Genomic DNA, 57,034 nt, shown 5'->3' with positions numbered 1-57,034 from the left:
ACTTCGTCGATATCGTCGGCCGTGCCGTGCAGAACGGGCTGGATGTGATCTGCATCCCGACCTCTGAAGTCACTGCGGCTCAGGCAAAGGGCCTCGGCATCCCGCTCACCGACCTCGAAAAGACGCCCGAACTCGATCTCACGGTCGATGGTGCCGATGAACTCGGCCCCGGCTTGGCGCTGATCAAGGGGGGCGGCGGCGCCCTGCTGCGCGAAAAGATCGTCGCTGCGGCCTCCAAGCGGATGATCGTCATTGCCGACCAGAGTAAGCGGGTCGACATGCTCGGCCGATACCCCTTGCCGATCGAGGTCAATCACTTTGGTCTCGGCGCCACCGCGGCCGCCCTTGGCGCCGTGATGGCCGATTTCAATGCCGAGGGTGACCTGCGTCGCCGCCTGAAGCCCGATGGAACGCCCTTCGTCACCGACGGCGGACACGCCATCCTCGACGCTTTTTTTGGCCGTATTCCTCAGCCAGAAGCACTGGCGAAAGCCTTGGCCGACATTCCGGGCGTGGTCGAGCATGGCCTGTTCATCGGGCTCTGCAAGCGGGCCTACGTGGCTGGTTCCGCGGGTGTCGACGTTCTGGACGGCTGATTGCCGCTCGGATAGAGGCTAAGAGAGCTTCCGGGAAAAGTGCAGACTTTTCCGGTTCGGAAGCGCGACAAACAACGACTTGGGGATGTCGGCGTTTCACGGAAACGGCGATCAGCTCCAGCAGGGGAAACAAGAACCAGATGGGCACCAAGCTGATGACGTCCACCTTCAAACGCGCGCCGATGCTTGTCGCCGCATTGCTGTCTCTGATCCTGTCGAGCTTCGCGGCGCTGCCCGCCCTGGGGCAGGGAGCCTCGGAAATCTCGCCCGAGCACCTCGCCCTGGCGCGCAAGTACGTCGATCTGACCGACACCGGCGGCCTCTACGAAGCCACCATCGTGCAGGCAGGCATCAACACCTATAAGCAGCTGCTGCCGCAGAACCCGGAGATCGCCGAGCCGCTGAACTCGGCGATCGAAAAGGTGATCGCGACCTACAAGGGCCGCAAGGGCGAGCTGTTCGACCAGTTCGCGCGGGTCTATGCGCTCTCCTTCACCCAGGAAGAGCTGCAGCAGATCGTCGATTTCTATTCGACTCCGACCGGCATCAAGCTGGCCAAGTCGAACTCGGCGATGAGCGGCACCATCAACCGGATCATGGACGTCTACTCGGGCAACCTGAACACCGAATTCTTCACGGCCGTTCGCGCCGAACTGAAGGCCAAGGGTATCGACAGCTGAGCTTAGGCACCCTATCTGATTGAAGGCCCCGCCATCGCGCGGGGCTTTTTTACGTCCGGGGTAGGCCCCTAAGGCCCTGCCACCGCGCGAGGTTTTTTGGGTTCGGGGTAGGCAATGAGCGACAGTTACGATCTCGTGGTGATCGGCGCCGGTTCGGGCGGCGTGCGGGCGGCGCGGATCGCCGCGACCTATGGCGCAAAGGTCGCCATCATCGAGGAGTACCGGGTCGGCGGCACCTGCGTGATCCGCGGCTGCGTGCCTAAGAAGCTCTTCGTCTACGCCTCGCGCTACAAGGACCTGTTCGAGATCGCGCCCAGCTTCGGCTGGGATGTCGGCACGCCAAGCTTCGACTGGGCAACCCTCGTTGCCAACAAGGACAAGGAGATCGCCCGGCTTGAGGCGGCCTATGTGGCGGGGCTCGAAAAGCCTGGCGCCGAGATCATCCGCGACCGCGCGACGGTGACCGGGCCGAACAGCGTGAAGCTGAGGTCGGGCCGGGAGCTCACCGCCAAGACCATCCTGATTGCCACGGGCGCGCATCCCTTCATCCCGGATATCCCGGGCAAGGAACTGGGCATCACCTCCAACGAGGCGTTCCATCTCGAAAAGCTCCCGCACTCCATCCTCATCGAGGGCGGTGGCTTCATTTCGGTGGAGTTCGCGACCATTTTCTCCGGTCTGGGGGTGCACACCACCATCGTCTATCGCGGCGACCGGCTGCTGCGCGGCTTCGATGAGGACCTGCGGGTCGGGCTCGAGGCCGGGCTCGCAGCGCGCGGCGTCAAGATCATCCACCAGACCAACGTGCTCGGTCTGCGCCAGACCGGCAAGGACATTACCGTCAGCTTCTCCGATGGCGTCGATGCCCCATTCGGCGCGGTGATGTTCGCCACCGGCCGTTCGCCCAACACCGCCGGGCTCGGGCTCGAGGCTGCCGGGGTCGAGCTGGCCTGGGACGGCGCGGTGGTGGTCGATGCCTATTCGCGCTCCAGCGTGCCCTCTATCTATGCCGTCGGCGACGTCACCAACCGCGCCCAGCTGACCCCGGTCGCCATCCGTGAAGGGCACGCCTTCGCCGACACGGTATTCGGCGATAAGCCAACTGCCGTCGATCACTCGCTCATCGGCGAGGCGGTGTTCGCTGAACCCGAGGTCGGCACTGTCGGGCTCCCCGAGCATGACGCCGCCACGCATGGCGATATCGACGTTTATGTCACCCGCTTCCGCCCGATGATCAACACGCTGTCGCTGAAGTCCGACCGCATGATGATCAAGCTCATCACCAGGCCTGATGGCGGTGAGGTGCTGGGTGTCCACATCCTTGGCCCGGGCGCTGCCGAGATTATCCAGATGGCTGCGATCCCACTGGGCATGAAGGCGACGAAGGCCGATTTCGACCGCGCCATGGCCATGCACCCGACCGCCGCCGAGGAGCTCGTGACCTTCAAGAAGCCGAGCTACGTCTATCGCGGCGGCCAAAAGCAGTAGTGGGCGACGGCTTCACACCGCCGCAATCCCCTGCTATTCCGCCCGCCGACTGGGAGATACGCGTGATGCCGACGACTTGGACGCCGCAAAGCTGGAGACAGAAACCGATTTCGCAGGTGCCGGCCTATCCGGATCCGGCGAAGCTGGAAGCGGCCGAAGCGCAGCTGCGCAAGTTCCCTCCGCTGGTTTTCGCTGGCGAGGCGCGCGAGCTGAAGCATCAGCTGGCTGAGGTTGCCGAGGGCAGGGCTTTCCTGCTGCAGGGCGGCGATTGCGCCGAGAGCTTTGCCGAGCATGGCGCCGACCACATCCGCGATTTCTTCCGCGTCTTCCTGCAGATGGCAGTGGTGCTGACTCACGGTGCTTCGAAGCCCGTGGTGAAGGTTGGCCGCATCGCCGGCCAGTTCGCCAAGCCCCGCTCGTCCGACACCGAGACCATTGATGGCCTGACGCTGCCGAGCTATCGCGGCGACATCATCAACGACATCGGCTTCACCGAAGCCGCTCGGGTTCCCGATCCTGAACGCCTGCTGCTCGCCTACCGCCAGTCGGCTGCGACGCTCAACCTGCTGCGCGCCTTCGCCTCGGGCGGCTATGCCGACCTGACCCGCGTCCATGAGTGGACCATGGGCTTCATGAAGGACTCGAACGCCTATCCGCGCTTCGAGGAACTGGCCCAGAAGATCGACGATGCCATCGATTTCATGCGCGCCCTCGGCCTCACCCCCGACAATACCCCGTCGCTGCGCGAGACCAAGTTCTACACCTCGCATGAAGCGCTGCTGCTCGGCTTCGAGGAAGCGCTGACCCGCCGGGACTCGATCACCGGCGACTATTACGCCACCTCCGGTCACATGTTGTGGATCGGCGACCGCACACGCCAGGTCGACGCGGCACATGTCGAATACTTCTCGGGTATCCGCAATCCGGTTGGCGTAAAGTGTGGCCCGAGCCTCGTGGCCGACGACCTGCTGCGCATCATCGACAAGCTGAACCCCAGCAACGAGGCCGGTCGCATCACGCTGATCGGCCGCTTCGGCTCCGACAAGATCGCCGATCACCTGCCGCGCCTCATCGAAGCGGTGAAGGCCGAGGGTAAGGTGGTGGTCTGGTGCTCCGATCCGATGCACGGCAACACCGTCAAGGCGTCCAATGGCTACAAGACCCGGCCGTTCGAGCGCGTGCTCAGCGAAGTGAAGAGCTTTTTCGAGATCCACCGCACCATGGGCACCTATGCCGGCGGCATCCATATCGAGATGACCGGTGACGACGTCACCGAGTGCACCGGCGGTGGCGTAGCGGCGATCACTGAAGCGGGCCTGCAGGATCGCTACCACACCTATTGCGACCCGCGGCTCAATGCCAGCCAGGCGCTCGAGCTCGCCTTCCTCGTCGCCGAGGAACTGCGCCTGCAGCGCCCGGCCCGCGAAAGAATTGTGGCGGCCGAGTGAACTAAACGGCAGCTGGCGGCGTTCCTGGGTTTCACGGATCCGCGCCCGCGGCCGGTGATTTCTCGCGCCTCACGCGCCAGTCTCGGTGATCGATGCCACGTTCTTTCTTCCCGCGGGCCGATGCCGCGACCAAAGCCCGGCTGGACCGTGATCCAGTCATGCTTCTCGCCAACAACTTCGACTGGTCCGCCACCGATCTTGGACCGATCGCCGCGTGGCCGGTCGCCGTGCGCTCCGCCGCCCGCCTGATCATGACCTCTGCCGCACCGATGGCCCTGCTGATCGGACCGCGCGGCATCATGCTCTACAACGCCGCCTACGCGCCGATTGCCGGTGCCAGACACCCCAGCGCCTTTGGCAGTTCCGTGTTTGACAGCTGGCCCGAGGTTGCCGATTTTAATCGCGACGTAATACAGCGCGTGCTGAACGGCGAGTCTCTGGTGTTCACCAGCCAGCCCTTTGTCTTCAACCGCAATGGCGAGCCTGAGGACGTCTGGCTCAACCTCGACTACTCCCCGGTGCTTGATGATGACGGCAGTGGCCTGGCCGCGCTGGCCATCGTGCAGGAAACCACCATGGGTGTGGTGGCCGAGCAGGCCCTCGAGGAAAGTCGCGAAAAGCTCGATCTGGCCCTCAGCGCCTCGGGCCTGGTCGGTACCTGGGACTGGAATATTGCCGACAACGTCGTCACCGCGGATGAGCGTTTCGCCGCGCTCTATTCGGTCAGTCCGGGCGCCGCCGCCGTGGGCCTGCCGATTGAAAAGTTTCTCGCCGGGATTCACCAGGACGATCGCCAACGGGTCATCTCCGAGATCGGCGATGCACTGAAGCATGCCGGGCCGGTACGCTTCGAGTACCGGCTGGCGGGCACTGGCGCGGCCCCCGAGCGCTGGGTCGTTGCCTCCGGACGCGTCATCACCGATGCGCATGGCAGGGCCGTTCGACTGCCGGGCATTGTGGTCGATGTCACCGATGAGCGCCGCATCGCGGAGCAGCTGGCGGAAAGCGAGATGCGGTTTCGCACCCTCGCCGACACCATGCCGCAGATGGTCTGGTCCACCCTGCCGGACGGCTACCACGACTACTATAACGCGCGCTGGTACGAGTTCACCGGCGTGCCGGCCGGAACCACCGACGGCGAGGGCTGGAACGGCATGTTTCATCCTGACGACCAGGAGCGCGCCTGGACCGTCTGGCGCCATTCACTCGAAACCGGCGATCCTTACCGCATCGAGTACCGCCTGAAGCACCACACCGGCGCCTATCGCTGGGTGTTGGGGCAGGCGCTGCCGATGCGCGACGGGTCCGGCCGCCTTACCCGCTGGTTCGGCACCTGCACCGACATTCACGAAGAGCGCCTGGCCCAGGAGGAGCGCGAGGTCATCGCGCAGGAACTCAGCCACCGCATCAAGAACATTTTCGCGGTCATCAGCAGCATTGTCAGCCTTGCGTCGCGATCGCATCCCGAGGCCAAGGACTTTGCCGACCGCCTGCGCGGGCGCATTCTGGCTCTCGGTCGCGCGCACGATTTCGTCCGCCCGCATTCGCGTGAGTCGGCGCCGAGGTCCAACCCATCCTCGCTTCAGGCGCTGGTCCGCGATCTGCTGCAGCCGTACCGTGACGGCGATCTTGAACGGGTGAGCTTCACCGGGGTCGACGCCTCTATCGATGACGGTACGGCGACGCCGCTGGCATTGCTCTTCCACGAACTGGCGACCAACGCCGCCAAGTATGGCGCCCTGTCGCGGGATGATGGTCGTGTCGAGATCCGCGGCGAGCTGATCGGCGACAACTATCGGCTGCACTGGCGCGAGATCGGCGGCCCGCCGCCGCAGCCCGGCAGTGCCGGCTTCGGCTCGAGGCTGATATCGCTGAGTGTGGAAGGGCAGCTGCGCGGCACGCTTGAGCGTCGCTATGGGGAAGGAGGTCTCGAGGTCGACCTCAGTATTCCCCTGGCATCACTAAGTCAGCGAGCTGAACTCAAGCCAGCGCCGGGCTCGCATCGAGCGAGCCAAACAGCCTGAGGCGCCGCGGCGGGTTGGGCTTGGGCTGAGACTTGCGTCGCACCGAAACGGCGAAGTCCACCGCCTGGCGCAGCTCGTTGTTGTCGACCGGCTTGGGGATGACACCAACCGTTCCCGGCACGCCGTCACCCAGTTGGGCCGGATTTGCGGTCATGTAGACCACCGTTACGCCGCGTTCCGCGAGCGAGCGGCCCACTTCGATCCCCGTGGGACCATCGATGAGATTGAGGTCGACAAAGGCCAGCTCGGCCTCGTCGGCGAGCGCCATTGCCTGTCGGCTGTCCGAAGCAATGCCTACCGGCTCGTGGCCGAGATCGTAGAGAAGGCTTTCAAACTCGATGGCCACGAAGATCTCGTCTTCCACCACCAGAACCTTGCAACTCATAATCATATCCAAAGTCAGATTACGTCTCGCCAGCCAAACTCACGGCTACGGTGAAGGTTGCAGCCTAAATACGCATGCCTCACCTGTGGCGGTGGAAAACCTGTTGATGCTTATCAACTCGTGGACGGTAGCGGCCTTGTCGCCCAAACCGTTGCATTCTGCCAGTTCATTTAGCGGAACATTAACCCTAACCGGTCATGAATAGCTCACGTACGCGTTTGTTGCGGAGCATCCGATGTCCATCCGTCTGGCAACCAGTCTCGCCGTTCTCGCTGCCGCTATCGGCAGTCCGGCCTTGGCCGCCGACTGGGGCGAGGACTGGTCGCCCGAAGAAGTCTATCGCGGCGCCTACTCGACCGAGCCCAAGGACTGGAGCGAGATGGGCGACGAGAGTGACGGCATCCACATCGAGACTGGCCTGCGCTACTGGTATTCGTGGGGCAGCCAGAACTATGAAGTGGACGGCCAGAGCTTCGAGAGCACCGACAACGCTCACACGGTCGAGGCGCACATCCGCGTAGAGGAGGATGCGACCCGCACCTACGCCAAGGGGTGGGCCGGATACTCGGCGGCCATTACGGGGGGATACTCCGACCCGTCGGGTAGCGGCGATGTCACCGACGGCGTCCTCGGCTACGCAGGTGCCGATTTCGGCTGGAACGCGCTGGGCGATGGCAAGGGTACCGGCGTCGGTGGCTTTGTTGGCTACAACTACTGGAACAATTCGCCCCGGACCTCTCGCTACAATTTCACCACGGCAACCAGCGCAGCCGACGTCACCTACAGCAATGCCAGCGGCAACTGGTCGGTCCCAGGCGACAGCGTTGACGACAAAATCGAGTTGCACATGCTCCGATTGGGGCTGAGCGGCAAGGCGGAATTCAACGAGTTTCTGGACATCAGCGCCGAGGTTGCAGCTGTCCCGTTCAGTACAATCTCGGGCGTTCTCGGCGGTCATGCCGCTGGTGGCGGCGCCTTTGGCGGGCCGGGCTGCAATGTCCTCCCACCCGATAGCTGCGCACCCGAGATCCTCAAGGGATCGGCGACGGAGATCAACGGCTGGGGCTACGGCGCCATGGGCGAGATCATGGCGGGCATCAAGCCGATGGAGAACCTGACGCTGCGTGTCGGCGGGCGGGCCTGGTATGTCAACGGCACCTACGACGCCACCTGGACCCAGGTCAGTGTGACGGCGCCGCAGATCCGGCCGCCCGTACCCAATCCCGATACGCCGGATCCGAACGACACGATGCCGCCGGATCCGCTTTACAGCGCGCCGACCGTGTCGACCCAGCAGGTCATCTCCACCGAGAATCCCTTCTCGCTGTTCCGCTATGGCCTGCTGGCCGAGCTGACCTACTCGTTCTGATCTCCCGATCAGACTGCTCTGATCTCCTGATCAGACTGCTCTGATCAGTTCCTGCATGACCGGCTGTCCGCTTGCCCCGACCGGGGTGAGCGGATAAGTCTTGCCGCGTTTTTCAAACGGCTCGGATTTCTCACGTGACCGATCGTCTCCGCATCGCCCTCGCGCAGCTCAATCCGACGGTCGGCGCCATCGCGCAGAACCTGGCGCTGGCCAAAGAGGCGCTGGCCGATGCAGCCGGGCAGGGTGCCGACATCCTGCTGTTCTCCGAGCTGTTCCTTACCGGCTACTTCCCCGACGACCTGCTGTTCAAGCCGCGGTTCATTGCCGACGCAATGGCGGCCGCCGAGGATTTCGCCCGCGCCACCGCCGGCACCTCGGTCACCGCCATCATGCCGACCATCTGGCGCGAAGGCGGCAAGCTGTTCAACGCCGTGGTCGTCTGCGAAGCGGGTGCCATCACCGCCAGGCGCTACAAGCGTGAGCTGCCCAACGACGACATCTTCTACGAGAAGCGCTATTTCGAGCGCGCCGACCTGCAGGAACCGGTGACCATCAAGGGCGTCTCCATCGGTATCCCGATCTGCGAGGACATCTGGCACCCGGAAGTCTGCGCTCATCTCGTCGATCACGGCGCCCGCATTCTGCTCTGCCCCAACGGTTCGCCCTATTGGCGCAACAAGCAGGCCACTCGCTACAAGCTGGTCACCGATCGCGTCGCCGAAGACAATGTGCCGCTGCTCTATCTCAACCAGGTCGGTGGCCAGGATGAGCTGGTCTATGACGGCGCCAGCTTTGCCATCGAGCCCGGCGGCCGCCTGGTCGTGCAGGCCAAGAGCTTCGAGCCCGAAATCCTGATGTCGAACTGGGCCCGCACCGAGGATGGCTGGCGCTGCACTGACCCGCACGTCACCCCGCTCTCGAGCGTCGACGAAGCGCCGTGGCGCGCCTGCGTGCTCGGCCTGCGCGACTACGTCAAAAAGAACGGCTTCAAGTCCGTGCTGCTCGGTCTTTCGGGCGGCATCGACAGCGCCATAGTCGCCGCCATGGCGGTCGATGCCATCGGCGCCGAGAACGTCCACTGCCTGATGCTGCCCTATCGCTACACCTCGGAGGAGAGCCTCGCCGACGCACGCGACTGCGCCCAGCGCCTGGGCGTCCGCTACGATGTCGTGTCGATCGGCGATCCGGTCGAAGCCGCGCTCAACGAGCTGCAGCCGGTGTTCGGCAACCGCCCGCAGGACCTCACCGAGGAAAATATCCAGTCGCGCATGCGCGGCGTCTACCTGATGGCGGTCTCCAACAAGCTCGGCTCGCTCCTGCTCACCACTGGCAACAAGTCCGAGATGGCGGTCGGCTACGCCACCATCTATGGCGACATGAACGGTGGCTTCAATCCGATCAAGGACATGCTCAAGATGCGTGTCTACGAGCTGGCCGACTGGCGCAACAAGCATCGCCCGGCCGATTGCCTTGGCCCGGATGGGCTGGTGATCACCCAGAACATCATCGACAAGGCGCCCTCGGCGGAACTTCGTCCCAACCAGACCGACCAGGACTCGCTGCCGCCCTATCCGATCCTCGATGAGATCCTCGTCGGGCTGGTCGAGCTCGAGCTCAGCGTCGCCGAGGTCGTGCAGCGCGGCGAAGGCCGCTTCGACCGTGCGTTGGTCAAACGGATCGAAAAGCTGCTGAACATCGCCGAATACAAGCGCCGCCAGTCCGCTCCCGGCGTGAAGATCTCCCGCAAGGCCTTCGGGCTGGGGCGCCGCTACCCGATCACCAACGGCTACCGCGACGAGAACCTGATCGCCGAGCCGATCGGCCGGCTGGATAGCAAGGGGCTGGAATGAGGGACGACTGTTTGCCGGGCGGCCCCTTCCCATCCTCCCCCTTGAAGGGGGAGGTGCCGCATCCAGTGTTTGGCGCGATCGAGCCCCAAACTCGACTCTTCACCTCCCCCCTTGTGGGGGAGGCCGGGAGGAGGCCGTCTGCCTCAGTCAGTACCCCATGACCACCGTCCGCTACGCCCCATCCCCCACCGGTCGGCTGCATCTCGGCAATGCCCGTCCGGCGCTGATGAACTGGCTGTTCGCCAAATCGACCGGCGGCCGCTACATCCTGCGTCTCGACGATACCGACGCCGCCCGCTCCACCGAGGCCTTCGCCGAGGGCATCCACACTGACCTGAGCTGGCTGGGTATCGCCCCTGACCTGAAGGTCCGCCAGTCCGATCGCACCGCGCTCTATGACGCGGCACGCGACAAGCTGATCGCCGCCGGCCGCCTTTACCCGGCCTACGAGACTGAGGAAGAGCTCGAAAGCAAGCGCGCCCGGGCCCGTCTGCTCGGCCGTCCGCCGATCTATGATCGCGCTGCGCTGCAGCTTACGCCGGAGCAGAAGGCGAAGTACGAGGCCGAGGGCAGAAAGCCCCACTGGCGCTTCAAACTCGATGGCCGTCCGGTCGCGTTCAATGACCTGATCAAGGGCCCGCAGACCGTCAATACGGCCTCGATGTCCGATCCGGTGCTGCTGCGCGCCGACGGTTCCTACCTCTACACGCTGCCCTCGGTGGTCGACGATATCGAGCTGGGCATCACCCATGTGATCCGCGGTGAGGACCATGTCAGCAATACCGGCACGCAGATCGAGATTTTCGAGGCCTTGGGCGGCAAGGTCCCGGCCTTCGCCCACCACAACCTCCTGACCGGCGCCGATGGTGAAGGCCTGTCCAAGCGCCTGGGATCCCTGTCGCTGGCGGAGCTGCGCGAGGTCGGTTACGAACCGATGGCCGTCGCCATGGCCGCAGTGCTCACCGGCACCAGCCTGCCGCTCGAGCCCTATCCGGATTTGTCGGCGCTCGGCCGGATCTTTACGCTCGAAGCCGTGTCGCACGGCTCCGCCCGCTTCGATCCGGCAGAACTCTCGAGCCTCAACGCCCGCATCCTGCACCAGATGCCCTATGAGACCGCCAAAGCGCGCCTCGAGCCGCTCGGCCTCGCGTCCGAGCCGCTTTGGCTGGCACTCCGCGGTAACCTCGCGGTGTTCGCCGATATCGCCGACCTCGCGACGCTCGTCTCCGGTCCGGTTACCCCGGTGGTGGCCGACGAGGATCGCGAGTTTCTGCGCGCGGCGCGTGAACTGCTGCCCGTCGAGCCTTGGGACGAAACCACCTGGTCGAAATGGACCGAGGCCCTGAAAGCCGCCACCGGCCGCAAAGGCAGGGGGCTGTTCCACCCGCTGCGCCTGGCCGTCACCGGCCGGGAGCAGGGGCCTGAACTCAAGTCCCTGCTGCCACTTGTGGGGCGTACGGCGTGTCTGGCCCGACTACTCTGACCCGCTTGTCGCCGAACTGAACGATCCGTCCGGGCTGGTTGGCCGCCGCCGGTGCGACCACGGTGACCACTGGCTTCGGCGTCTCGCCGGGCGCCGCCGGACGCGGGCGCGGCAGCGGCACGTCGACGAACTGGGTCAACTCGGCAACCTGCGTCACGGTCGTCGCGACCGTCGGAGAGATCCGCCGCCCGTCCCGCAGCGGCAGCGGGAACGTCGCGCCGCGGAATGTCACCATGGCTCGCGTGCCGCCGGTCGATAGCTCGGCGAGGGTGATGGCGCCCTGGTCCTGCGTCGAGGTGCACTTGTTGGTGGTGTCGAACTCGGTGCGGAACTTGAAGGCGTTAGGGAGCGAGGAATAGGGCTCGCCCCACTCGTTGATCATCTGTTCCGGTTCCTGCCCCGGGTTGTCGTAGTAGTAGAGATCGACATCCAGCCCCGGGCACATCGCCCGGCATTGCTGTGCATCGTTGGCGACGTAGTCGACCAGCGTCGAATAGCTGATCGGCCACCAGAAGCCGTCGGTCTTGCGCACGCACAGCGTCCGCACCGTGTGGTAATCGCCATACGGGTTGAACTCTTCGCCGCGGATGCCACCGGCGCCGTCATCGCCGTCGGTGAACACGCCGAACAGCCGCTCGAACAGGTTGTCGCGATTGCCGCGTTCCAGGTTCACCCGCGAACGGCCGTCGCAATCGAAGCGCGCCATTTCCTGCAGGATCGCCTCGCGCTGCTGCGCCACCGCTTCACCGGTGCTGACGCTCTGTGACAGCTGCTGCACTTCTTCCCGCCCGCGCAGCACCTCGCGCGCCAGCGCCCGGCATTCGGGGGTGAGCCGCCGGCCGGCCTTGGCGTCGTCGTTGCAGCCCTGGCGCACATAGGCGCTTTCAGAGCGCTGCACTTCGCGCTGCAGCCGCTTCAGCGCGCCGCCCTGCGAATTCTGGAAGTCGGAGTTCCGGTCGAGCGAGCGCAGCGTCGCCTGCAGGCGGGCGCAGCTGTCGGCCTGCGCATAGGCAGTCGACACATCGATCAACAGCCCAACCCACGCCACCAGGAAAAGCAGGGCGAAGCGCAGGAGGAGGCCGGAAGCGCGTAGGTGGGCGCGGGTCATCAGTTCGAACCGGATCGTGTGGCCCTCCGCCAGAGCGCTTTCAGGAAGAGTTGCAGACTTTCCCCCCCTCGAAAGCGCGAAAACCTAAAAAACCTGGAGCATTTCGGCGCTTCGTGGAAGCGATGAAATGCCTAGTCGGCCAATACGCCCAAAGCGAGACAGCGCCGTGAGATTCGTTTGAAGCAATAACACAGCATCGGCGCCGGTTAACGCCTCGTGATGGCCCACGCAACGTCGCACGGAGGTCGTCACGCAGCCGTGACCGCAGCCCCCGGGGTTTGTGAGGATCGGCCGGCTGCCAAACCGCGAAATTCACGGCTACGCTCCCTCGCAGATTCTGCCAAGCAGCCGTGCCTGCTTCAGAATTCAGCGTCACCAGGCCCGTTCCCAGGACCTCCAGGAGTTGCCGATATGCCGTCGAATAGGTTCACAGCGTTCGCGCTGACGATTGTCGTGGCTGCCGTCGCCACCCTCTCATTCGCCCAGGACATCACCATCACCGCTGATCCGGCGCTCGCCGCGCTCAGCGCCGAGGAAATGGTGGCCAAGCGCCAGGCGATCATGAAGGAGGACGGCGGGATCCTGAAGGGCGCCGATGCCCTGAGCGGAGCCGATGCCGTTTCCGCCGCCGGTCACCTGATCACCAACCTCTCCAATCTCACCGTGCTGTTTCCCGAGGGTTCGGCGGTTGGCGATACCGAAGCGCTGCCGGTCATCTGGGAGAAGAACGCCGAGTTCCAGGCGCTTCTCGTTGCCGCCGTCACGGCCGCCACCGCCATGAAGACGGCGGCCGAAGCGGGCGATGCCACCGCCTACGCCGCTGCGATCAAGGCAGTTGGGGCGACTTGCGGCCAGTGTCACGAGACCTTCCGGCTCAAGAGCTGAGACTCGGCGAATAGGGCGACAGAAGGGCGGTAAGCCGCCCTTCCGTTGCATTTCTATCGGTGGTCGGGACGGTCGTTCTGTGCTTAGGTATTTTCCAATCGTGCCTTGAGCCGTTGGAGTATCACCCTTGCAAGTTCGTATCGTCATCGCCGCCATCGCCGGCCTGCTTAGCTTTTCCGCCGGCCCTGCCGCGCTGGCTCAGACCCCGGCAGATTTCACCAAGTTCAACGAGACCTGCCTCGCCGCAGAGGCCTTCCTGCTCGGAGAGGTGCCCGCCGGTGTCGATTCATCGCTGATCCTCACGCCGCTGTGCGGCTGCCTGACCGGCGCCTTCAAGGACATGCCGCAAAAGGACGTCGACATCCTTGCTGCCGATCTGCGCGGCGAAGGTACCGACGAGGCGCATACCGCGCACGGCAGCTACGAACAGGTCACCAACCTCGCCCGCGAGGGCCTGACCACCTGCTTTGCCAGCCCCGAGGTCACCGCCGCCATGCAGGCCGTTACCCCGCCTGCCGCCGATCCGGCAGCGCCGGCGCCGGCCGATCCCGCGGCTCCGGCAACGCCGCAATAACCTATCGATGAGGGGGGCGCTTCGGCGCCCCTTGCTTTTTGCCGGCGCTGCAGTCAGATTGCGCGCCATGAAAACCGGCACCGCGACCTGCATTACCGGCTGCATTATTATCCGCTAAGCATTGCTGGCGGCGCGGTTTTCTTCATCCTCTGATCTCTAGTCCGAAGAACCCGTCCGCGAGCGTCTTATCGTGCGCGAGGAACTGTGACTTGGGCCAAACCACACTGAAGCTCCACAACACGCTGACCCGGGCGAAGGAGGACTTTGTCCCCATCGATCCCAACAACGTCCGCATGTATGTGTGCGGGCCGACGGTCTACGACTATGCCCATATCGGCAATGCCCGCCCGGTGATCGTCTTCGATCTGCTCTACCGGCTGCTGCGCCACGTCTATGGCGCCGCTCACGTCACCTATGTCCGGAACATCACCGACGTCGATGACAAGATCAACGCGCGCGCCGTGCGCGACTACCCGGGCCTGCCGCTCAACGAGGCGATCCGCAAGGTCACCGAGAAGACCGCCAACCAGTACTTCAAGGATGTCGCCGCCCTCGGCACGCTCGAGCCCGACCACCAGCCGCGCGCTACCGACCACATCCCCGGCATGCAGTCGCTGATCACCTCGCTGATCGGCAGCCGACACGCCTACGAGGCGGCCGGTGAGGTGCTGTTCGACGTCGGCTCCATGCCCGATTACGGCAGGCTCAGCGGCCGCAACCTCGACGACAATCTCGCCGGCGCCCGTATCGCCGTCGAAGCGCACAAGAAGAACCCGGCCGACTTCGTCCTCTGGAAGCAGTCGAGCCCCGAGGAGCCCGGCTGGGAGAGCCCGTGGGGCCGGGGGCGTCCGGGTTGGCACATCGAGTGCTCGGCGATGAGCGAGCGCTACCTCGGCCAGCTCTTCGATATCCACGCCGGCGGCCTCGACCTGATCTTCCCGCACCACGAGAACGAGATCGCCCAGTCGCGCTGCGCCCATGGCACGCCTGCCATGGCCAACTACTGGTTGCACAACGGCTTCCTGCAGGTCGAAGGCCAGAAGATGTCGAAGAGCCTCGGCAACTTCATCACCATCTCCGAGCTGCTGGAGACCGAGAAGTTCGGCGGCCGCAAATGGCCGGGCGAAGTGCTGCGCCTCGCCATGCTGATGACGCACTACCGCGAGCCGATCGACTTCTCGGTGAAGCGGCTGGAGGAGGCCGAGCAGAAGCTCCGCGACTGGCAGCGCGCCGCGAAAGCCAGGCCCGGCACTCCGCCGGAGCCGTCAGTCATCGCCGAGCTCACCGACGACCTCAACTTCCACCGCGCTTCGGTGGCGCTGGATGCCATCGCCCGCAAGGCCAACCGCGGTACCGAAACCGCCGCCAACTGCCTCGCCGCCACGCTCGAGTTCCTTGGCTTCACCACCGACGGCCTGCTGACCGCCGCTGCCGCCGACGCGCCGGAAGGCGTCGCCGAAGCCGTCGCCGCTCGCCTTGCCGCCCTCAATGCCAAGGATTTCGCAAAGGCTGACACCATCCGTGCGCAATTGCTGACACAGGGTGTCCAACTGATGGACTACAAAGACGAAGCCGGCCAACGCCAGACCAAGTGGGAAGTGGTGAGGTGAGTGCAGATCGCGACACACGCCCCAGCCTTCCCTCTCCCCTTGAGGGAGAGGGTGCCTCGCGCAGCGAGGCGGGTGAGGGGCAGTACCACCGCCGTCACGACGAGTGGCGTACCAGCCTGACGCCAACGTTACGCCTGCGTGCAAAATCGATGCGAGCCAACGCCACTGAGGCCGAAGCGCTAATGTGGAAGTTGCTTCGCGATCGGCGCTTTGTTGGCTTCAAGTTTCGCAGGCAGTTGCCGATCGGACGTTTCATCGTGGATTTCGTCTGCCCGTCGGCCATGCTCATCGTCGAGCTCGACGGTAGCCAGCACGCCGAGGACAAACGTGATCTGATACGCGACGCCTGGCTGACGTCACGCGGATATCGCGTGCTCCGCGTGTGGAACAACGAGCTCGTCACCGATCGTACTAGCGTGCTTGACGCGATCTGGCATGCCTTGCATCCGGCCCCTCACCCGCCCTTCGGGCACCCTCTCCCTCAAGGGGAGAGGGGCGATGTGGCACGATCTCGCCCCAGCCCACCCTCTCCCCTTGAGGGAGAGGGTGCCTCGCGTAGCGAGGCGGGTGAGGGGCAGTTTAGCCGGGACGAACACCCATGACCGTCATCATCGACCACGTCGGCCTCAAGGTTACCGACTTCGTCCTGTCGCGGGACTTTTACACTGCCGCGCTCGGCGCCCTCGGCATCAAGCTGCTCGCCGAGTTCGAGTATGAAGGCGTGAAGTCGGCCGGTTACGGCGTCGATCGTCCGACCTTCTGGCTCGGCACCGGCAAGACGCTGCGCGGGGGCGATACGCATGTCGCCTTCGTCGCCTCGAGCCGCCCTGCGGTCGAGGCTTTCTACACCGTGGCGCTTGCCGCGGGCGGCCGCGACAACGGTCCGCCCGGCCTTCGCCAGCATTACTCGCCTGACTACTACGCCGCCTTCGTATTCGACCCGGATGGAAACAACATCGAGGCCGTTTATGTCGGCCCGGAGGGAGGACGCCTATGAGCGCTTTGGATCACGTAGCCATTTCGACCGCCGATTATCCCACCTCGCTCGCCTTCTACGAGAAGGCGCTGGCCCCGCTCGGCATCAAGACGCACATGAAGTTCGAGGGCGAGGAAGGGAACGTCGCCGGTCTCGGCTCCGAGCAGCCGTTCCTGTGGATCGGCGACGGCGGCAGGCTCACCGGTGGCCGGGTGCATCTGGCGTTCAGCGCCCCCAATCGGGCTGCGGTCGATGCCTTTTACGCCGCCGCGATCGCCGCCGGCGGCAAGGACAATGGGCCGCCGGGTCTGCGCCCGCACTATCACGCCACCTACTACGCCGCCTTCGTCTACGATCCGGACGGGCACAATATCGAAGCTGTGTGTCATGCCCCGGAGTGAGGCGACCGGCGGTCCGCCGTTCACCGGCGGCTGCCAGTGCGGCGCGGTGCGCTTCGCCGTCGGCCGGCTCGGCCGCGGCTCGATCTGTCACTGCCGCATGTGCCAGAAGGCCTTCGGCGCCTTTTTCGGTCCGCTGGTCACCTCGTTCGAGGTGAGCTGGACCCGCGGCGCGCCGAAATATTTCGAGAGCTCGGACAAGATCAAGCGCGGCTTCTGTGCCGACTGCGGCACGCCGCTGACCTATGAGGAGATTGGCCGTCCAGCCGATCAGCAGGTCGAGATCGCCATCGGCGCCTTCGATGATCCGACGGTCGCCGCGCCGGCGATCCAGGTCAATCTGGCCGACAAGCTGCCGTTCTTCGATGGCCTCGCCGCCCTGCCGGTGCGCACCGAATACGCGGCCGGGTGGCACGAATTCATGGCGAGCCTCGTCAGCCACCAGCACCCCGACCACGACACGGCCGAATGGCCACCGAAACAAGGTTTCCCGGCGTGACTCTGCGCAGCTATTACCCCGAGATCGAGCCCTACGCCTCCGGCCATCTCGACGTCGGCAACGGCCACCAGGTGTACTGGGAGCGTGTCGGCACGTCAGGCGCCAAGCCGGCGGTGTTTCTGCATGGCGGCCCCGGTGGCGGGTTGAGCGCTAACCAGCGCCGCGTCTTCGATCCGGCGCGCTACGATGTGCTGCTGTTCGATCAGCGCGGCTGCGGCAAATCGCGTCCCTTCGCCGAGCTCGAGCACAACACGACCTGGGATCTGGTCGCCGATATCGAGCGGCTAAGGCAGATGGTCGGCGTCGAGCAGTGGCTGGTGTTCGGCGGCTCCTGGGGCTCCTCACTGGCGCTGGCCTATGCGCAGAAGCATCCCGAGCGCGTCACCGAACTGGTGCTGCGCGGCATCTTCACGCTGCGTCGCTGGGAGCTGCTCTGGTACTACCAGCACGGCGCTTCGCTGCTCTTCCCCGACAAGTGGGAGCGCTTCATCGCCCCGATCCCGCCAGCCGAACGGGGCGATATGATCGCCGCCTACCGGCAGCGGCTGACCAGCCCGGATCGCGATGTCCGGCTTGGCGCCGCCCGGGAATGGGCGCGCTGGGAAGGCGAAACCATCACGCTGCTGCCCGACCGTGAGGTCAGCGACGCGTTCTACGGCGAGGAATATGCGCTGGCCTTCGCCCGCATCGAGAACCACTATTTCGTCCATGCCGGCTGGATGGACGAGGGCCAGCTGATCCGCGATGCCGAAAAGCTTCGCGACATCCCCGGGGTCATCGTCCAGGGCCGCTACGATATCGCCTGTCCACCGCAGACCGCGTGGGACCTGCATCAGGCCTGGCCGGAAGCCGAGTTCATCATGGTCGAGGGGCAGGGGCATGCGCTGAGCCAGCCCGGCATTCTGCACCATCTGATCGAAACCACGGATCGCTTTGCGGGAGGCGGAATGTGACTGACGACAGCTATCGTTTTCGCGAGTATTCGGGCGGCTGCCAGTGCGGCGCGGTGCGCTGGCATGCCACCGAGCTCCGGGACAATCCCCATTTCTGCCACTGCCGCATGTGCCAGAAAGCCGCCGGCAACGTGTTCATCGATCTCGTCGGCATCCGCCACGAGCACCTGACCTGGACGCGCGGCAAGCCCAGCGAGTTCAATAGCTCTGATGTGGCGGCGCGTGGCTTCTGCAGCAATTGCGGCACGCCGCTCTACTATCGCTCTCTCGGCGGACCGCATGTCTCGATGACCATCGGCTCGTTCGACACCCCGCACCTGGTGCCCATCCTCTACGAGATGGGCCTCGAGGGCCGCCACCCGAACCTCCGACCCGTCCCCGGCGCCGAGCAGATCGGCACCACCGAGGAGGGGGACGGCGTCGAAGCCGTGGCCCGCGTCCGCGCCTCCAACCATCAGCACCCCGACCACGACACCGACAAGTGGGTCATGGGAGGTGCCGATGGCTGAAGCACTCGCTACCGGCGGCTGCCAGTGCGGCGCCATCCGCTATCGGTTCACTGCGCCGTTCGACGACGTGAGCCTTTGTCATTGCCGCATGTGCCAGAAGGCGACGGGCGGGCTGTTCGGCGCTTTCGCCGGCGCGCCGGCTGAAAGCTTCGAACTCACTCGGGGCAGCCTTGGGATGTTCCGCTCGTCCGATACGGTCGAACGCGGCTTTTGCCCTGCCTGTGGTACGCCGCTGACGTTCCGCCGTCCCGGCGGCAGCTACGTCAGCGTCACCATTGGTTCGCTCGATCACCCTGAAGCCGTGTCACCGACTGAGCAGACCTGCACCAATAGTCGCCTCCACTATGTGGGGGCGCTTGCCGAGGTTCCCGACCTGCCACCGATCGAGGAGGTTGCCCCCGATCTCGCGCAACGCATTCGCGCGACCAATCACCAGCACCCCGACCATGACACCACCGACTGGGTCCCGCGCTATGTCTGAAGTCCATCTGTCCGGCGGCTGCCAGTGCGGCGCAGTCCGCTTTCGCGTCGACCAGCAGCCCGACAACGTCCATGTCTGCCACTGCCGTATGTGCCAGAAGGCGGTAGGTGGGCCGTTCGCCGTGATCTGCCCGGTCGACAAGGTGAACTTCCACGTCACCCGCGGCGAGATCAGCTGGTTCAAAAGCTCCGAGCTCGCCAATCGCGGTTTCTGTCGCCAGTGCGGCACGCCGCTGATTTTCGACTACCCCTGGGCCCCTGATATCGGCGTGCTCTCCGGCGCCTTCGACGAGCCTGACCGCGTGCCGCCGGTGATCCAGTACGGTAACGAAAGCCGCGTCGCCTGGTATGCCCACATCGGCGAGCTGCCGGGCAGCACGCCGACCTATTCCGTCGACCCCGAAGGCCGCCTCGCCCGAATTAGTAGCTCCAACCGGCAACACCCTGACCACGACACGGCCGAATGGCCGCCCCGTAACTGAGTACCCTGTGATGACTGCCCAAGCGCCTGCCAAGGAACGCCTCTACCTCTTCGACACCACGCTGCGTGACGGCGCGCAGACGGCTGGGATCGAGTTTTCGCTCGAGGACAAGATCTCGGTCACCGCGCTGCTCGAGCGCCTCGGCGTCGATTACATCGAGGGCGGCTATCCCGGCGCCAATGTTATCGACGACCAGTTCTTCACCGAGAGCCGCACCCGCGACGCCGTCTTCACCGCCTTCGGCATGACCAAGCGGGCAGGGCGCTCGGTCGGCAACGATCCCGGCGTGCAGGCGACGCTCAACGCCGTATCCGATGCCGCCTGCTTCGTCGGCAAGTCGTCGTCGCACCAGGTAAGGGTGGCGCTCGGCATCTCGCTGGAGGAGAATCTCGACAACCTGCGCGAAACCATCGAGGCCACCGTCGCCGCCGGCAAGGAAGCGCTGGTCGATTGCGAGCACTTCTTCGATGGCTACAAATCCGATCCCGACTACGCCTTGCGCTTTGTGCGCACCGCCCTCGATGCCGGCGCCCGCTGGGTGGTTCTGTGCGACACCAATGGCGGCACCATGCCGTCGGAAGTCGCCGCGATCGTCGACGAGGTCGGCAAGGTCGCCCCTGGCGATCACCTCGGCATCCACGCCCATGACGATACCGGCCAGGCCGTCGCCAACACGCTCGCCGCCGTCTCGGCTGGCGTTCGCCAGATCCAGGGCACGCTCAACGGTATCGGCGAGCGCTGCGGCAACGCCAACCTCGTCACTCTCATCCCGACCCTGGCGCTGAAGCCCGGCTTCGCCGACCGCTTCGAGATCGGCGTTACCAGCGAACAACTGGCCGATCTCACCTCGATCTCGCGCGCCTTCGACGACCTGCTGAACCGCGCCCCGGCCCGGCAGTCGCCCTATGTCGGCACCTCGGCCTTCGCCACCAAAGCCGGCATCCACGCCTCGGCGCTGGCCAAGGACTTTTCGACCTACGAGCACGTGCCGCCTGAACTGGTCGGCAACGAACGCAACATCATGGTCAGCCAGCAGGCTGGTAAGTCCAACCTGCTTGCTGCCCTGAAGCGCCATGGCATCGAGCTCGGCAAGGACGATCCGCGCCTAGAGCGGCTGCTGCGCACCGTCAAGGAGCGCGAAGCCCGCGGCTACTCCTATGACGGCGCCGACGCCTCTTTCTTCATTCTCGCCCACGGCGTGCTCGGCACCTTGCCCGAGTTCTTCGACGTCGAGAGTTACCGGACCAGCGTCGAGCGCCGCCACAACGCGCGCGGCGAACAGGTGGTCGTCACCGAGGCGGTGGTGAAAATCCGCATCGGCGACGAGCTGCTGATGTCGGTGGCCGAGGGCAACGGCCCGGTCAACGCCCTCGACCTTGCCATGCGCAAGGATCTCGGCGTGTTCTCGACCCGCATCGCCGACCTCGAGCTGGTCGACTTCAAGGTGCGTATCCTCGACGGCGGCACGGGCGCGGTCACCCGTGTGCTGGTCGAGAGCCGAGATGGCACCGGCGAGCGCTGGTACACCATCGGGGTCAACACCAACATCATCGACGCCTCATTTGAGGCGCTTTACGAGTCGATTACCTATAAGTTGATGAAATCAGAGGCAGCCTGAGACGCCGGAACGGTAGGGGCAGGTTGCCCCATGTTCCCCCGGAGGCCCTGCTGAGCCGGACCGACGACCGCCGTACTTTGCTGCTCGCCCTCGGCGCCGCCGGGGTGACGCTGGCTGTTGTCCTCGGCGTCATCGGCCTGCCCGTGGTCAACGCCTGCGCGGGCGATCCGCGCGGCGTCGTCATTTGCCTCCGCGACATGGCCGACCGCAAGTTCGACCTCCCCGGCACCGTCCCGGGGCAGGTCGCCGAGACGACGCCCGGCGAGGCCCCGGCTCCCCCGGCAACCGTGGTGGCCGAGACCGAAGCTCCGGCCGCAGCGGGAGGGCCGCTTGAAGCGCCGGCGGTTGAGCCTGCGGTCGTCCCGCCCCAACCCATCGAGGCTCCGGCTCCGACCGCCAAACCTGCGCAGCCTGTCGCGGCGGCTCCCGCCGAACCTGCTCCGACGGCAACGCAGCCTGAAGCCGCTGCCCCCGCGCCTCTCGAAATGACAGCCGCCGAACCGGAGCCTGATGTACCCACGCCGTTCAAGCCGAAAGTCCCCGCCACCGAGCCTGTGCCATTGAGCCCCGACGACACCGCCCTGAACTGGAGCGTCCCGTCCGAGCCGCAGGACACCGAGGCGCTTCCGCTCCCGGCCGAGGCGTTGGCGACGCAGGTCGAAACGGCGGACCAGATCGAGGAGCCCGCAATCGGCGCCGCAGAGCTCGCGGCTCAGCCGGAGCCAGCCGCACCGGCAGCCACGCCGTCCGAGCCCGCCACGCCGCCAGTTGCGGCTTCACAGCCTGAGCCGGCCGTGCCTGCCGCTGCCTCCCCGCCCGAGGCGCCCCTTGTGGTCGCCAACGCCGAGCCGGCCGGCTCGCGACCTCCCGCGCCGACCATCGCTGCTCCGGTCGTCCTTGCTCCCACCATCGACGCCATTGAGCTCGATGGCATCAGGAGCTTCGTTTCCGGCTCCGGCCCGGCCGGCGCGCTGATGCGCCTCTATGCCGATGGCGAGTTGATCGGTGAGAGCCCGGTCGAAGCCGGCAGGTGGCTGGTCGAAGGCAGCAACCTGCTCGACAGCCCCCGCCGCGAACTGCGCGTCGAAGCCATCGAACCTGACACCGGCAAGCTGCTGGGCGTCGCCGCGATCACCGTCGAGATCGAGCTGCCCGACGGCGGCGCCCCGCCCGACGAGCGCCCTGAGGAAACCCCGGACCTCGGTAGCGGCGTCGCCCCGGCGCCACAACCCGAACCAGCCCCTGCCACCCTGGCCGCCGCGCCGCCCGGTAGCTCCGCACCTGCGGAATTCGCCGACAACAAGCCATCGGTCACCGCTGCTGTTCCGGCGAGCGAGCCCGTCGCCGAGCCGGCGCTGGTGATCGATCCGGCGCCCACAGCAGCGGTTGCGCCGGAGCCTGACATTGCGGCCATCGAGCCCCAGGCCGAACCCGAGCCGCTGCCGCCCCTGGCGGCCGTGGTTCCCCGGGGAGAGTCCGCCTCAGTCGAAATTCTCGCCCCATCCACCCTGCAACCGGCCACTCTGCCACCAGCTGAGGCAGGCGCCGATGAGCCGTCGACGATCACCCTCCCGACGCCCGAGGCGCCCGCTCTGATCGCTGAGTTCGAGGTTCGCACGGCGGAACCGGCTCAACCTCCGGGCCAGCCCGTCACCATCCTCCGCCTGCTGCCTTTCGGCGATCCGGATGAGGGTCGCTACAACGTTGGCAAGGCCATCATCCGCCATGGCGATACGCTCTGGAGCATCGCCCGCCGCTACTACGGCCACGGCATCCACTACCGCACCATCTTTCACGCCAATCGCGAGCTGATCCGCCGCCCCTCGCGGATCTTCCCCGGCCAGATCTTTGATCTGCCACTGGTCACCGACGACTGACCCTTCCCTGACAGTGTATTGCCGCAAATCCCGTTCAACTGCCCAGTCAGGCAGGTGGTTTCGCCTTGCCTTGGCGAGGCCGATCTTTTATCGCTGAATAACGATGAACCCGATGCATGACGACGACATCGCCAATGTGATGCGGGCCCTCGGACACCCCGTCCGGCTCAACATCCTGCGCATCCTCGCCGCCCAGCGTGCGGGCGATTGCTGCTGCACCGATGTCACGCAGAACCTGTCGCTGGCCCAATCCACAGTCAGCCAGCACATCAAGGTGCTGCTCGACGCCGGTCTGGTCGAGCGCCACCCCAAGGGCACGCGCAACTGCTACTCGCTGCGCGCCGATCGCCTCGCCGATTTCGGCATCGCCTGCACCGGCTTGTTCACCGGCCTAACCGATCACCCGGTCAAAGAGCTCGCCTGATGTCATCCGCCGATGAGGCAACCAAGCGCCCCACCGTTAGCGCGGAGGAGGGTGGCCTGCTTGCCACTGTACGAAACCTCTGGGGCTACATGTGGCCCGAGGGCCGTCCCGACCTGAAGTGGCGCGTCATTCTTGCCATCGGCGCCCTGCTGGTGTCGAAGGTCGCGACCACGCTGATCCCCTTCGTTTACAAGTGGATCATCGACAGTCTCGACGGCACCACACCCGACACGGCGCTGGTCATGGGCGTCGCTATCCCCATCGTGCTGGTCGTCGCCTTCGGCGTCGGCAACATCATCGATGCCGGCTTCCAGCAATTGCGCGACGTGCTGTTCGCTTCGGTCGGCCAGCACGCCGTGCGCAAGCTGGCGCTCCAGACTTTCGAGCACCTGCACAGACTGTCGCTGCGCTTCCATCTCGCCCGCCGCACCGGCGGCTTGAGCCGGGTCATCGAGCGCGGCACCAAGGGCATCGAGACCATCGTGCGCTTCACGATGCTCAACACCGCCCCGACGCTGGTCGAGTTCGTCATCACCGGCGTCATCTTCATCGTCATGTTCGGCGTCAGCTATCTGAGCGTGCTGGTCGTCACCGTCTGGCTCTACCTGTGGTTCACCATCAAGGCCTCGAACTGGCGCATCGCCATTCGCCGCGACATGAACGACAGCGACACCGACGCCAACGGCAAGGCCATCGACAGCCTGCTCAACTTCGAGACGGTGAAGTACTTCGCCAACGAGAAGATGGAGGCCCAGCGCTTCGATGCCTCGATGGAAAAGTACGAGCGCTCCGCGGTCCGCATCTGGACCTCGCTCGGCTTCCTCAATTTCGGCCAGGCGCTGATCTTTTATGCCGGCACGGTGATCATCCTGATCATGGCGGTGCTCGGGGTGATGAACCGCACGCTGACGCTGGGCGATTTCGTGCTGCTCAACACCTTCCTGATGCAGATCTACCGGCCGCTCAACTTCATCGGCTTCGTCTATCGCGAAATCCGCCAGGGCCTCACCGACATCGAAGAGATGTTCAAGCTGCTCGATCGCGCGCCCGAGATTCAGGACAAGCCGGACGCCAAGCCGCTCAATGTCACCGGTCCGGTGGTGAAGTTCGACGACGTAAAATTCCACTACGACGCCGATCGCCCGATCCTGAAGGGCATCAGCTTCGAAGTGCCCGCCGGCAAGACCATCGCGGTGGTCGGGCCATCGGGCGCCGGCAAATCCACCATCTCGCGGCTGCTTTATCGCTTCTACGATGTCATCGAGGGCAAGATCACCATCGATGGTCAGGACCTGCGCGACGTCACGCAGGAGAGTCTGCGCGCCGCCATCGGCATGGTCCCGCAGGATACCGTGCTGTTCAACGACACCATCGCCTACAACATCCGCTACGGCCGTCCCGACGCGACCGAAGCCGAGGTGCGAAAGGCGGCGGAGCTGGCGCAGATCGGCCATTTCATCGAGAGCCTGCCCAAGGGCTATGACACCCCCGTCGGCGAACGCGGCCTGAAGCTTTCGGGTGGCGAAAAGCAGCGCGTCGCCATCGCCCGTACCATCCTGAAGGGGCCGCCGATCCTCATCCTCGACGAGGCCACCTCGGCGCTCGATTCAAAGACCGAGGAAGACATCAAGTCCGCCCTCGACGTGGTCTCGGCCAACCGCACCACGCTGGTCATCGCTCACCGGCTCTCGACCGTCGTCAATGCCGACGAGATCATCGTGCTGCGCGACGGCCAGATCGCCGAGCGCGGCACCCATCATCGCCTGCTGGTCAAGCAGGGGCTCTACGCCCAGATGTGGAACCGCCAGCGCGAAGCCAGCGAGGCCGAAGAACGCATGCAGCGCGTCGCCAACGATCCCGAAGGCTTCGTCAAGCGCGGCCTGCCTGCGGCGGAGTAGGGGAGTGGCGCTAGAGGTTCGCAAGGCAGCCGATAGCGAGCGCCCCATCATCGAGCGGCTAGTGCAGCTTTATCTCTACGATATGGCGTCGGAGCATCCCTGGCCGCTCGAGCCCGATGGCCGCTACACCTACGATTTCCTAGATCGCTTCTGGCAGCATCCGTATTTGCTCTACGCGAACGGAGAGCTTGCCGGCTTTGTTCTCGTCATCCGGGGTTGCCCGATCACCGGACGCGCCGATTGCTGGTTCATGGCCGAGTTCTTCGTGCTCCGCCCCTATCGTCGACAAGGCCTCGGCGCTGAGGCTACCAGGCAGTTGTTCGTCCGGCATTCCGGCCCGTGGCACGTGGCGGTTCTGCAGTCGAACTGGACGGCGCTGGCGTTCTGGGGCAGGGCGCTGTCCGCCTACGAGCCTGCCGTCGCGCCGACGGTGTTCGACGGCGACAATTGGCTGGTGCACGCGTTCCGGTAGCGCCCGATCCATCGAGGCTGCGGCCACCCCCACCCTTGATCCTCCCCACAAGGGGGAGGGAGACGACAACCTCCACATCGCGGCACCGGCATTCTCCCTCCCCCTTGTGGGGAGGGTAGCGAAGCAGGTTCGGGCGAAGCCGGCACCGTCGCGTACCTGGGTGGGGTAGGCCCTACGCTCCGGCGCAAATGCAACCCGCCCCTTGACCAATTCGTTGCGTCCCACCATCACAGCGTCGGCCAATGACCTCAGCATCCTCCCGCAACGCCTCGCTCGACGCCCTGCGCGTCCTCAGCCTGTTCGGCATCGTGACATTGCATGTCGCCGGTGGCGGCTTTGCCGACAACAAGCCCTTCGGCTTCGTGGTCGACGAACTGAGCCGCTTCGCCGTGCCGGTGTTTTTCCTGATGTCGGCCTACTTCTGGAAGGATGCCGACCTTGCCGCCCCGCTGCGGCTGGCCGGCAAGGTGGCGCGTCGGGTGATGCCGGCCTTCGCCATCATCCTCGCCCTCACCATCGCGCTGCGCCTGCTCGAGGGGGGCCGCCTTGGCTTCGAGCCAACGCCCGCTGATCTGCTTCTGCTGTTGTGGTCCGGCGGGCCGGCTTTCCACCTCTGGTTCCTGCCTGCCCTGGTGCTCGGCAGCGCCGTCGTCGCGACGCTGATGAAGTTCACCGGCCTGCGCTGGACCCTGGCCATTGCGCTCGGGCTCTACCTTATCGGCACCATCATCGGCGCTTACTCACGACCGTTGTTCGGTCACGGCTTCCCATTCTGGATGGATCGCAACGGGCTGTTCTTCGCCCCGGTCTTCCTCGTCGCCGGCATCTTGCTGCGCCGCCACCGCGCCGCGCTCGTCGGCTGGCCGATCCCGGCCATCATCGCAGCTTTGGTCGCCTTCGCAGTCCTCCATCTCGCCGAAGGCTATTTCGTCGTCGGCCGCTACGCCCTCGGCCACGACTACTCGCTCGCCACCCTCGGTTACGCCCTCTCGGTCGCCGTCCTGTTCATGCGCATCGAGCTGACGAACCCCCTCTGGTCGACCCTTGGCCAGGCCACCTTCGGCGCCTACCTGATCCACCTGCTGGTCCTAAAGGTCCTCGCTGGCAATCTCGGCTTCGGCCGCCACTCCCTGCTGATGATCGCCCTCGGCTTCAGCGTCAGCCTCGGTCTGGCCGTTGCCTGGAGGGCAGGGCGGGCGGCGCTCGCTCGGTACCGCGCTACCGCTTAGCCTACAGCCCAAACGAAAAGGCCCGGATCGCTCCGGGCCTTCTCAATTCTTGTCGTGTTGTTCGGCTTATTCGGCAGCCTGGCGGCTGACCACCGTGACGCCGTCCTGCTCGGTTTCGACGAGGCCCGAACCTTCGGTCTTGATGAACCGCTTCGAGCTGTCGATGTCGGCCGGGATCTCGACCGTCTCGCCTTCCGGCGTGACGGCGGTGTGCTTGCGCCCACCGAAGATCGCCCGGAACGGCCAGGCGATGGCGTTGCCGATCGCTCCGAACACCGCACCGAACAGCCGGCCGATCCAGCCCTGGCGGATGACGCTCGGCGCGGTGATCATCACCGGCACCATCACCAGGGTGAGGGCGGTCGAGACGAACAGGCCCGAAACCAGGGCTGCCGACAGGTGGGTGAACCACGAACCAGCAAGGCCGCCCCAGACGATCTCGCGCCGGATGAAGTCGAACTCGACGTTCACCGCCATCGGGATCACGCCAAGCGCCGTGACCGTAGCGGTGAGCAGCACCGGCCGCACGCGCTGGGCAGCAGTGATCAGCATCGCCTTGGTCGGCTCCACCCCATCACCACGGTTGTAGTGGTTGTAGGTGTCGATCAGCACGATACCGTTCTTCACCACGATGCCTGCCAGCGCCACGATGCCGAGGCCGGTCATGATCGCCGAGAAGCTCATCCCGGTGATGGTCATGCCCAGCATCACGCCGGCGAGCGACATGACCACGGTCGAGAGCGTCACCAGCACCTGGTAGAAGCTGTTGTACTCGAGCAGCAGCACCAGGAAGATGATGAACAGCGCGGCTGCCAGTGCCTGCATGATGAAGGCATTGGTGTCGCCGATCTGCTCGTCGGCACCGCCGAAGGCGATCTTGGTCGTCGCCGGGATGTCCTGCGTCGCAACCCATTCCTTGAGCTGGGCGATTTTGGCATCTGCCGCCACGCCCGGTGCAAGGTTCGCCGCCACGCCCATGACGTAGACGCCGTTCTTGCGGCTGATATTGGCGACCTTCGGCACAGCTTCGCGCTTGATGAAGTTCGACACCGGCACCAGACCCTGGGCCGTGACGATCCGCAGCGAGTCGAGGCTGTCGAAGCTGCGCTCATCGAGCGGCAGGCGGACGCGGATATCCAGTTCGTCATCGGCGTCATCCGGCCGGTACGAGCCGAGCTTCACACCCGAGGTAACGAGCTGCACATAGGGTGAAAGTTCACGCACGCCGATGCCGTACTTGGCCGCGGCTACGCGGTCGATCGTCACTTCCCAGTCGATACCGGGAGAGGGACGGCCGTCTTCCACGTCGATGGTGTCGCCGAGCTGGTTCTCCACATAGTCGCGCAGCTTGGTGACCACCGGCGTCAGGTCGGAATAGACCGTGCTTTCGACCGTCAGGTTGATCGCCTTGCCGGCCGGCGGGCCGTTTTCCTGCGCCGCGATCTGCACTTCGAGGCCCGAGATATCCTTCACCCGGTCACGGATGTTCTGGAAGATCTCGGTGGCTTTGACGCGCTCGTTCCACGGCTGCAGCTGCAGGTTGAACTGCCCGATGGTGTCCGGCGGACCGCCGCTCGAGAAGCCGTCGCCGCCACCACCCGAGAAGGTCATGATCGAGTCCTGCACGCCCTGCACCTGCAGGATCTGCGTCTCCACCTCGGCCAGCATGTCGCGGATCTCGATCGGCGAATAGTTGCCGCGGGCGATCACGTTGACCGTGCCGAACTCGGCCTCGGAAGCGGGGAAAGCTTCCATGCCGGTCGGGTTGGCGATGTAGGCATAGAACATGAAGCCGACGACGGTGAAGCCCGCCAGCAGCGACAGGATCGGATGCCGGATCAGGTGCTGCAGCGTGCGCACATAGATGCCCGTCGGCCCCTTCACCTTCTTCACATCGAACTTGTCCGGGTACATGACGACATCAGCGGCTTCCTTGGCCTTGGGGTCGACATGGCTCGAGGCGATGATCGCGCCGATCACCGGCATGAACACCAGTGCCGACAGCAGCGAGGCGCACATTACCACGATCACGATGATCGGCAGGTAGCTCATGAACTTGCCGATGATGCCCGGCCAGAACAGCAGCGGCACGAACGCGCCCAGCGTCGTGAAAGTGGCCGAAACCACCGGCACGAACATCTTGCGCGCCGCGAGGATGAATGCCTCCTTCTTCGAGACACCCTCCTGCAGCTTTCGTTCTGCGTACTCCACCACCACGATTGGATCGTCGACGAGCACGCCCACCGCCAGCACCAGGCCGAACATGATCATCATGTTGATGGTCATGCCGAGCATCTGCACGATGAGGAACGCGATCATGAACGAGATCGGGATCGACGTACCGATCATCAGGGCAGGGCGGACACCGAGCGTCGCGACGCAGGTGACCATCACCAGCGCCACAGCAGTCAGCACCGCGGCTTCGAGCGAGCGGAACAGGTTCTTGGTGGTGTCGGCCTGATCGATCAGGAAGCTATGCTGGATACCGGCCGGCCAGTCCTTGACGAACTCGGTCGTAACCGCGCGCACCTGATCGGAAACATCGATGACGTTGGTCCCGAGCTCCTTGATCACCCCCAGGGTGATCGCTGGCTGTCCGTTGACGTGAGCGTACTGGGTCGCGTCCTGGAACGTCCGGGTGATCGTCGCCACGTCGCCGAAGGTGACGACATTGTCGCCATCCGCCTTGATCGGCAGCGAGTAGACATCCTGCGCATTGGTGATGAGGCCCGGCACTTCGACGTTGAACGAACCGCGGCCGGTGTCGAGCGTACCGCCGGGCACCACCATGTTGTTCTTGGCCAGTGCATCCAGCAGTTCGCCGGCCGTGAGGTTATAGGCCTCGAGGCGGCTCATATCGATGGTCACCGCCAGCATCTCGTCGCGCGACCCGGAAATGGTAACGCTCTGCACGGTCGGGATTTCTTCGAGCCGGTCCTGCAGATCCTTGGCGCTCTGCACCAGGGCCCGCTCCGGCACGTTGCCGTAGAGCGCCACCGAGATCGAAGGCTGGTTGGTGAACGAGATCTCCGTCACCGACGGCTCCGTCGCGTCCTCGGGAAGTTCCGAGGCGACGCCGTCGAGCTTGGCGCGGATGTCCGCCAGCGCCTTGTCGCTATTGGCGTTCACGTCGAACTCGAGGAACACCGAGGCATGACCGGTCGTTGCGGTCGAAGTGTAGTTCTTGAGTCCGTCGATGTCTTTGACGCGATCCTCGATCGGCTTGGCCAGCAGCCGCTCCGCGTCACGCGGAGAGACGCCGGTCTGGCTGGTCGAGACGTAGAAATACGGGATGTCGATGGCCGGGAAGCTCTCCTTGGGCAACGACATGTACGCGCTGAAACCGGCGAACAGCAGCAAAGCCATCACCGTCAACACGACCCGCGGCATGCGCAGGACGCGTTCGAGGAAATTCATCATGAGTGCACCCCTTCAGCGGCGGTCTCGGCCTCAACCGATTCCGGCTTGCCCGTAACGTTGGTCGCGTTGACCTTCTGACCCGGCACGACATATTCCTGACCCATCGTGATCACATCGACCGTCGGGGGCAGGCCCGTGACCCAGACGCCCTCGCGGGAGTCCGAGATGATCGTCACGGGGTAGAACTCAACGACGCCGTCCTTGACCGAGCGGATACCGAGCGTGCCCTCGTCATTCAGCGTCAGCACCGACTGCGGCAGCAGGTGCGCCGGCACCGTGCCCATGGTGACCGTGGCCGTCGCCGTCACGCCCGACAGCACCTTGCCGTCGGCGTTCGGGATCTCGATCTCGACCGGGAACGACCGCGTGGCTTCGTCGGCGAGCGAGGCAATGTAGCTCACCTTGCCCTCGACCTTCTGGCCGGTCACCGTCTCGACGCTTGCCGCCAGCCCCAGCTCGGCGCGCGCGATGCGGGCCTCAGGCACATTGGCGACGAACAGCATCGGGTCGAGTTCGACCACCGTGGCGCACGGCTGGCCGGGGCTCAGCACGCTGCCCACCGTCGCCACCGGATCCTGCACGATACCGGCGACCTTGGTGGTCACCTTGGCGCGGTCGAATTCCTGCTTGGCCTGATCGAACGCCGTCTGCGCCTGCCGCAGGGCGGCCTCCGCGACGATGCCCGTATTGTTGGCGGCGAGACCCTTGTCGCGCAGCGCCTTGTTGGAGTCGTAGGCATTCTGCGCCTGCGCCAGCGCGGCCTCTGCCTGCGCCACCGCGGCTGCCCGCGTACCCTCTTCAAGCGTGCAGATGATGTCGCCGGCCTTCACCGCCTGGCCCTTGGTGACGTTCACCGCTGTCACCACGCCCGAAGTCTCGGGGGTGATGCTGGTCACGGTCTTGGCCTTGGTGCGGCCGCGCAGCGGCACTTCCACCGGCATGGCCTGCATCGCGTAGGTTTCGGTACGCACCGACTGGGCCGGCGCCGAAGCGCCGCTGCTCTCGGCGACGCGCTCGGCAATCGTCAGCGCCGGATCGACCGCGCCCTCGGCGACGTGATGCGTCGTCTCGGCGCCCTCGGCGTCCTTGCTGAAGAACGAGACAATCGGCTTTTCGCCGTTACCGGGGCCATTGCCGCCGGCCACAAAAACGCCGCTGCCGAGCCACAAGGCCCCGGCAATGACAATGGCGCCGGCAACGCCGTAAGAAACGATCGCACGCATTCTGATACCCTCTATTCCGCTGCTGCAGCGTCGTCCCTATCGGGACGGGCCAGCGCTATCAGTTCATCCCCGTGCGCCTCGATGTAGTCACGAGCCGCCTGCATACAAGTCCGCCCGTAATCGATGACCCAGGCGTCTCCGGGGTGGTTGTGTTGTTGCTTGAGCCGGTCGAAGTCGGCGAGCGTCGCGTCGATCTCGACGATTCGTTCGTTCAGCCGCTGCTCGACCAGCGATTGCGGGAGTTCCGAGGCGAAGCGCAGGAACAGCAGAAACTCGCTGCGGAACTCGTCTTCGCCAAGCTTCTCGAACATCGACTGAATGAACGCAGCGCGGCCGGCCGCTGTGATCGAATAGATCTTCTTGGCGGGCTTGCCGTCCTGCTGTTCAACGCGCGCCGTGACCAGCTTTTCCTGTTCGAGGCGCGCAAGCGACGGATAGATCGCCCCATAGCTGGCGTCGATGAAATACGAATACTCCCCTTCAACGGAGAGCTTTCGGATCTCATATCCAGTCGCGTCGCCATCATAGAGGATGGCAAGGCAGATGGTTCTGACGTTCATTGGCTTCCTATCCGGCTGGTATATAACGGACCAGCATATGCCGGGCCTATATATGGAGCCGGAAAAAAGCGCAACAAGGGCTGGAAGAGGGGCTGCCATGCATTTTCTTCATGGCCAACCGTTTGAATACTAACGGTTTCCGTCAGGCGCCGGTAAACCGCAGCATCTCGGCAAGGGCCCGCAAGGCCAGTTTCTCGCTGGCTGCGGCCACGAACCAGGCATTGAGGAACTTGTCGTCCCGGTGTCCGCAGGTGAGCGGCAACCCGTCCATTCCCAGTACCACACCACCCGCAGCTTGCAGCACTGCCTGCCCCGCTGCGGTGTCCCATTCCGAAGTTGGGGTAAATCGCGGGTAAAGCTGTGCGGCGCCTTTGGCCAGCAGGCAGAACTTCAGCGACGAGCCGACCGACACGTCCTCAGCCACCTCGAGTGTGTCGCAGAGTTCGGCCAGCGCGGCATGTCCGTGTGAGCGGCTTGCGACAATGCGCAGCGGATGCTCGGCCTCGGCCACCTGCAGCGGCTCGACGCCCTCGACACTGCCGCCAACGACGCGCCCGGCAAACGCCCCATCCGGCCCGCCCCAGTAAATCTCGCCCGTTGCCGGCGCCAGCACGACGCCGCTCACCGGATGCCCATCCTCGCAATAGGCGATGTTCACGGTGAACTCGCCGTTGCGCTTCAAGAACTCCTTGGTGCCGTCGAGTGGGTCGACCACGAAGTAGCGCGCCCCCAGCTCGGGGATCCGTCCCGCCGCCACGCTCTCCTCGGCCAGCACCGGCAGGCCGGTCTCAGCGAGGGCCTCGAGGATGATCGTCTCGGCCCGCTGGTCGGCCTCCGTCACCGGCGAGCCGTCGGCTTTCTCCATTGCCACCACCGGGCGTTGGTAGACCTCGAGGATCACTTCGGCTGCCGCGATCGCGGCGCGGTTCATCAGTTCGGCAAGTGGCATGCTCATTGGATTTCGACATCCAGTCCGAGGTCCAGCGGCCTGGCGCCCATGGTGATCTGGCTCGATGAGATGTAGTCGACCCCGGTCTCGGCGATGCCGCGTACCCGCTCCAGCGTCACCCCGCCCGAAGCCTCGAGCCGCGCCCGTCCCTCGTTCAGCTTCACTGCTGCCCGCAGCAGCTGGTTATCCATATTGTCGAGCATGACGATCGTCGCGCCGGCCTCCAGCACCTCGGCCAACTCGTCGAGGCTGGTCACCTCGATCTCGATCGCCACCAGATGCCCCGCGGCCGCTCGCGCCGCCCGATAGGCCTTGCCGGCCCCGCCCGCCACCGCGATGTGGTTGTCCTTGATCAGGATGGCGTCGCTCAATGCGTAACGGTGGTTCGCGCCGCCGCCGCAGCGCACCGCATATTTCTCGAATGCCCGGAGCCCCGGCGTGGTCTTGCGCGTGTCGCAGATGCGCGCCCCGGTCCCGGCCACTGCTTCTACAAACTGATGCGTATGTGCGGCGATGCCGCTGAGATGATTCAGGAAATTGAGCGCCGTGCGCTCGCCGGCCAGCAACTGCCGTGCATCGCCCGATACGACCGCGACGATATCGCCCTTGCTCACTGAGGACCCATCGGTCAGCTGCGGATCGAACGACACGGCGCCACCCAGTTGCCGGAACACCTCGAGCGCCACCGGCAACCCGGCGATTACCCCGGCCTCGCGGGCCGAAAGCGTGGCGGTCGCCTGTGCGCCCGCGGGGATCGTCGTCTGTGAGGTGAGATCGCCTGCAAGCCCCAGGTCTTCAGAAAGGGCGCGACGGACCGCATCCTCGACGAGGGCAGGGGGCAGGGCGCCGATAAGGGTGTCGCGCATGTCTGGGCTCTGGTGCTGGCGGCGAGCGGTTTACGCGACCGAGCCATCCCGCGCAATGCCGCCACGTCCCCGCGACCAATATCTCCGTGTCCGGAACAAATGGCGCTCACACTCGTTGGGTCCCCTGCGCCAGTTCAGGGCGGGTTGGCTGTTGCATCACAAGAAGAATGGAGAAAACAATGCAGCTCAAGCGCTTATTGCTTACCACCACGAGCCTTTGCATGCTCTCGCTGCTCCCCCTCACTGCCCTGGGGCAGGATGCGGGGCTGACAGCGGCCTACAATGCCTATGTCGAAGCCCAGAGCGGCGATGACGCCGACGCCAAGGCTGCGGCCGAAGCAGCCTTCCTTGCCGAATGCCAACGCATCGGCGCACCCGACCTGCAACAATGTATCGCCATCGCCACTGGCGCCGCGAAAGTCGAGCAGCCTGCGCCGCCCGCCGAAGAAGCCGCGCCACCGGCTGAAGAGCCCGCGCCGCCAGCCGAGGAGCCAGCGGCTCCTGCTGAAGAACCGGCACCTCCCCCGGCTGAGGAACCGGCCGCTCCGGCTGAACAGCCTGCTCCAGCAGAGCCGGCCCCGGCTGCTGAACAACCCGCCGAGCCGCCTGCTGCCGAACAGCCCGCCGCTCCCGCGGAGCAGCCTGCCGCTCCCGCGGAGCAGCCTGCAGCTCCCGCTGAACAGTCGCCGGCCAGCGATCCGGCACTGATCGCCGCGTTCGAGGCCTACGTCTCCGCCGGTTCCGGCGGTGATGCCAACGCCAAGGCTACCGCCGAGGCCGCCTTCCTCGCCGAATGCAACCGTCTCGGCATCCAGTCGCTCGACGAGTGCCTGGCGCTGATGGGCGGTGCGCCGGCTCCGGCCGCACCTGCCGAACCCGCAACGCCCGCCGAACCGGCCCAGCCGGGTGAGCCGGCGCAGCCGGGCGAGGCTCCGGCGACCGACCAGTCCGGTCAGCCGCTCGAAGTGGTTCCCGATCAGGAGACGCCTGACGCGCCGGCCGCCCCGGTGCTCGACAGCGCCAAGGATGCTGCGGAGGCCGGCGCCGAACAGCCCGCTCCTGCCCAGCCGCCTGCCGCCGAAGCTCCGCCGCCGGCAACCGATGCCGAGGCCCAGACCCAGGCACCGCCGCCGGCCGAGGAGGTTGAGGCGGCCGTCGCTACCGAGGGCAAGCGCGTCGACCAGCTCCCGGCACCGGAAGCGCCGCCTGCCGCTCAGGAGGCCAAGAAGGATGGCGACCGGCTGATCATCAACATCGGCATCCACATCGACATCTTCACGCCGTACAAGGATCGCGACCGCATCGGCCGCGGCGATGAGGTCTACTATGAGGAGCTCGACAACGGCCGCTATCGGCAGACCGTCATCCGGTCGGATGGCACGCGTGTTGTGACCGTATGGAACCGCTATGGCGAAATCATCCGCCGCGTGAAGGTGCTGCCCGACGGCACTCGCATCATCCTGGTCTTCTCCCCCGATGACCGTCGGGACGACGACTGGCGCGATCCGGGCGACGAGCTGCCGCCGTTCTACCTGCCGATCCCGGTGGACGACTACGTGCTCTACAGCGAGCGCTCCGACGAGGCCGATATCGAGCGCTTCCTCAGCGAACCGCCGCTGGAAAAGGCCGCCCGCGTCTACACCGTCGATGAAGTGAAGCGTTCGGCCCGTATCCGCGACACCGTCCGCCGCGTCGAGATCGGTGACCTGACCTTCGAGACCGGCTCGGCCCAGCTCGGCCGCGATCAGGTCGGCTCGCTCGGCAAGGTGGCCGAAGCGATGAAGAAGATCCTTGCCCGCAACCCCGGCGAGACCTTCCTCATCGAGGGTCACACCGACGCGGTCGGCTCGGACGAATCCAACCTCGTCCTCTCCGACGAGCGCGCCGGCACCATCGCCGACCTGTTGACCGAGTTCTACGACATCCCGCCGGAGAACCTCACCACGCAGGGCTATGGCGAGCGCTACCTCAAGGTCGAGACCGACGGCGCCGAACGGGCCAACCGCCGCGCCACCGTCCGCCGCATCACCTCCCTGGTCTCCGGCGGCCAGAGCTGACCGAAGCACCTACGGTGAAAGTATGGAACCCGCGCTCCGGCGCGGGTTCTTCTTTGAGCGAGGCGGTAGAGAGGCAGGCTCTCGGTGTCCGCCATAGACAAGCCACGCTCCTAAGTCTAATTGAACGTCGTTCAGTTCTGGAGTTGCCCATGGCCCGCCGTGCCGACCATTCGAAGGAGGAGCTTGCTAGCCTCGTCGTCAACACCGCAGAGGAACTGATCGCCGAGGAGGGGATCGACGCCTTCTCGGCCCGCTCGCTGAGCCGCGCCATCGGCTACACCGCCGGCACGCTCTACCATCACTTCAAGGATCTCGACGACATCGTCACCCAGGTGAACACCCGCACCCTGGTGGGCCTTGCACGCGCCTTCGCTGATGCGACGCCCTCCGACGATCCGCGGCAGATGCTGCACAATTACGCCGATGCCTTCCTCGGCTACATCACGTTGAAGCGAAATCTCTGGAACGCCCTGTTCGAGTTCCGCCGCAAGCCCGATCAGCCGGTGCCGCCCTGGTATGTCGAGGCCATCGCCTCGCTGATCCGCATCATCGCCCAGTGCTTTGCCGATATCCGCCCCGACCTCGACGACAAAGCCGCCCGCCAGTCCGGCCAACTGGTCTTCGCCTCGATCCACTCCGTCGTCTCGCTCGACAGTTCGGGCCGCCTCAACCTGATCATGGACCGCGACATCGGCAAGGTCGTGCATGAGCTCGTCGACATGAACATCCTCGCCTACACCCACCGCACGAAGTAGGCAGGTCTCCGCCAATGCCAGCGTCACCTCGGTGAAGGCCCAGGTGCCGGGCCTATCGGCGAACTTGCCACCAGACAGCGCCCCAAACTCGTGTCATCCCTGCCAATGCAGGGATCCAACTCACCACCTGCACCAGCTGATGGATGGGTCCCAGCTTTCGCTGGGATGACAGCCGGTGGGTGGGCGCGACCATAACTTAGCGTATACGGGTGAAGGCCGGAAAACCCACTCCGCCATCCCCTGTTTCTACACCAGAAGCCGCCGCAACCCATTGAATCCGTTTAACCTCATCTTTCGCCTAAACACCGTTCAATTTATGACTTGAACGCCGTTTAAAATCCTGTATGTTGATCCTCGTGAACAGCGTTCAATTAAACGCCGACACCAACCGAAGGGAGACGTACTGCGATGTTGAACGTTCTGAAGACCCTGTTCCGGGGCGCCTCGGCCCGCGCCGAAGAGCAGCTCACCGACCATTTCGCCATCGACCTCATCGAACAGAAGATCCGTGAGTCCGAGGGGGCATTGTCGCTCGCCAAATCGACCCTCGCCGCCCTGATCATCCGTCAGCGCAACGAGACCCAGACGCTCAGCCGCCTCGAGACGCAGATTGACGATCTCGAGACCCGGGCCCGTCAGGCGCTGGCCGCTGGCCGTGAGGATCTTGCCGCTGACGCCGCGACCGCCATTGCCAACCTCGAAAACGAGCGGGCCGTGCGCCGCGATACCCTCGATCAGCTCGCCAACCGTGTCGCCCGCACCCAGGCCTCGGTGGAGAAGGCGAACCGCCGCATCATCGACCTGCGCCAGGGCATGATTTCGGCCCGCGCCGCCGATGCTGAACGCAAGGCGCAGAAGTCGCTCAACCGCTCGATCGGCGCCACCAGCTCGATCCGCGAGGCGGAGGAGCTGATTGCCCGCGTCGTCAACGGCCCCGATCCCTTCGCCGAGAGCGAGGTGCTCGACGAGATCGACGCCGGCCTCAGCGAGAAGGGTATCCGCGACCGCCTCGGCGAAGCCGGCTTCGGCGACAAGACCAAGGTCCACGCCGACGACGTGCTCGCCCGCCTCAAGTCCACCAGCCTCTGAGCCGCAACCACAAACGCATTCGAACCAAAGGGAACCACCGAAATGAACGCCGACAACAACCAAGTCTACATCATGTTCAACGCCGCCGGCGTCGCCGCCGCGCTGTTCCTCCTGTCGCTGTCGCTCTGGCTCGCGCCCGTCGACATCTCGACCAAGGGCTACTGGGGCATGGGCATCGTGCTGCTGATGGGAAGCCTCGTAAACCTCGTCAAGTACCGCACCGATGACCGCAACGCCCGGGATGTGGTGCGCCAGCTCGAGCAGGCCAAGAACGAGAAAATCCTCAAGGACTACGTCGGCAACCAGTGATCCCCAGGGTCATTGTAGTGATCCCAGTCACCGCCGACGAGAAAGCCCCGGGCCAGTGCCCGGGGCTTTTGTTTCGAGTTGGCGGGAGAAAGCGAAAACTTGGGCTTAGCGCAGCTAAGTCCTTAGTTTTTGCCAGAGTGGTGCGGAGCCATCGTGCCTGAAGCCCCCACCAGCTTCACCCCAGTCGATACGGCACCACTTCGCGTCGGTCGACATCGATCTCCAGCCGCGCATCCATCGGCGGCACCGAGCGCTGGATGCAGTTGGTCCGGGGGCAGATCCGGCAACTGATCCCGATCGGCTCGAAGCCGCGGGAGAGGTCAAGGTCCGCCGCATAAGTGAGCTTGCTCGCATGCGCCACCTCGCAGCCCAGCGCGTAGGCATAGCGCCGCACCGGTCCGCGAAACCCGCCAGTATGCTTTTCTTCCGACCAGGCTAGACAGAGGTACCGATTGCCGTCCGGCGTCTCTGCCAGCTGCCGCGCGATCCGCCCATTATGCTCGCCGAATACCCGGTGCACATTCCAGAGCGGGCACGCGCCGCCGAAGCGCGGGAACTGCAGTGGCGTTGCCGAGTGCCGCTTGGTGATCGTCCCCGCCGCGTCCACCCGCGCAAAAAAGAACGGCACGCCGCGCGCCCTGGGCCGCTGCATGGTCGAGAGCCGATGCCCGACCTGCTCCATCGACGCGCCGAACTCGAACGCCAGTTCCTCGACGTCGTAGCCAGTGCGATCCGCCGCCGCGAGGAACGCTCCATACGGCATCTGCAATGCCCCGGCGAAGTAGTTGGCCAGTCCCAGCCGGCAGATATCGGCCGCCTGCCGGGTCTTGAACTCCGCCCCGGTGACGATCTCGTCGATCAGTTCCGCCTGTTCGATCAGCGCCAGCTGCACGCCAAGCTGGAAATACTGCGTCGCTGGCGCCAGCCTCCCGTTCAGCACGATGGTGCGCGACGCCCGCTCGAACCGCCGCAACTGGTCCGGCGAGTTCGGCTCCTCGAACACTACCGAAACCCGATGGCGTGTTGTCAGGTAGTTCGCCAGTCGCTCGAGCCGCCCATGCAAGGCGAGGCCGATGCTCGCCGCCAGGTTCTCGGCAGCCAGATCAAGCGGATCGATATAGTTGTTGGCGTAGTGGAAGAAGTCGCGGACTTCCTCGTAGCTGGTTTGCAGGCCGGGGCCGCCGACCATCGCCGCGTCCGCCCCCATCAGCCGCTCGTTTGCCTTGCGATAGGCCTCGTAGAGCCGCAGCATCGCCCGCGCCGTATCGGGTGCGCTGGCCGCCACCGACTTGAGCTCGATCAGCCCCGGCGCTGCCTCGCCGAACAGCGGGTCGGCCATCGCTTCACGCAGGTCGGCCAGCACCCGGTCGGCCCCTTCCGAGGTCAACTCCCCGAGGTCGAGCCCGAAATTCTCGGCAAGCGTCAGCATCAGCGAAGCCGTCAGCGGCCGCTGGTTGTTTTCGATCTGGTTGAGATACGACACCGAGATCTCGAGCCGCCGCGCCAGCTCGCGCTGCGTCAGCCCCGCCTTGGTGCGCGCCGCCCGCACCCGAGCTCCGGCGAAGATCTTACGGTCGGCCATTCGCAAGTTCGCAATTTCACAGTTTGCAACTTTGCAGAATTAGCAGGTCCGCACATTCCTGTCTCTCGTCGCTTCGTCGGACCGTGTAAGCTGGCGATGGGCTTGGAGCGTTTTCAGGAAAAGTTGCAGACTTTTCCGGTTCGAAAGCGCGACCAACAAAGAAGACTTGGAGCATTCGCCGTTCGCCAGAACGGTGAATGATCAACGCTCAGGGGACTCCATGCAAAAGATCATCGCCGCACTCGACCAGCGGCGCAATGAGGCCCGTCTCGGCGGCGGCCAGAAGCGCATCGATGCTCAGCACAGCAAGGGCAAGCTCACTGCCCGTGAGCGCCTCGAGGTGCTGCTCGATCCCGGTTCCTTCGAGGAATACGACATGTTCGTCACCCACCGGGCGGTGGATTTCGGCATGGAGCAGAACATCATCCCGGGCGATGGCGTGGTTACCGGCTGGGGCACCATCAATGGGCGCCTCACTTACGTGTTCAGCCAGGATTTCACCGTCTTCGGCGGCTCGCTCAGCGAAACGCACGCCCAGAAGATCTGCAAGATCATGGACCTCGCCGTGCAGAACGGCGCGCCCGTTATCGGCCTTAACGATTCCGGCGGCGCTCGCATCCAGGAGGGCGTCGCGGCCCTTGGCGGCTATGCCGAAGTATTCTGGCGCAACGTCCAGGCCTCCGGCGCCATTCCGCAGATCTCGGTGGTGATGGGCCCGACGGCGGGCGGCGCGGTCTATTCGCCTGCCATGACCGACTTCATCTACATGGTGAAGGACACCTCCTACATGTACGTGACCGGCCCGGACGTGGTGAAAACCGTCACTTCCGAGATCGTTACCCACGAGGAGCTCGGCGGCGCCTCGACCCACACCAAGGTTTCGTCGGTCGCCGACGCCGCCTTCGACAATGACATCGAGACCCTGCTCGAAGTCCGCCGCCTGTTCGACTTCCTGCCGCTGAGCGCCGCCGACAAGCCGCCCGTGGTCGCCGTCAACGACAGCATCGACCGTGCAGAGCCCAGCCTCGATACGCTGATCCCGGACAGCGCCAACAAGCCATACGACATGCGCGAGGTGATCCTCAAAATCGCCGACGAGGGCGATTTCCTCGAGATCCAGAAGGACCATGCCGGCAATATCCTCGTCGGCTTCATCCGCCTCAACGGTGGGACGGTGGGCGTCGTCGCCAACCAGCCGCTGGTTCTCGCCGGCTGTCTCGACATCAACTCGTCGAAGAAGGCGGCGCGGTTCATCCGCTTCTGCGACGCCTTCTCGATCCCCATCCTGACCCTGGTCGATGTCCCCGGCTTCCTCCCCGGCGTCGCCCAGGAATATGGCGGCATCATCAAGCATGGCGCCAAGCTCCTCTTCGCCTATGCCGAAGCCACCGTCCCCAAAGTCACCGTGATCACCCGCAAGGCCTATGGCGGCGCCTATGACGTGATGGCATCGAAACACATCCGCGCCGACGTCAACTACGCCTGGCCCACCGCCGAAATCGCCGTGATGGGCGCCAAGGGCGCGACGGAAATCCTCTACCGCTCCGAACTTAGCGACAAAGACAAGATCGCCAAACGCACGGCCGACTACGAAGCGAGGTTCGCCAACCCATTTGTCGCGGCGGAACGCGGCTTCATCGACGATGTGATCATGCCGCACAGGACGAGGCGAAGGGTGGCACGAGCGTTCGAAACGCTGAGGAACAAGAAGGCGGTGATCCCGCTGAAAAAGCACGGGAACATTCCGCTGTGAGGGGCTTGGTGCCAATCACCGGCCGCGCCCCGCGCGTCTCCCTCCCCCGTTGCGGGGAGGGATCAAGGGTGGGGGGAGCCGCACACTCGACGGCGGAGGCAAGGCACCCATGAGCACCGAGCTCGCCCGAAAGCTCCGGCGCAACCCGCCCGAACCCGAGCGCCGTATGTGGGCAATCCTCTTCCCGCTGCGACGCCAGGGTTACAACTTCCGCCGTCAGGCCCAGATCGGCGCCTACTATGCCGACTTCGCGTGCCGCCATCCGGCAATAGTGATCGAAGTCGATGGCGAAACGCACACGACCGACCTTGCCCAGACAAATGACGCGACACGCGACGACTATTTCGCTGGGCGCGGCTACCGCGTGCTGAGGTTCTGGAACAACGATGTTATGGAGAATGCAGAGGGTGTCTACCTGACCATCGCAGCGGCACTTGCCGAGATATCCAGCGTAGCTGCTCCCCCCACCCTTGATCCCTCCCCGCGACGGGGGAGGGAGTCGACTGCCAGCTCCGGCGCCAGGCAGTCGGATCCCGACAGGACCACCCCCTGAATGTTCTCCTCCCTCCTCATCGCCAATCGCGGCGAGATTGCCTGTCGCGTTATCCGCACCGCCAAGCGGCTGGGCATCCGCACCATCGCGGTCTACTCCGACGCCGATCGCGACGCAGTGCACGTCAAGCTCGCTGACGAGGCCGTGCACATCGGTGGCTCCGCCGCCCGCGACTCTTATCTCTCGATCGACAAGATCGTTGCGGCCTGCAAGCAGAGCGGCGCCGAAGCGGTACACCCCGGCTACGGCTTTCTCTCGGAGAATCCCGCCTTCGCCGCTGCCCTCGAGGCCGAAAACATCATCTTCGTCGGCCCGCCGGTGAAAGCCATCGAGGCGATGGGCGACAAGATCACCAGTAAGAAGCTGGCTGCCGCGGCCGGTGTCTCCACCGTCCCCGGCCATATGGGCCTCATCGCCGATGCCGAGGAAGCCGTCACCATCTCGCGCTCCATCGGCTATCCGGTGATGATCAAGGCCTCGGCCGGCGGTGGTGGCAAGGGCATGCGCATTGCCCACAGCGATGCCGAAGCCCGCGAGGGTTTTGAGCGTTCGAAATCCGAGGCCGCGTCAAGCTTCGGCGACGACCGCATCTTCATCGAGAAATTCGTCACCGAGCCGCGCCACATCGAAATCCAGCTGATCGGCGATCAGCACGGCAATGTGCTGTGGCTCAACGAGCGCGAATGCTCGATCCAGCGCCGCAACCAGAAGGTGATCGAGGAGGCGCCGTCGCCTTTCCTCGATGCCGCCACCCGCAAGGCCATGGGCCAGCAGTCTGTCGCCCTCGCCAAGGCGGTGGGCTACACCTCGGCCGGCACTGTCGAGTTCATCGTCGACAAGGATCGCAACTTCTACTTCCTCGAGATGAATACCCGGCTGCAGGTCGAGCACCCGGTCACCGAACTGATCACCGGCCTCGACCTGGTCGAGCTGATGTTCCTCGCCGCCGCGGGCGAAAAACTGCCGCTCACCCAGGCTGATGTCGGCATCAATGGTTGGGCCATCGAGAGCCGCATCTACGCCGAGGACCCGTTCCGCAATTTCCTGCCCTCCACCGGTCGGCTCACCCGCTACAGCCCACCAGCCGAGGAGGCCTCGCCCGAACTGGTGGTCCGCAACGATACCGGCGTTGCCGAAGGCGGCGAGATTTCCACCTTCTACGATCCGATGATCGCCAAGCTCTGCACCTGGGCCCCGACTCGCACCGAAGCGATCGACGCCATGGAAGTGGCGCTCGACGAGTTCGAGCTCGAAGGCGTCGGCAACAACATCCCGTTCCTCTCGGCTGTCATGGGGCAGGAGCGCTTCCGCTCCGGCCGCCTCACCACCGGCTACATCGCTGAGGAATTCCCCAACGGCTTCAGTGGCGTAGCGCCGGACGCGGAATCTCTGACGCATCTGGCGGCGCTCGCCTGCTGCTCCGCCTTCGCGCTCGACAAACGGCTCTACCCGACGACGCCCGAACCGCGCGCCGTCATCATTGGCGCCGAGCGCTGGGACTTCTCGGTCCGTGCCGACGGCATCGAGTATTGGCTGACCGCGCCGGACGGCAAGAAGCTGCTGGTCGAAAGCGGCTGGAAGCCCGGCAACAGCCTTTGCATCGCCCGCGTCGATGGGCGCCTGCACCACGTCAAACTCGATCGCGTCACCGGCGGCTTCCGCTTGCGCTGGCGCGGCGCCGATCTCGTCGCGAAAGTGCTGCTGCCGCACGTCGCCGACCTGATGCCGCTGATGCCGATGAAGGTGCCGCCCGACCTATCGAAGTTCCTGCTCTGCCCGATGCCCGGCCAGATCGTTCGCATCGACGTCGCCGAAGGCGATATCGTTGAAGACGGCCAGACCCTCGCCATTGTCGAGGCGATGAAGATGGAGAACGTGCTGAAGGCGGAAAAGCGCGCACGGATCAGCAAGGTCCGGGTCAAACCCGGCAGCGTGCTGGCAGTGGACGAAGTTATCCTGGAGTTCGAGGCGGTATGAGCCAGGTGCTGACTGCTCCCTCCCTCCCAACCTCCCCCGCAAGGGGGGAGGTGCCGTTCAGCGCAACAGTCTCGATGGTGCCCCATGCACCAGCGGGCACCCTCCCCCTCGCGGGGAGGGGTGGGGAGGGGGGAGGGGAGCCCCGATGACTGGGAAACCCATCTTCGCCGACTGGTCAAAACTCGCCCGGAAAGACCTTCGCGACACCCCCGTGGAGTCGCTGAACCGCGACTACGGCGATCTCCCGATCAAGCCGGCTTACTTCCCGGAAGACGCCGCCGCCGATCCCGGCGTTCCCGGCGCCGCGCCGTTCACCCGTGGCGTCCGCGCCACCATGTACGCCAACCGCCCCTGGACCATTCGGCAATATGCCGGCTTCTCCACGGCGCGCGAGTCCAACGACTTCTATCGTAAGAACCTCGCTGCCGGGCAGAAGGGCCTGAGCGTCGCCTTCGACCTCGCCACCCACCGCGGCTATGACAGCGACCATCCACGGGTGACCGGTGATGTCGGCAAGGCCGGTGTCGCTATCGACAGCGTCGAGGACATGAAGGTGCTGTTCGACGGCATCCCGCTCGATCAGATGAGCGTGTCGATGACCATGAACGGCGCGGTGCTGCCGGTGCTCGCGATGTTCATCGTCGCGGCGGAAGAGCAGGGGGTGAAGCAGGCGCAGCTCGACGGGACCATCCAGAACGACATCCTCAAGGAGTTCATGGTCCGCAACACCTACATCTACCCGCCGGCGCCGAGCATGCGGATCGTCGGCGACATCATCGCCTATACCGCCGAGCATATGCCCAAGTTCAACTCGATCTCGATCTCGGGCTACCACATGCACGAGGCCGGGGCGACGGCGGTGCAGGAGCTGGCCTACACCATTGCCGACGGCATCGAGTATGTCCGCTCGGCGCAGGCGCGGGGTCTCGATATCGATGCCTTCGCGCCGCGGCTGAGCTTCTTTTTCGGCATCGGCATGAACTTTTTCCTCGAGGTGGCAAAGCTCCGTGCCGCCCGCACCCTTTGGCACAAGTTCATGACCCAACTGGGCGCCAAAGACGCAAAGTCATTGGTGCTGCGCACCCACTGCCAGACCTCCGGCGTGTCGCTGACTGAGCAGGACCCGCACAACAACATCGTCCGCACCACCATCGAGGCCCTCGCCGCCGTGCTCGGCGGCACCCAGAGCCTCCACACCAACTCCTTCGACGAAGCCATTGCGCTGCCGACGGAATTTTCGGCGCGCATCGCCCGCAACACCCAGTTGATCCTGCAGCACGAGAGCCGCGTCACCGACGTCGTCGACCCGCTCGGCGGTTCCTACTACATCGAAGCCCTCACCGCCGACCTGGTGGAGCGCGCCAGCGCCTTGATTGCCGAGGTGGAGGCTCAGGGCGGCATGACCGCCGCCGTCCAGGCCGGTACCCCGAAGCTGGAGATCGAGAAGGCCGCCGCCCTGCGCCAGGCCCGCGTCGATCGCGGCGAGGATGTCATCGTCGGCGTCAACCGCTACCGGCTCGAGAACGAAGCGCCGATCGCTATCCGCGAAATCGACAACAACAAGGTGCGCGACGAACAGGTCGCCCGCCTCGCCGAAATCCGCCGCGCCCGCAACCCAGACGCCGTGGTCGCTGCCCTCATGTCATTGCAGAAAGAGGCGAAGTCCAACGGCAACCTGCTCGCCGCCAGCATCGCCGCCGCCCGCGCCCGCGCCACCCTGGGCGAGATTTCCGCTGCCCTCGAGCAGGTCTTCAACCGCCACTCGGCGATCACCCGCGTCATCTCCGGCGTTTATGCGGAAAGCTATGCCGCAGATCCACAGTACGCCCAGCTCACCAGCCGAATTGCCGCATTCAGAGACAAGGAAAAGCGCTCGCCGGCGCTGTTCATCGCCAAGATGGGGCAGGATGGGCATGATCGTGGCGCCAAGGTCATCGCCACCGCCTTCGCCGATCTCGGTTTCACCGTCCATATGGGCGACCTGTTCGAGACAGCCCCTGAGGTTGCCGACCACGTCGCCGAGCTGAAGGTCGACGCCGTCGGCGTTTCCTCCCTCGCCGCCGGCCACAAGACGCTGGTCCCCGAGCTGATCGGCGAACTCCGGGGCAGGGGGCTCGGCGACGTCACCGTCATCGTTGGCGGTGTCATTCCCGAACAGGACTATGACTTCCTGCGTGAGGCCGGTGTGGCGGAGATCTTCGGCCCCGGCACCAACGTGCTGGAAGCCGCGTTCTCGGTGCTGAACCAGATCGAGGGAAGGCTGAGTAATCGATGATCGGCAGGCTCAACCATGTCGCCATCGCCGTCCCGGATCTCGCCGCCGCTGCCGCGAAATACCGCGACCTGCTCGGCGCCGACGTGCATCATCCGCACGACCTGCCCGAGCACGGTGTTACCGTGGTTTTCGTCCAGCTCGAGAACACCAAGATCGAACTGATGACCCCTTTGGGCGAGAACTCGCCGGTCGCCAAGTTCCTCGCGAGTAATCCTTCGGGCGGCATGCATCACGTCTGCTACGAGGTGCCTGACATCGCCTCGTCTATCCGCACGCTGGTCGAAGCCGGCGCCCGTGTGCTCGGTGACGGCAAACCCAGGATCGGCGCCCACGGCCTGCCGGTGGTGTTCCTTCACCCCAAGGATTTCGACGGCACGCTGATCGAGCTCGAAGAGGTGAAGCCGGAGCTGCAGCCGGCGTAATCTGTCGCAGGCTCGCCTGCCTCAGTCGCCTCGAGTGGCGGCCGCCAGACTCGGCGCCGCCGCATCCTTTCGCGAAACCACCGGAGCCCCGGTCAATGGCCACGCCACGGCGATCTCCGGATCATCCCAGCGGATGCTGCGGTCGCTCGCCGCGTGCCAGAAATCGGTGGTCTTGTACAAGAACTCGGTCCCATGCTCGAGCGCCAGGAACCCGTGCGCGAACCCGGCTGGGATCCAGAGCTGCTTGCGGTTCGCCGCGCTGAGTTCCACCCCCGCCCATTTGCCGAACGTGGGCGAACCCTCGCGAATATCCACGGCGACGTCGAACGCGGCGCCGGCGAGCACGCGCACCAGCTTGCCCTGGGCGTGCGGCGGCAGCTGGTAGTGCAGCCCGCGCAGCACGCCCTTGTGGCTGATCGAGTGGTTGTCCTGCACGAAGTTGCCGTCGAAACCAGTCGCCTCGCGGAACCTGGCCTCGTTGAAGCTCTCGAAGAAGGCGCCGCGCTCGTCCTCGAATACGCGCGGCTCGAACACCATCAACCCATCGATGTCCAGTCGCTCGACGTCCATCAGCCTCGCCCTTCGCGCAGCAGCGCCATGAGATACATGCCGTAGCCGCTCTTTCTAAGTGGCTGTGCGAGTCGCGCCAGCGCTTCATCGTCGATCCAGCCGTTACGCCAGGCGATTTCCTCCGGGCAGGCGACCTTGAAGCCCTGCCGCTTCTCCAGCGTTGCGATGAACTGCCCAGCCTCGAGCAGTGAGTCATGTGTACCGGTGTCGAGCCAGGCAAAGCCGCGGCCCATCCGCTGTACATTGAGGGTGCCACGCTCCAGATAGAGGCGGTTGAGGTCGGTGATCTCAAGCTCACCGCGCGCCGATGGTTTCAGGCTCCGCACCAGCTCGACCACTTCGGCGTCGTAGAAATAGAGCCCGGTCACGGCGTAGTTCGATTTGGGGAGCTCAGGCTTCTCCTCGATCGAGATCGCCGCACCGGCATGGTCGAACTCCACCACGCCATAACGCTCGGGGTCGTTCACGTGATAGGCGAACACCGTCGAGCCCTGCGCCTGCCGGTCGGCGACTTGCAGCAGTTTTGTCAGGTCATGGCCGAAGAAGATGTTGTCGCCGAGGATCAGCGCCGAGGGGCCGCCGCGGACGAAATCCGCGCCGAGGATGAACGCCTGCGCCAGCCCGTCCGGGCTCGGCTGCACCACGTAGCTCAGTTCCATCCCCCATTGCCGGCCGTCGCCGAGCAGGGTGCGGAACCGCGGCAGGTCCTCCGGCGTCGAGATCACCAGCACTTCGCGCATGCCGCCGCTCATCAGCGTCGACAGCGGATAGTAGATCATCGGCTTGTCGTAGACCGGCAGCAGCTGCTTGGAGACCGTCAGTGTCGCGGGGTGGAGGCGCGTCCCGGCGCCGCCGGCGAGAATGATGCCGCGGCGCGTCATCGGGTGGTCTCCGGAAGCAGGGTATCGAGCGTTCCCAGCACGTCGGCTTGCCAGTCGGGCAGCTCGATGCCGAGCGCGCTACGCAGCTTGTGCGTGGAAAGGCGCGAATTGTGCGGCCGCCTGGCCGGTGAGGGGAAGGCGCTGGAAGGTACCGGCAGCACTCGCTCCGGGCGCAGCTTAAGTGGTACGCCCCGCCGAGCAGCTTCGCCGATGACGTAGCTTGCATAGCCGTGCCAGCTCGTCTCGCCTGCCGCGGCAAGGTGGTAGATGCCGCGGGCGAGCGGGCGGTCGTGGGCGATCTGCGCCACGGCTCGGGCCGTTACCTCGGCAATCAGCCGGGCGCTGGTCGGCGCCCCAACCTGGTCGTCGATCACCCTGAGCTCGTCACGGCTTTGCGCCAGCCCCAGAACTTTGGCGACGAAGTTGCTGCGACCCGGCGCGTGCACCCAGCTGGTCCGAAAGATCAGGTGCTTGCCGTCCGCCTTGCCGATCGCCTGCTCGCCGGCGCGTTTGCTTGCGCCATAGACGTTGAGCGGCGCCGTCGCATCATCCTCGACATAGGGTCCTGGCTTCTCGCCATCGAACACGTAGTCGGTGGAGTAGTGGATCAGCCAGGCATCGCGTTCTGCCGCCGCGCGGGCCAGTGCGGCCGGCCCATCGGCATTCACCAGCTGCGCCAGCTCGGGTTCGCTCTCGGCCTGGTCGACGGCGGTGTAGGCGCCGGCATTGACGATCACGTCCGGCTGCTCGCGGTCGACGACCCTCGCCAGCCCTTCCGGGTGTGCCAGGTCCGCGCCCTCGCGGCCGAACGCAACGATCGTACCGAGCGGGGCCAGCAATTGCGTCAGCGCGGTGCCGACCTGGCCGTCGCGTCCCAGGATCAGCAGTCTCATCCGTACTGCCTCGCCACCCATTCGCGATAGGCGCCATTGGTCACGTCGGTAACCCAGGCTTCGTTGCCAAGGTACCAGTCGACGGTCTTCGCCAGGCCCTCCTCGAACACCACTGCGGGGCGCCACCCGAGCTCGCCGGCAAGCTTGGTGGGGTCGATGGCGTAGCGCCGGTCATGCCCCGGCCTGTCGGTCACATGAGTGATCTGCGCTGCGTAGCTCGCGCCATCGGGCCGCGGTCGCCTGGCATCGAGCAACGCGCAGATGGTCCGTACCACCTCGATATTGGTCTTCTGGTTGTCGCCGCCGATATTGTAGGTCTCGCCCGGCGTGCCGGCCTCGAGCACCCGGCGCAGTGCCGAGCAGTGGTCGCCGACATACAGCCAGTCGCGCACCTGCAGCCCATCGCCATAGATCGGCAAAGCCTTGCCGTTCAATGCGTTATGGACGATCAGCGGAATCAGTTTCTCAGGAAATTGCAGCGGCCCGTAATTGTTCGAGCAGTTGGTAACGATGGTCGCGAGCCCATAGGTTTCGCCATAGGCCCGCACCAGGTGGTCGGATGAGGCCTTCGACGCCGCATAGGGACTGTTCGGCTTGTACGAATTGGTCTCGGCGAACGGCGCCTCGTCGCGCGCCAGCGTGCCATAGACCTCGTCGGTCGAGACGTGGAGGAAGCGGAAATTCCGCCGCTTCGTCTCCTCGAGCCCGGTGACATAGGCCTTCACTGCCTCGAGCAGGTGCAGCGTCCCCATCACATTGGTCTCGAAGAACGGCGCAGGGCCGGAGATCGACCGGTCGACATGGCTCTCCGCGGCGAAATTAATGACGGCCCGCACGTCGTGTCCGCGCAGCAATCGGCCGACCAGGGCGCCGTCGCCGATCGAGCCGCGCACGAACTGGTGTCGGCTGTCGCCGGCGAGCGACGTGAGGTTGGCGAGGTTGCCGGCATAGGTCAGAGCGTCAAGCGTCACCACCGGCTCATCGTTGGCCGCCAGCCAATCGAGCACAAAGTTTGAGCCGATGAAGCCCGCGCCGCCGGTCACCAGGATCGTCATCGTTTGGTCGTCCCCTTTCGCTGGCGGACCTTAGCCGCAATGCCCATGATCTGCTACCGCGGTGCGCTGGGGAGATCGGGGCGGCAGTCGGGGATGCACACCTGGTGTCCGCATGCTAATCAGCCTCATCCTTGGAGGAGGAAACCATGCTCAAGGGGCTCGATCCCGTTCTGAATGCCGACGTGCTGCATGCGCTCAAGTCCATGGGCCACGGCGACGATTTGATCATCGCCGACATGAATTTTCCCTCGGATTCGATTGCCCGCCAGACCGTCTACGGCAAGCTGCTGAAGCTCGAGAATGTCACTGCCGGCCGTGCGGCCGAGGCGATTCTGTCGCTGATGCCGCTCGACAGCTTCGTGCCGCACCCGGCTTTGCGCATGGAGATCGTCGGCAAGCCCGACGAGGTGCCACCGGTGCAGCTCGAAGTGCAGGCGGCGATCGACAAGGCCGAGGGCAAGCCCTCGCCGATGGGCTCGATCGAGCGCTTTGCCTTCTACGAGGCAGCCAAGCACTCCTACGCGGTGATTCAAACCGGCGAGCGCCGCTTCTACGGCTGTTTCATCCTCAAAAAGGGTGTGCTGCCACCCGAGGCCTAAAGCGCTTTCAGGAAAAGTTGCAGACTTTTCCGGTTCGAAAGCGTGACCAGCAAAACACCTGGAGCGCCCATCGAGCGAGCAAAGCCGGGAGGCGCTCCTGCCGAAATAGTGCATTCACTGGTGAAAGCATTCACTACTCACTGATGAATGCAACCCCCACTTTGTGCGCTGCAGGGGCTCCGAGGTCTCGCCAACATGTTGACTTCTAACATGTTAGCTCCATACCATTCCTCAGCATCCCGCATATAAGGGAGCGCTCCCTGGGGAGGGACGTCGGCAGGGGTTGAGGGACTTGGGTTGCGCCGTGGCGCGGCCCGACCTGCACGTTCAGTTTCCCATCGAGCGCCGGCGCGGAGGCGACAACGCCGCTGGAAGCGGCGCTTTGAGGGAGAACAGACGTGAAACTCGAACTCTACAACCGGATTGCGGCCATCCAGGCCAGCCGTCGCAGCTTCATGAAGGGTGCGGCCGCGCTCGCCGCCGGCACTGCGCTCAGCAGCACCTTCGCCGGCCGCGCCTTCGCCCAGGACAGCGTGCGCGCCCAGATCCTGCAGATCCCCGGCGTCGGCAAGGGCTCGCCCACCGATGCCGACTGGCAGAAGGTCGGTGAACTCTGCCTCGCCGCCACCAAGGCCAACGTCGCCGAGGGCGAATTTGCCGGCGTCGAGCTGACCTTCATGGGGCTCAACAACCAGAACCTGCATAACTTCCTGTTCCGCGGCTTCCTCAAGCCGTGGGAGGCCTATACCGGCGCCAAGATCAACTGGATCGACCTGGCCCAGGCCGACTACAATCCGCGCCTGCAGCAGTCGATCGCCACCGGCACCGTCGATTTCGACATCGTCGAGATGGGCGCGCCCTTCGAGGGCGACACCGCTGGCAAGGGCCTGCTCGACGAGATGCCCGACTGGGTCGCGACCCAGATCGAGGCGGACGATCTGGTGAACTATCTCAAGGCGCCGGTCGGCACCTGGGACGGCAAGACCTACCGCATCAACATCGACGGCGACTGCCACACCTTCGCCTACCGCAAGGACTATTTCGGCGATGGCTCGATCAGCGGCATGGCCGACGTGCCGACGCACTGGGAAGATTTCCCGGCGCTGGCCACCGCTCTTACCGGCAAGAACGATCCGATCACCGGAACCCCGGCCTACGGCTTCATCGATCCGCTGAAGTATCAGTGGGGTGGCTTCGGCTTCTATTTCCTCGAGGACCGCGCGGCCGCTTATGCCAAGCATCCGGACGATCCGGCCTGGCTGTTCGACCCCGACACCATGAAGCCGCGGGTCAACAACCCGGCCTGGGTGCAGGCCATCCAGGATGTGCTCGACCTCGTGAAGGCCAACGCCTATCCGCCTGATCAGCTGAATGCCGACCCGAACGCCACTGCCTTCTCGCAGTTCCTCGGCGGCACCGGCGCGGCCCTCACCTGGTGGGGCGATGTCGGCTCCAACGCCCGCACCTCCGATACCTCGGTGGTCGGCGATGTGGTCGGCTTCTCCATCAACCCCGGCGCCAAGAAGGTCTACAACTCCAAGACCAGCGCCTGGGAGGAGAAAGAGAACTTCGCTCCCAACATGGCCTATATCGGCTGGGGCGTGTACGTCACGAGCCGCGTCTCCGGCGACGAGAAGAAGCGCAAGGCCGCCTGGTCCGCCGCCGCACATCTGGGCGGCAAGGACATCTCGCTGTGGACCGCGGCCTATCCGTCGGGCTTCCAGCCCTACCGCAACTCGCACTTCCAGTACGATGAGTGGGTGGCTGCGGGCTACGATCGCGCCTTCGTCGAGGATTACCTCGGCTCCAACCTTGACAGCTACAACCACCCGAACGCTGCCATCGAGCCCCGTATCCCCGGCATCTTCCAGTATTACTCGATCGCTGAGGACGAACTGGTGAAGGGCATCAACGGCCAGTACGCCGGTGCCCAGGAAACCGCCGACGCTATCGCCGCCGCCTGGGAGAAGATCACCGACCAGATCGGTCGCGACAACCAGATCAAGCTCTACAAGGCATCGCTCGGCATGTAGCACCGCGTATGGCGTGATTGACAATCCACGGCTGGTGGCGGACCGTCACCAGCCGATTTAGTTCGGAACGAGAACTGTCCAAGAGGCGTGGATGGCGTTGACTGAATCACCGAGCTACGGCGCCATCTCGCGTCGCCGCAAAGACGGGGGCAGGGCGCTCATTGCCGCTGCCAGCGTTCTCTTCCTCGCCGTCGGCCTGCTCCAGGCGCTTAACTCCGCCGGCATATTGCCACTCGGTCTCAAGGATTGGCGCCCCACGCTTTACGCCTACCTGCTCTGGGCCGTGGCGCTCGGGGTCGGCATGGTGATGGCGCGCGGCGAGGCCGGGCTCAAGGCGCTGTTCATTCTGCCGGCGGCCTTGTTCACCGTGGCCATGGCGATCTTTCCGACCCTGTTCGGCCTGTCCATCGCCTTCACCGACTGGAACCTCGCCTCGCTGACCGGCCAGAAGTTCAACGGCTTCGACAACCTGGTGCAGCTGGTCCGCGACCCGTTCTACTGGAACGCCATGCGCAACATGGTGATCTATGTGCTGTTCGTGCTCGTCGAGTACGCCGTCGCTTTTGGCCTCGCCCTGCTGCTCAACGCCGAGATCCGCGCCCGGAAATTCTGGCGCGTCGTCTTCCTCATCCCGTTGATGCTGTCGCCGGTCGCCGTCAGCTGGATGGTCGGCAAGTCGATGCTCGAATACCGCTTCGGCCCGGTGGCGCGCTTCGCTCGGTGGCTGGGCTTCAACAACCCGAGCTTTTTCACCGATCCCTGGGTCGCGCGGCTGTGGATCGAGGCGATGGATGCCTGGGTGTCGATCCCGTTCGTGATGATCCTCTTGCTGGCGGGCCTCCAGGCCATGCCCAAGGAGGTCATCGAGGCCGCCAAGGTCGATGGTGCGTCGCCCTGGCAGCGCTTCTGGCAGGTGATCTTCCCGCTGATGCTGCCGGTCTCGATCACCGCGATCGTGTTGCGCATCATCTTCAAGCTCAAGCTCGCCGATATCATCATCACTGTCACCTCGGGCGGTCCCGGCGGCGCCACCGACAGCGTCTCGAGCTTCATCTATCGCGAGTACCGTGACCGCTCGAACGTCGGCTACGGCACCATGCTCGCGATGTTCTATCTGGTGCTGATCGTGATCTTCATCACCCTGCTGCTGAAGTTCCTGCGCAGGCACATGCAGAGGATGACCTGATGGCCGCCGAAGCAACACTCTCCGCCGCGACCGCCGCCGATGCCGGTGCTGGTGCCCGGCGCCTGAAGCATATCGCCGGCAAGGTCGGCATCTATGCCGCGCTGGTGGCCTGGGCCTTCGTGTCGCTGTTCCCGGTCTACTGGACCATCACCACCTCGATGAAGGTGGCCAAGGATGTGCAGCTCGGCCACCTGATCCCGTGGGTGGATTTCCAGCCCAACTGGCTGGGCTGGCGCTCGCTCGGCCTCTCGCCCGATACCATCGGGCAGGTCTCGACCGTCCGCGACGAGTTCCTCGGCCGCTTCCTTAATTCGGTCTACACCGCCTTCGGCGCCTCGTTCCTCGCGGTGCTGATCGGCTCGCTCGCCGCCTACGGCCTCAGCCGCTTCCAGTACAAGTTCCTCTGGATGAAGAACCAGGATCTGAGCTTCTTCTTTCTCAGTCAATTGATCCTGCCGCCGGTCGTCCTGGCGCTGCCCTTTCTCGTGCTCTACCGCGAGCTGGCGCTGCTCGACAGCATCATCGGCCTCGTCCTGCTCTACACGCTGACGGTCCTGCCGATCGTCATCTGGATCATGAAGGACCAGTTCGACACCATCCCGATCGAGCTCGATGAAGCCGCGCAGGTCGATGGCCTCGGCCCCTGGGGCACCTTCTTCCGCATCATCCTGCCGATGGCGCTTCCCGGCATGGTCGCCGCCTTCATCCTCAGCCTGATCCTCTGCTGGAACGAGTATTTCTTCGCCGCGCTTCTCACCGGTTCCAGCGCGAAAACGCTCCCCGTGATGGTCGCCAGCCAGACTGGTTCACAGGGCATCAACTGGTGGAGCATGGCCGCCCTCTCCACCGCCGCCATCGCCCCCCTGGTTGTCGTCGGCGTGCTGCTCGAACGCTACATCATCCGCGGGCTGACGGCCGGCAGCGTGAAGGGGTAGGGGCCGGAAACGCCGGCGTCACACTCGCACCCCTCCCCGTCAAGGGGAGGGTGCTGGCCGGTGGCTGGGGCACCATCCGGCCCAGCATACCGGCCCCACCTCCCCCTTGATGGGGGAGGCAAGCGAAGCTTGAGAGCGAAGCGATCTTGCGAAGCTCGGAGGGGGTGAGCCGAGAGCTCGATGCCGGGCTAAAGCTCCCGCATCAAATCCTTGTTTCGCTCATAGAGCTCCCGGAACACCCGATACTGCCGCTCGTAGAGTTCGCGGAGGGTCTCGTCCGGAGTGATCTGGTGGTCCACCGGGTTCCAGGTCCGGATATCGTCCGGCTGCACATCGCCGATCGCCAGCGCCGCGATGAACGCATCGCCATAGGACGCTCCCACCGTCTTCTGCCGCACGATCTGCGTTCGGCCCGACACGTCCGAGGTCGCCTGCGCCCAAACCCGGTTCTTGGTGCCGCCGCCGGCCGCGAGGATCGCCTTGGGTGGCTGTCCCACATCGGCATAGGTCTCGAACACATGGTGCGTGCCGAAGGCGATGCCCTCGAACAGCGCCCGGTAGATATCGCCGCGGGTGTGCGTCAGGTTCATGCCGAACAGCACGCCCTTGGCCTCGGTGTCGTGGATGGGTGTCCGCTCGCCCGAGAAATAGGGCAGCATCACCAGCCCGTTGGCGCCGGGCGGCGAACCCTCCGCCTCGAGCGCCAATGCCATCACCGCAGTCGCCGGATCCAACTCCTTGCCGAACTGCTCGCGGAACCAGTGGCTGAGCGTCCCCGAAGTCGCGAGCCCCGACATGGCGGCGTGCTTGCCCGGGAAGAACCACGGCGCGTACCAGAGCCGCGCATCCGGCACCCGGACCGGCGTGATCTCGATGATGAAGATGGTCGAGCCGTACATCAGCAGCATGTCGCCGCTGTCGAGCACCCCGACGCTCAGCGCCTCGGCGCCCGCATCGATCGTCCCCGTCGTCACCGGCGTCCCCACTGCGAGACCCGTCTCAGCAGCAGCTGCCTCCGTCACCGTGCCGGCAATGTCGGTGGTCCAGATCGCCTCGGGGAGTTTCTCCAGCCCGATGATGTCGTCGGCCAGCTCGTCGGTCCACTCGAGCTTTTCGACATCGTAGAGCGGCGAGAAGTTGGCCGCCGAATAGTGGTCGATCACATAGCGGCCGGTGAGCTTGTGGACGATGTAAGTGGTCGAGGTCAGGATCTTCGCGGTTTTCGCATAGAGCTCCGGCCGGTTCCGCTTCAGCCACAGGATCTTGGGCCCGATCGACTGGCTGGTCAGCGCGTTGCCGCAGCGGCTCAGCAGCACGTCCTCGCCGATCCGTGCCGTCAGCTCCTCGATCTCCTTGGCCGCCCGGGTGTCGACCCCATAGAGCACGCCGTTCATCAGCGGCTCGCCTTCTGCATCCACCGGCAGCATGCAGGGGCCGATGGCGCTTGCCGCCACCGCGACGATGTCTGAGGGCATGACGCCGCTGTCGGCGATCAGCTTCTGGCTCAGAAAGCAGAAGTCGCCCCACCAGTCCTCGCGCGGCCGGTGCTCGGCCCAACCAGGCTGCGGCACCAGCATCTTGTGCGGCCGGGCGGCGCTGGCGACGATCCGCCCCTCCGCATCCACCAGCACGCCCTTCGATTCAAACGTCCCGATATCGATGCCGAGATAGTGCCTCATCCGATGTAATCGTCCCGATCGAGGCTGAACTTGCTGTCGATCCGCGGCAGCGCCTCCACCAGCAGTGTCGTCAGCTGCTCGAGGTCGGCCATGTCGCA

52 protein-coding genes (2 of these 52 running past the window's edge) are annotated in these 57,034 nt (G+C 65.1%); 38 read left to right on the top strand and 14 right to left on the bottom strand.

Translation table 11 applies throughout. From position 1 onward, the window contains the following. The 5 genes from rpiA to ASC68_RS12965 form a co-directional block, all read left to right on the top strand. On the top strand, nt 1–596 hold the 3' portion of the coding sequence (rpiA, locus tag ASC68_RS12985; RefSeq protein ID WP_055879587.1) for a ribose-5-phosphate isomerase RpiA. It extends 97 nt beyond the left edge of the window; the window shows 596 of its 693 coding nt (coding positions 98–693); the start codon falls outside the window, past its left edge; its stop codon occupies nt 594–596. A 140-nt stretch (nt 597–736) separates the two neighbouring features. Continuing rightward, nucleotides 737–1,276 carry a DUF2059 domain-containing protein gene (locus ASC68_RS12980; protein ID WP_055879584.1) on the top strand — a complete coding sequence of 180 codons (540 nt, stop codon included), beginning with the start codon at nt 737–739 and terminating at the stop codon, nt 1,274–1,276. 114 nt (nt 1,277–1,390) lie between these two features. Continuing rightward, nucleotides 1,391–2,764 carry a glutathione-disulfide reductase gene (gorA, locus tag ASC68_RS12975; RefSeq protein ID WP_055879582.1) on the top strand — a complete coding sequence of 458 codons (1,374 nt, stop codon included), beginning with the start codon at nt 1,391–1,393 and terminating at the stop codon, nt 2,762–2,764. Between the two features lie 65 nt (nt 2,765–2,829). Beyond that, nucleotides 2,830–4,212: a 3-deoxy-7-phosphoheptulonate synthase class II gene (locus ASC68_RS12970; RefSeq protein WP_055879580.1), complete on the top strand. Its 1,383-nt coding sequence runs from the start codon at nt 2,830–2,832 to the stop codon at nt 4,210–4,212. Nucleotides 4,213–4,370: 158 nt separating this feature from the next. Further along, entirely contained in the window at nt 4,371–6,236 is a 1,866-nt protein-coding gene (locus ASC68_RS12965; RefSeq protein ID WP_055879577.1) for a PAS domain-containing protein, read from the top strand. Here the strand turns inward: ASC68_RS12965 and ASC68_RS12960 are convergent. Next, complete coding sequence (locus ASC68_RS12960) at nt 6,193–6,621, bottom strand: response regulator (RefSeq protein ID WP_055879573.1); 429 nt, start codon at nt 6,619–6,621, stop codon at nt 6,193–6,195. The genes ASC68_RS12965 and ASC68_RS12960 overlap by 44 nt on opposite strands. A 235-nt stretch (nt 6,622–6,856) precedes the next feature. Here ASC68_RS12960 and ASC68_RS12955 point away from each other — a divergent pair, with 235 nt between their 5' ends. The 3 genes from ASC68_RS12955 (at nt 6,857) to gltX (ending at nt 11,323) form a co-directional block, all read left to right on the top strand. Then, nucleotides 6,857–7,990, top strand: a complete 1,134-nt coding sequence (locus ASC68_RS12955) for a hypothetical protein (RefSeq protein WP_055879570.1) — start codon at nt 6,857–6,859, stop codon at nt 7,988–7,990. 125 nt (nt 7,991–8,115) lie between these two features. Continuing rightward, nucleotides 8,116–9,840, top strand: a complete 1,725-nt coding sequence (locus ASC68_RS12950) for an NAD+ synthase (RefSeq protein ID WP_055879568.1) — start codon at nt 8,116–8,118, stop codon at nt 9,838–9,840. Nucleotides 9,841–9,997: 157 nt separating this feature from the next. Further along, nucleotides 9,998–11,323 (top strand): glutamate--tRNA ligase, encoded by a 1,326-nt coding sequence (gltX, locus tag ASC68_RS12945; RefSeq protein ID WP_055879565.1) that lies wholly within the window; start codon nt 9,998–10,000, stop codon nt 11,321–11,323. Here the strand turns inward: gltX and ASC68_RS12940 are convergent. Continuing rightward, nucleotides 11,268–12,431 carry a DUF2865 domain-containing protein gene (locus ASC68_RS12940; protein WP_055879562.1) on the bottom strand — a complete coding sequence of 388 codons (1,164 nt, stop codon included), beginning with the start codon at nt 12,429–12,431 and terminating at the stop codon, nt 11,268–11,270. The genes gltX and ASC68_RS12940 overlap by 56 nt on opposite strands. A gap of 411 nt (nt 12,432–12,842) precedes the next feature. Here ASC68_RS12940 and ASC68_RS12935 point away from each other — a divergent pair, with 411 nt between their 5' ends. The 17 genes from ASC68_RS12935 (at nt 12,843) to ASC68_RS12855 (ending at nt 27,315) form a co-directional block, all read left to right on the top strand. Next, entirely contained in the window at nt 12,843–13,316 is a 474-nt protein-coding gene (locus ASC68_RS12935; protein WP_055879560.1) for a cytochrome c, read from the top strand. 127 nt (nt 13,317–13,443) lie between these two features. Next, nucleotides 13,444–13,890, top strand: a complete 447-nt coding sequence (locus ASC68_RS12930; protein WP_055879557.1) for a hypothetical protein — start codon at nt 13,444–13,446, stop codon at nt 13,888–13,890. A 209-nt stretch (nt 13,891–14,099) separates the two neighbouring features. Further along, nucleotides 14,100–15,500 carry a cysteine--tRNA ligase gene (cysS, locus tag ASC68_RS12925; protein WP_055879555.1) on the top strand — a complete coding sequence of 467 codons (1,401 nt, stop codon included), beginning with the start codon at nt 14,100–14,102 and terminating at the stop codon, nt 15,498–15,500. Nucleotides 15,501–15,649: 149 nt separating this feature from the next. Beyond that, on the top strand, nt 15,650–16,102 hold the full coding sequence (locus tag ASC68_RS28325) for a DUF559 domain-containing protein (protein WP_349236241.1): 453 nt from the start codon (nt 15,650–15,652) through the stop codon (nt 16,100–16,102). A gap of 5 nt (nt 16,103–16,107) precedes the next feature. Next, nucleotides 16,108–16,497, top strand: a complete 390-nt coding sequence (locus ASC68_RS12915) for a VOC family protein (RefSeq protein ID WP_055879947.1) — start codon at nt 16,108–16,110, stop codon at nt 16,495–16,497. After that, a complete protein-coding gene (locus ASC68_RS12910) occupies nt 16,494–16,877 on the top strand; it encodes a VOC family protein (protein WP_055879552.1) in 384 nt (127 codons plus the stop codon). Before ASC68_RS12915 ends, ASC68_RS12910 begins: the two co-directional genes overlap by 4 nt. Continuing rightward, nucleotides 16,864–17,373: a GFA family protein gene (locus ASC68_RS12905; RefSeq protein WP_055879550.1), complete on the top strand. Its 510-nt coding sequence runs from the start codon at nt 16,864–16,866 to the stop codon at nt 17,371–17,373. The genes ASC68_RS12910 and ASC68_RS12905 overlap by 14 nt, the downstream gene beginning before the upstream one ends. Further along, a complete protein-coding gene (pip, locus tag ASC68_RS12900) occupies nt 17,370–18,326 on the top strand; it encodes a prolyl aminopeptidase (protein WP_197421208.1) in 957 nt (318 codons plus the stop codon). Before ASC68_RS12905 ends, pip begins: the two co-directional genes overlap by 4 nt. Beyond that, nucleotides 18,323–18,835, top strand: coding sequence for a GFA family protein (locus ASC68_RS12895; protein WP_055879547.1), 513 nt, complete (start codon nt 18,323–18,325; stop codon nt 18,833–18,835). The genes pip and ASC68_RS12895 overlap by 4 nt, the downstream gene beginning before the upstream one ends. Beyond that, nucleotides 18,828–19,316, top strand: coding sequence for a GFA family protein (locus ASC68_RS12890; RefSeq protein WP_055879544.1), 489 nt, complete (start codon nt 18,828–18,830; stop codon nt 19,314–19,316). The genes ASC68_RS12895 and ASC68_RS12890 overlap by 8 nt, the downstream gene beginning before the upstream one ends. Further along, entirely contained in the window at nt 19,309–19,797 is a 489-nt protein-coding gene (locus ASC68_RS12885; protein ID WP_055879541.1) for a GFA family protein, read from the top strand. Before ASC68_RS12890 ends, ASC68_RS12885 begins: the two co-directional genes overlap by 8 nt. 10 nt (nt 19,798–19,807) lie before the next feature. Continuing rightward, entirely contained in the window at nt 19,808–21,415 is a 1,608-nt protein-coding gene (gene cimA / locus ASC68_RS12880) for a citramalate synthase (protein WP_055879539.1), read from the top strand. Between the two features lie 23 nt (nt 21,416–21,438). Continuing rightward, on the top strand, nt 21,439–23,292 hold the full coding sequence (locus tag ASC68_RS12875; RefSeq protein ID WP_156387327.1) for a LysM peptidoglycan-binding domain-containing protein: 1,854 nt from the start codon (nt 21,439–21,441) through the stop codon (nt 23,290–23,292). Nucleotides 23,293–23,404: 112 nt separating this feature from the next. Continuing rightward, complete coding sequence (locus tag ASC68_RS12870) at nt 23,405–23,716, top strand: metalloregulator ArsR/SmtB family transcription factor (RefSeq protein WP_244488434.1); 312 nt, start codon at nt 23,405–23,407, stop codon at nt 23,714–23,716. After that, nucleotides 23,716–25,614 carry an ABC transporter ATP-binding protein/permease gene (locus ASC68_RS12865; protein WP_055879534.1) on the top strand — a complete coding sequence of 633 codons (1,899 nt, stop codon included), beginning with the start codon at nt 23,716–23,718 and terminating at the stop codon, nt 25,612–25,614. The genes ASC68_RS12870 and ASC68_RS12865 overlap by 1 nt, the downstream gene beginning before the upstream one ends. 4 nt (nt 25,615–25,618) lie before the next feature. Beyond that, nucleotides 25,619–26,086 (top strand): GNAT family N-acetyltransferase, encoded by a 468-nt coding sequence (locus ASC68_RS12860; RefSeq protein WP_055879531.1) that lies wholly within the window; start codon nt 25,619–25,621, stop codon nt 26,084–26,086. 242 nt (nt 26,087–26,328) lie between these two features. Further along, nucleotides 26,329–27,315, top strand: coding sequence for an acyltransferase (locus tag ASC68_RS12855; RefSeq protein ID WP_055879528.1), 987 nt, complete (start codon nt 26,329–26,331; stop codon nt 27,313–27,315). A 66-nt stretch (nt 27,316–27,381) separates the two neighbouring features. Here ASC68_RS12855 and ASC68_RS12850 read toward each other — a convergent pair whose 3' ends face one another. The 5 genes from ASC68_RS12850 to nadC all read right to left on the bottom strand — a co-directional run bounded on the left by ASC68_RS12850 (nt 27,382) and on the right by nadC (nt 34,333). Further along, a complete protein-coding gene (locus ASC68_RS12850) occupies nt 27,382–30,735 on the bottom strand; it encodes an efflux RND transporter permease subunit (RefSeq protein ID WP_082528118.1) in 3,354 nt (1,117 codons plus the stop codon). Then, nucleotides 30,732–31,958 carry an efflux RND transporter periplasmic adaptor subunit gene (locus tag ASC68_RS12845; RefSeq protein WP_055879524.1) on the bottom strand — a complete coding sequence of 409 codons (1,227 nt, stop codon included), beginning with the start codon at nt 31,956–31,958 and terminating at the stop codon, nt 30,732–30,734. The genes ASC68_RS12850 and ASC68_RS12845 overlap by 4 nt, the downstream gene beginning before the upstream one ends. Nucleotides 31,959–31,969: 11 nt before the next feature. After that, nucleotides 31,970–32,518 carry a PadR family transcriptional regulator gene (locus ASC68_RS12840; RefSeq protein WP_055048456.1) on the bottom strand — a complete coding sequence of 183 codons (549 nt, stop codon included), beginning with the start codon at nt 32,516–32,518 and terminating at the stop codon, nt 31,970–31,972. A gap of 142 nt (nt 32,519–32,660) precedes the next feature. Then, nucleotides 32,661–33,473: a 3'(2'),5'-bisphosphate nucleotidase CysQ gene (cysQ, locus tag ASC68_RS12835; protein WP_055879521.1), complete on the bottom strand. Its 813-nt coding sequence runs from the start codon at nt 33,471–33,473 to the stop codon at nt 32,661–32,663. After that, nucleotides 33,470–34,333, bottom strand: a complete 864-nt coding sequence (gene nadC, locus ASC68_RS12830) for a carboxylating nicotinate-nucleotide diphosphorylase (RefSeq protein WP_055879518.1) — start codon at nt 34,331–34,333, stop codon at nt 33,470–33,472. Before nadC ends, cysQ begins: the two co-directional genes overlap by 4 nt. A 221-nt stretch (nt 34,334–34,554) precedes the next feature. Here nadC and ASC68_RS12825 point away from each other — a divergent pair, with 221 nt between their 5' ends. The 4 genes from ASC68_RS12825 to ASC68_RS12810 all read left to right on the top strand — a co-directional run bounded on the left by ASC68_RS12825 (nt 34,555) and on the right by ASC68_RS12810 (nt 38,543). Continuing rightward, complete coding sequence (locus ASC68_RS12825; protein WP_156387326.1) at nt 34,555–36,390, top strand: OmpA family protein; 1,836 nt, start codon at nt 34,555–34,557, stop codon at nt 36,388–36,390. 149 nt (nt 36,391–36,539) lie between these two features. Next, a complete protein-coding gene (locus ASC68_RS12820; protein ID WP_055879514.1) occupies nt 36,540–37,145 on the top strand; it encodes a TetR/AcrR family transcriptional regulator in 606 nt (201 codons plus the stop codon). A 408-nt stretch (nt 37,146–37,553) separates the two neighbouring features. Further along, nucleotides 37,554–38,234, top strand: coding sequence for a PspA/IM30 family protein (locus tag ASC68_RS12815; RefSeq protein ID WP_055879512.1), 681 nt, complete (start codon nt 37,554–37,556; stop codon nt 38,232–38,234). Between the two features lie 42 nt (nt 38,235–38,276). Continuing rightward, entirely contained in the window at nt 38,277–38,543 is a 267-nt protein-coding gene (locus ASC68_RS12810; RefSeq protein WP_055879510.1) for a YiaA/YiaB family inner membrane protein, read from the top strand. Between the two features lie 175 nt (nt 38,544–38,718). Here the strand turns inward: ASC68_RS12810 and ASC68_RS12805 are convergent, their stop codons facing one another. After that, a complete protein-coding gene (locus tag ASC68_RS12805; RefSeq protein WP_055879506.1) occupies nt 38,719–40,125 on the bottom strand; it encodes a helix-turn-helix transcriptional regulator in 1,407 nt (468 codons plus the stop codon). Nucleotides 40,126–40,345: 220 nt separating this feature from the next. On the opposite strand from ASC68_RS12805, the gene ASC68_RS12800 reads away from it, so the two are divergent. The 5 genes from ASC68_RS12800 (at nt 40,346) to mce (ending at nt 47,105) form a co-directional block, all read left to right on the top strand. Continuing rightward, nucleotides 40,346–41,878 carry an acyl-CoA carboxylase subunit beta gene (locus ASC68_RS12800; RefSeq protein ID WP_055879502.1) on the top strand — a complete coding sequence of 511 codons (1,533 nt, stop codon included), beginning with the start codon at nt 40,346–40,348 and terminating at the stop codon, nt 41,876–41,878. 109 nt (nt 41,879–41,987) lie between these two features. After that, entirely contained in the window at nt 41,988–42,431 is a 444-nt protein-coding gene (locus tag ASC68_RS12795; RefSeq protein ID WP_082528116.1) for an endonuclease domain-containing protein, read from the top strand. Then, nucleotides 42,432–44,408: an acetyl/propionyl/methylcrotonyl-CoA carboxylase subunit alpha gene (locus ASC68_RS12790; RefSeq protein ID WP_055879499.1), complete on the top strand. Its 1,977-nt coding sequence runs from the start codon at nt 42,432–42,434 to the stop codon at nt 44,406–44,408. Nucleotides 44,409–44,553: 145 nt separating this feature from the next. Further along, a complete protein-coding gene (scpA, locus tag ASC68_RS12785) occupies nt 44,554–46,683 on the top strand; it encodes a methylmalonyl-CoA mutase (protein ID WP_055879496.1) in 2,130 nt (709 codons plus the stop codon). Continuing rightward, complete coding sequence (mce, locus tag ASC68_RS12780) at nt 46,680–47,105, top strand: methylmalonyl-CoA epimerase (RefSeq protein WP_055879493.1); 426 nt, start codon at nt 46,680–46,682, stop codon at nt 47,103–47,105. The genes scpA and mce overlap by 4 nt, the downstream gene beginning before the upstream one ends. A 21-nt stretch (nt 47,106–47,126) precedes the next feature. Here the strand turns inward: mce and rfbC are convergent, their stop codons facing one another. From rfbC to rfbB, 4 genes are read right to left on the bottom strand one after another with little or no spacing between them, the layout of a single operon-like run. Further along, nucleotides 47,127–47,675 (bottom strand): dTDP-4-dehydrorhamnose 3,5-epimerase, encoded by a 549-nt coding sequence (gene rfbC, locus ASC68_RS12775; protein WP_055879490.1) that lies wholly within the window; start codon nt 47,673–47,675, stop codon nt 47,127–47,129. Further along, nucleotides 47,675–48,556 carry a glucose-1-phosphate thymidylyltransferase RfbA gene (gene rfbA, locus ASC68_RS12770; protein ID WP_055879487.1) on the bottom strand — a complete coding sequence of 294 codons (882 nt, stop codon included), beginning with the start codon at nt 48,554–48,556 and terminating at the stop codon, nt 47,675–47,677. The genes rfbC and rfbA overlap by 1 nt, the downstream gene beginning before the upstream one ends. After that, nucleotides 48,553–49,449, bottom strand: a complete 897-nt coding sequence (gene rfbD, locus ASC68_RS12765) for a dTDP-4-dehydrorhamnose reductase (RefSeq protein WP_055879484.1) — start codon at nt 49,447–49,449, stop codon at nt 48,553–48,555. The genes rfbA and rfbD overlap by 4 nt, the downstream gene beginning before the upstream one ends. Then, on the bottom strand, nt 49,446–50,504 hold the full coding sequence (rfbB, locus tag ASC68_RS12760) for a dTDP-glucose 4,6-dehydratase (protein ID WP_055879482.1): 1,059 nt from the start codon (nt 50,502–50,504) through the stop codon (nt 49,446–49,448). The genes rfbD and rfbB overlap by 4 nt, the downstream gene beginning before the upstream one ends. Before the next feature lie 146 nt (nt 50,505–50,650). On the opposite strand from rfbB, the gene ASC68_RS12755 reads away from it, so the two are divergent. The 4 genes from ASC68_RS12755 (at nt 50,651) to ASC68_RS12740 (ending at nt 55,257) form a co-directional block, all read left to right on the top strand. After that, entirely contained in the window at nt 50,651–51,103 is a 453-nt protein-coding gene (locus ASC68_RS12755) for an RbsD/FucU family protein (protein ID WP_055879480.1), read from the top strand. A gap of 398 nt (nt 51,104–51,501) precedes the next feature. After that, nucleotides 51,502–53,136: an extracellular solute-binding protein gene (locus ASC68_RS12750; RefSeq protein WP_055879477.1), complete on the top strand. Its 1,635-nt coding sequence runs from the start codon at nt 51,502–51,504 to the stop codon at nt 53,134–53,136. A 91-nt stretch (nt 53,137–53,227) separates the two neighbouring features. Beyond that, nucleotides 53,228–54,322 carry a sugar ABC transporter permease gene (locus ASC68_RS12745; protein WP_055879474.1) on the top strand — a complete coding sequence of 365 codons (1,095 nt, stop codon included), beginning with the start codon at nt 53,228–53,230 and terminating at the stop codon, nt 54,320–54,322. Further along, nucleotides 54,322–55,257 carry a carbohydrate ABC transporter permease gene (locus ASC68_RS12740; protein ID WP_055879472.1) on the top strand — a complete coding sequence of 312 codons (936 nt, stop codon included), beginning with the start codon at nt 54,322–54,324 and terminating at the stop codon, nt 55,255–55,257. Before ASC68_RS12745 ends, ASC68_RS12740 begins: the two co-directional genes overlap by 1 nt. 188 nt (nt 55,258–55,445) lie before the next feature. Here the strand turns inward: ASC68_RS12740 and ASC68_RS12735 are convergent, their stop codons facing one another. Together ASC68_RS12735 and ASC68_RS12730 are read right to left on the bottom strand one after the other, a co-directional pair. Next, nucleotides 55,446–56,936 carry an FGGY-family carbohydrate kinase gene (locus ASC68_RS12735; protein WP_055879469.1) on the bottom strand — a complete coding sequence of 497 codons (1,491 nt, stop codon included), beginning with the start codon at nt 56,934–56,936 and terminating at the stop codon, nt 55,446–55,448. Continuing rightward, nucleotides 56,933–57,034 carry the final stretch of a M42 family metallopeptidase gene (locus ASC68_RS12730; RefSeq protein ID WP_055879465.1) on the bottom strand. 996 nt of this gene lie beyond the right edge of the window, so only the last 102 of its 1,098 coding nucleotides appear in the window; its start codon lies off the right edge, out of view; it ends in the stop codon at nt 56,933–56,935. The genes ASC68_RS12735 and ASC68_RS12730 overlap by 4 nt, the downstream gene beginning before the upstream one ends.

It is taken from the genome of Devosia sp. Root105, from assembly GCF_001424865.1.
GTDB lineage: Bacteria > Pseudomonadota > Alphaproteobacteria > Rhizobiales > Devosiaceae > Devosia_A.
This window is presented reverse-complemented; position numbering and strand designations above follow the sequence as displayed.

Excerpts from the sequence above, each read along its gene's own strand:
- ASC68_RS12980 (WP_055879584.1), top strand. The coding sequence starts at position 737 with ATGGGCACCAAGCTGATGACGTCCACCTTCAAACGCGCGCCGATGCTT.
- gorA (WP_055879582.1), top strand. The coding sequence starts at position 1,391 with ATGAGCGACAGTTACGATCTCGTGGTGATCGGCGCCGGTTCGGGCGGC.
- ASC68_RS12970 (WP_055879580.1), top strand. The coding sequence starts at position 2,830 with ATGCCGACGACTTGGACGCCGCAAAGCTGGAGACAGAAACCGATTTCG.
- ASC68_RS12965 (WP_055879577.1), top strand. The coding sequence starts at position 4,371 with ATGCTTCTCGCCAACAACTTCGACTGGTCCGCCACCGATCTTGGACCG.
- ASC68_RS12960 (WP_055879573.1), bottom strand. The coding sequence starts at position 6,621 with ATGAGTTGCAAGGTTCTGGTGGTGGAAGACGAGATCTTCGTGGCCATC.
- ASC68_RS12955 (WP_055879570.1), top strand. The coding sequence starts at position 6,857 with ATGTCCATCCGTCTGGCAACCAGTCTCGCCGTTCTCGCTGCCGCTATC.
- gltX (WP_055879565.1), top strand. The coding sequence starts at position 9,998 with ATGACCACCGTCCGCTACGCCCCATCCCCCACCGGTCGGCTGCATCTC.
- ASC68_RS12940 (WP_055879562.1), bottom strand. The coding sequence starts at position 12,431 with ATGACCCGCGCCCACCTACGCGCTTCCGGCCTCCTCCTGCGCTTCGCC.
- ASC68_RS12935 (WP_055879560.1), top strand. The coding sequence starts at position 12,843 with ATGCCGTCGAATAGGTTCACAGCGTTCGCGCTGACGATTGTCGTGGCT.
- ASC68_RS28325 (WP_349236241.1), top strand. The coding sequence starts at position 15,650 with ATGCGAGCCAACGCCACTGAGGCCGAAGCGCTAATGTGGAAGTTGCTT.
- ASC68_RS12910 (WP_055879552.1), top strand. The coding sequence starts at position 16,494 with ATGAGCGCTTTGGATCACGTAGCCATTTCGACCGCCGATTATCCCACC.
- ASC68_RS12905 (WP_055879550.1), top strand. The coding sequence starts at position 16,864 with ATGCCCCGGAGTGAGGCGACCGGCGGTCCGCCGTTCACCGGCGGCTGC.
- ASC68_RS12890 (WP_055879544.1), top strand. The coding sequence starts at position 18,828 with ATGGCTGAAGCACTCGCTACCGGCGGCTGCCAGTGCGGCGCCATCCGC.
- ASC68_RS12885 (WP_055879541.1), top strand. The coding sequence starts at position 19,309 with ATGTCTGAAGTCCATCTGTCCGGCGGCTGCCAGTGCGGCGCAGTCCGC.
- cimA (WP_055879539.1), top strand. The coding sequence starts at position 19,808 with ATGACTGCCCAAGCGCCTGCCAAGGAACGCCTCTACCTCTTCGACACC.
- ASC68_RS12870 (WP_244488434.1), top strand. The coding sequence starts at position 23,405 with ATGCATGACGACGACATCGCCAATGTGATGCGGGCCCTCGGACACCCC.
- ASC68_RS12865 (WP_055879534.1), top strand. The coding sequence starts at position 23,716 with ATGTCATCCGCCGATGAGGCAACCAAGCGCCCCACCGTTAGCGCGGAG.
- ASC68_RS12855 (WP_055879528.1), top strand. The coding sequence starts at position 26,329 with ATGACCTCAGCATCCTCCCGCAACGCCTCGCTCGACGCCCTGCGCGTC.
- ASC68_RS12850 (WP_082528118.1), bottom strand. The coding sequence starts at position 30,735 with ATGATGAATTTCCTCGAACGCGTCCTGCGCATGCCGCGGGTCGTGTTG.
- ASC68_RS12845 (WP_055879524.1), bottom strand. The coding sequence starts at position 31,958 with ATGCGTGCGATCGTTTCTTACGGCGTTGCCGGCGCCATTGTCATTGCC.
- ASC68_RS12840 (WP_055048456.1), bottom strand. The coding sequence starts at position 32,518 with ATGAACGTCAGAACCATCTGCCTTGCCATCCTCTATGATGGCGACGCG.
- cysQ (WP_055879521.1), bottom strand. The coding sequence starts at position 33,473 with ATGAGCATGCCACTTGCCGAACTGATGAACCGCGCCGCGATCGCGGCA.
- nadC (WP_055879518.1), bottom strand. The coding sequence starts at position 34,333 with ATGCGCGACACCCTTATCGGCGCCCTGCCCCCTGCCCTCGTCGAGGAT.
- ASC68_RS12825 (WP_156387326.1), top strand. The coding sequence starts at position 34,555 with ATGCTCTCGCTGCTCCCCCTCACTGCCCTGGGGCAGGATGCGGGGCTG.
- ASC68_RS12820 (WP_055879514.1), top strand. The coding sequence starts at position 36,540 with ATGGCCCGCCGTGCCGACCATTCGAAGGAGGAGCTTGCTAGCCTCGTC.
- ASC68_RS12815 (WP_055879512.1), top strand. The coding sequence starts at position 37,554 with ATGTTGAACGTTCTGAAGACCCTGTTCCGGGGCGCCTCGGCCCGCGCC.
- ASC68_RS12810 (WP_055879510.1), top strand. The coding sequence starts at position 38,277 with ATGAACGCCGACAACAACCAAGTCTACATCATGTTCAACGCCGCCGGC.
- ASC68_RS12805 (WP_055879506.1), bottom strand. The coding sequence starts at position 40,125 with ATGGCCGACCGTAAGATCTTCGCCGGAGCTCGGGTGCGGGCGGCGCGC.
- ASC68_RS12800 (WP_055879502.1), top strand. The coding sequence starts at position 40,346 with ATGCAAAAGATCATCGCCGCACTCGACCAGCGGCGCAATGAGGCCCGT.
- ASC68_RS12795 (WP_082528116.1), top strand. The coding sequence starts at position 41,988 with ATGAGCACCGAGCTCGCCCGAAAGCTCCGGCGCAACCCGCCCGAACCC.
- ASC68_RS12790 (WP_055879499.1), top strand. The coding sequence starts at position 42,432 with ATGTTCTCCTCCCTCCTCATCGCCAATCGCGGCGAGATTGCCTGTCGC.
- scpA (WP_055879496.1), top strand. The coding sequence starts at position 44,554 with ATGACTGGGAAACCCATCTTCGCCGACTGGTCAAAACTCGCCCGGAAA.
- mce (WP_055879493.1), top strand. The coding sequence starts at position 46,680 with ATGATCGGCAGGCTCAACCATGTCGCCATCGCCGTCCCGGATCTCGCC.
- rfbC (WP_055879490.1), bottom strand. The coding sequence starts at position 47,675 with ATGGACGTCGAGCGACTGGACATCGATGGGTTGATGGTGTTCGAGCCG.
- rfbA (WP_055879487.1), bottom strand. The coding sequence starts at position 48,556 with ATGACGCGCCGCGGCATCATTCTCGCCGGCGGCGCCGGGACGCGCCTC.
- rfbD (WP_055879484.1), bottom strand. The coding sequence starts at position 49,449 with ATGAGACTGCTGATCCTGGGACGCGACGGCCAGGTCGGCACCGCGCTG.
- rfbB (WP_055879482.1), bottom strand. The coding sequence starts at position 50,504 with ATGACGATCCTGGTGACCGGCGGCGCGGGCTTCATCGGCTCAAACTTT.
- ASC68_RS12755 (WP_055879480.1), top strand. The coding sequence starts at position 50,651 with ATGCTCAAGGGGCTCGATCCCGTTCTGAATGCCGACGTGCTGCATGCG.
- ASC68_RS12745 (WP_055879474.1), top strand. The coding sequence starts at position 53,228 with ATGGCGTTGACTGAATCACCGAGCTACGGCGCCATCTCGCGTCGCCGC.
- ASC68_RS12740 (WP_055879472.1), top strand. The coding sequence starts at position 54,322 with ATGGCCGCCGAAGCAACACTCTCCGCCGCGACCGCCGCCGATGCCGGT.
- ASC68_RS12735 (WP_055879469.1), bottom strand. The coding sequence starts at position 56,936 with ATGAGGCACTATCTCGGCATCGATATCGGGACGTTTGAATCGAAGGGC.